Origin of the sequence: Solirubrobacter soli DSM 22325, from assembly GCF_000423665.1 — a bacterium.
Classification (GTDB): Bacteria; Actinomycetota; Thermoleophilia; order Solirubrobacterales; family Solirubrobacteraceae; genus Solirubrobacter; species Solirubrobacter soli.
The window spans coordinates 57,672-115,342 of the sequence record NZ_KE384074.1; the positions used below are offsets into that span (position 1 = coordinate 57,672).

The 57,671-nt window shown below is 71.2% G+C and carries 47 protein-coding genes (2 of these 47 cut by a window edge); 19 read left to right on the plus strand and 28 right to left on the minus strand.

The window, feature by feature from the left end; all coding sequences use genetic code 11:
* Together G569_RS0142870 and G569_RS0142875 are read left to right on the plus strand one after the other, a co-directional pair.
* Positions 1 to 479 carry the 3' end of an AfsR/SARP family transcriptional regulator gene (locus G569_RS0142870; protein ID WP_084286341.1) on the plus strand. The gene continues 2,272 nt to the left of window position 1, outside the view, so 479 of the gene's 2,751 nt are visible here — the last part of the coding sequence; its start codon lies beyond the left edge, outside the window; its stop codon occupies positions 477 to 479.
* Positions 480 to 558: 79 nt separating this feature from the next.
* Complete coding sequence (locus tag G569_RS0142875; RefSeq protein WP_037503390.1) at positions 559 to 2,226, plus strand: lactonase family protein; 1,668 nt, start codon at positions 559 to 561, stop codon at positions 2,224 to 2,226.
* Here the strand turns inward: G569_RS0142875 and G569_RS63565 are convergent.
* The 5 genes from G569_RS63565 to G569_RS0142905 form a co-directional block, all read right to left on the minus strand.
* Entirely contained in the window at positions 2,213 to 2,761 is a 549-nt protein-coding gene (locus tag G569_RS63565; RefSeq protein WP_028067971.1) for a plastocyanin/azurin family copper-binding protein, read from the minus strand. The two genes, G569_RS0142875 and G569_RS63565, sit on opposite strands and share 14 nt — an antisense overlap.
* A gap of 29 nt (positions 2,762 to 2,790) precedes the next feature.
* Positions 2,791 to 4,380, minus strand: a complete 1,590-nt coding sequence (locus G569_RS0142885; protein WP_028067972.1) for a DUF1501 domain-containing protein — start codon at positions 4,378 to 4,380, stop codon at positions 2,791 to 2,793.
* Between the two features lies 1 nt (position 4,381).
* Positions 4,382 to 6,763 (minus strand): DUF1800 domain-containing protein, encoded by a 2,382-nt coding sequence (locus G569_RS62125; RefSeq protein WP_084286344.1) that lies wholly within the window; start codon positions 6,761 to 6,763, stop codon positions 4,382 to 4,384.
* 70 nt (positions 6,764 to 6,833) lie between these two features.
* The gene (locus G569_RS0142900; RefSeq protein ID WP_037503395.1) at positions 6,834 to 8,372 is read right to left on the minus strand and encodes a DUF1501 domain-containing protein; all 1,539 of its coding nucleotides are present in this window, start codon (positions 8,370 to 8,372) and stop codon (positions 6,834 to 6,836) included.
* A gap of 2 nt (positions 8,373 to 8,374) precedes the next feature.
* Positions 8,375 to 10,216 (minus strand): DUF1800 domain-containing protein, encoded by a 1,842-nt coding sequence (locus G569_RS0142905; RefSeq protein ID WP_084286345.1) that lies wholly within the window; start codon positions 10,214 to 10,216, stop codon positions 8,375 to 8,377.
* 102 nt (positions 10,217 to 10,318) lie between these two features.
* Between G569_RS0142905 and G569_RS0142910 the strand changes: the two genes are divergently transcribed.
* Entirely contained in the window at positions 10,319 to 10,648 is a 330-nt protein-coding gene (locus G569_RS0142910) for a DUF5666 domain-containing protein (protein WP_157592706.1), read from the plus strand.
* A 90-nt stretch (positions 10,649 to 10,738) separates the two neighbouring features.
* Here the strand turns inward: G569_RS0142910 and G569_RS0142920 are convergent, their stop codons facing one another.
* The 4 genes from G569_RS0142920 to xylB form a co-directional block, all read right to left on the minus strand.
* Positions 10,739 to 11,962 (minus strand): ROK family transcriptional regulator, encoded by a 1,224-nt coding sequence (locus tag G569_RS0142920; RefSeq protein ID WP_028067977.1) that lies wholly within the window; start codon positions 11,960 to 11,962, stop codon positions 10,739 to 10,741.
* A 68-nt stretch (positions 11,963 to 12,030) separates the two neighbouring features.
* On the minus strand, positions 12,031 to 14,856 hold the full coding sequence (locus tag G569_RS0142925; protein ID WP_037503399.1) for a ThuA domain-containing protein: 2,826 nt from the start codon (positions 14,854 to 14,856) through the stop codon (positions 12,031 to 12,033).
* 84 nt (positions 14,857 to 14,940) lie between these two features.
* Positions 14,941 to 16,119: a xylose isomerase gene (gene xylA / locus G569_RS0142930; protein ID WP_053227842.1), complete on the minus strand. Its 1,179-nt coding sequence runs from the start codon at positions 16,117 to 16,119 to the stop codon at positions 14,941 to 14,943.
* Complete coding sequence (gene xylB, locus G569_RS0142935) at positions 16,116 to 17,531, minus strand: xylulokinase (RefSeq protein ID WP_211233253.1); 1,416 nt, start codon at positions 17,529 to 17,531, stop codon at positions 16,116 to 16,118. The genes xylA and xylB overlap by 4 nt, the downstream gene beginning before the upstream one ends.
* A 76-nt stretch (positions 17,532 to 17,607) precedes the next feature.
* Between xylB and G569_RS0142940 the strand changes: the two genes are divergently transcribed.
* The 11 genes from G569_RS0142940 (at position 17,608) to G569_RS0142990 (ending at position 27,121) form a co-directional block, all read left to right on the plus strand.
* Complete coding sequence (locus G569_RS0142940; RefSeq protein ID WP_028067981.1) at positions 17,608 to 19,032, plus strand: FAD-binding oxidoreductase; 1,425 nt, start codon at positions 17,608 to 17,610, stop codon at positions 19,030 to 19,032.
* Between the two features lie 20 nt (positions 19,033 to 19,052).
* The gene (locus tag G569_RS0142945; protein ID WP_028067982.1) at positions 19,053 to 19,961 is read left to right on the plus strand and encodes a sugar phosphate isomerase/epimerase family protein; all 909 of its coding nucleotides are present in this window, start codon (positions 19,053 to 19,055) and stop codon (positions 19,959 to 19,961) included.
* A 163-nt stretch (positions 19,962 to 20,124) separates the two neighbouring features.
* A complete protein-coding gene (locus tag G569_RS0142950) occupies positions 20,125 to 21,354 on the plus strand; it encodes a Tm-1-like ATP-binding domain-containing protein (RefSeq protein WP_028067983.1) in 1,230 nt (409 codons plus the stop codon).
* Positions 21,347 to 22,210 (plus strand): creatininase family protein, encoded by an 864-nt coding sequence (locus G569_RS0142955; protein ID WP_028067984.1) that lies wholly within the window; start codon positions 21,347 to 21,349, stop codon positions 22,208 to 22,210. The genes G569_RS0142950 and G569_RS0142955 overlap by 8 nt, the downstream gene beginning before the upstream one ends.
* 1 nt (position 22,211) lies before the next feature.
* Positions 22,212 to 23,006, plus strand: a complete 795-nt coding sequence (locus G569_RS0142960; RefSeq protein ID WP_037503405.1) for a DeoR/GlpR family DNA-binding transcription regulator — start codon at positions 22,212 to 22,214, stop codon at positions 23,004 to 23,006.
* Positions 23,007 to 23,019: 13 nt separating this feature from the next.
* Positions 23,020 to 24,021 carry a sugar phosphate isomerase/epimerase family protein gene (locus G569_RS0142965; RefSeq protein ID WP_028067986.1) on the plus strand — a complete coding sequence of 334 codons (1,002 nt, stop codon included), beginning with the start codon at positions 23,020 to 23,022 and terminating at the stop codon, positions 24,019 to 24,021.
* 27 nt (positions 24,022 to 24,048) lie between these two features.
* Complete coding sequence (locus tag G569_RS0142970) at positions 24,049 to 25,206, plus strand: Gfo/Idh/MocA family protein (protein WP_028067987.1); 1,158 nt, start codon at positions 24,049 to 24,051, stop codon at positions 25,204 to 25,206.
* 48 nt (positions 25,207 to 25,254) lie between these two features.
* Positions 25,255 to 25,572 (plus strand): luciferase domain-containing protein, encoded by a 318-nt coding sequence (locus G569_RS0142975; protein ID WP_037503408.1) that lies wholly within the window; start codon positions 25,255 to 25,257, stop codon positions 25,570 to 25,572.
* The gene (locus G569_RS0142980; protein WP_028067989.1) at positions 25,550 to 26,419 is read left to right on the plus strand and encodes a zinc-binding dehydrogenase; all 870 of its coding nucleotides are present in this window, start codon (positions 25,550 to 25,552) and stop codon (positions 26,417 to 26,419) included. The genes G569_RS0142975 and G569_RS0142980 overlap by 23 nt, the downstream gene beginning before the upstream one ends.
* 20 nt (positions 26,420 to 26,439) lie before the next feature.
* The gene (locus G569_RS0142985; protein ID WP_037503411.1) at positions 26,440 to 26,820 is read left to right on the plus strand and encodes a hypothetical protein; all 381 of its coding nucleotides are present in this window, start codon (positions 26,440 to 26,442) and stop codon (positions 26,818 to 26,820) included.
* Positions 26,821 to 26,902: 82 nt separating this feature from the next.
* Positions 26,903 to 27,121: a hypothetical protein gene (locus G569_RS0142990; protein ID WP_028067991.1), complete on the plus strand. Its 219-nt coding sequence runs from the start codon at positions 26,903 to 26,905 to the stop codon at positions 27,119 to 27,121.
* Here the strand turns inward: G569_RS0142990 and G569_RS60310 are convergent, their stop codons facing one another.
* The 17 genes from G569_RS60310 to G569_RS0143080 form a co-directional block, all read right to left on the minus strand.
* On the minus strand, positions 27,122 to 29,146 hold the full coding sequence (locus tag G569_RS60310) for a M1 family metallopeptidase (protein WP_053227843.1): 2,025 nt from the start codon (positions 29,144 to 29,146) through the stop codon (positions 27,122 to 27,124). It lies immediately after the preceding gene.
* Between the two features lie 25 nt (positions 29,147 to 29,171).
* Entirely contained in the window at positions 29,172 to 29,828 is a 657-nt protein-coding gene (locus tag G569_RS56505) for a glycoside hydrolase family protein (RefSeq protein WP_053227844.1), read from the minus strand.
* Between the two features lie 8 nt (positions 29,829 to 29,836).
* Entirely contained in the window at positions 29,837 to 31,948 is a 2,112-nt protein-coding gene (locus G569_RS66250; RefSeq protein WP_028067992.1) for a peptidoglycan recognition protein family protein, read from the minus strand.
* Entirely contained in the window at positions 31,941 to 32,741 is an 801-nt protein-coding gene (locus G569_RS56510) for a hypothetical protein (protein ID WP_053227845.1), read from the minus strand. The genes G569_RS66250 and G569_RS56510 overlap by 8 nt, the downstream gene beginning before the upstream one ends.
* Positions 32,731 to 33,003, minus strand: coding sequence for a hypothetical protein (locus G569_RS0143020; RefSeq protein WP_028067993.1), 273 nt, complete (start codon positions 33,001 to 33,003; stop codon positions 32,731 to 32,733). The genes G569_RS56510 and G569_RS0143020 overlap by 11 nt, the downstream gene beginning before the upstream one ends.
* Positions 33,000 to 33,158 (minus strand): hypothetical protein, encoded by a 159-nt coding sequence (locus G569_RS63570; protein ID WP_157592707.1) that lies wholly within the window; start codon positions 33,156 to 33,158, stop codon positions 33,000 to 33,002. The genes G569_RS0143020 and G569_RS63570 overlap by 4 nt, the downstream gene beginning before the upstream one ends.
* A 2-nt stretch (positions 33,159 to 33,160) precedes the next feature.
* Positions 33,161 to 35,116, minus strand: coding sequence for a hypothetical protein (locus G569_RS0143030; protein WP_028067994.1), 1,956 nt, complete (start codon positions 35,114 to 35,116; stop codon positions 33,161 to 33,163).
* A gap of 27 nt (positions 35,117 to 35,143) precedes the next feature.
* Positions 35,144 to 36,244, minus strand: coding sequence for a hypothetical protein (locus tag G569_RS56515; RefSeq protein ID WP_053227846.1), 1,101 nt, complete (start codon positions 36,242 to 36,244; stop codon positions 35,144 to 35,146).
* On the minus strand, positions 36,241 to 38,160 hold the full coding sequence (locus tag G569_RS0143040) for a hypothetical protein (RefSeq protein ID WP_028067995.1): 1,920 nt from the start codon (positions 38,158 to 38,160) through the stop codon (positions 36,241 to 36,243). Before G569_RS0143040 ends, G569_RS56515 begins: the two co-directional genes overlap by 4 nt.
* Positions 38,161 to 38,162: 2 nt before the next feature.
* Entirely contained in the window at positions 38,163 to 38,903 is a 741-nt protein-coding gene (locus G569_RS0143045) for a coiled-coil domain-containing protein (protein ID WP_028067996.1), read from the minus strand.
* Positions 38,900 to 40,222, minus strand: a complete 1,323-nt coding sequence (locus G569_RS56520) for a S8 family peptidase (RefSeq protein ID WP_053227847.1) — start codon at positions 40,220 to 40,222, stop codon at positions 38,900 to 38,902. Before G569_RS56520 ends, G569_RS0143045 begins: the two co-directional genes overlap by 4 nt.
* 3 nt (positions 40,223 to 40,225) lie before the next feature.
* Complete coding sequence (locus G569_RS0143055) at positions 40,226 to 41,110, minus strand: DUF4056 domain-containing protein (RefSeq protein WP_028067997.1); 885 nt, start codon at positions 41,108 to 41,110, stop codon at positions 40,226 to 40,228.
* A gap of 66 nt (positions 41,111 to 41,176) precedes the next feature.
* A complete protein-coding gene (locus G569_RS0143060) occupies positions 41,177 to 41,365 on the minus strand; it encodes a hypothetical protein (protein ID WP_028067998.1) in 189 nt (62 codons plus the stop codon).
* A 21-nt stretch (positions 41,366 to 41,386) separates the two neighbouring features.
* Positions 41,387 to 43,621 (minus strand): peroxidase family protein, encoded by a 2,235-nt coding sequence (locus G569_RS56525; protein WP_053227848.1) that lies wholly within the window; start codon positions 43,619 to 43,621, stop codon positions 41,387 to 41,389.
* A gap of 78 nt (positions 43,622 to 43,699) precedes the next feature.
* Positions 43,700 to 45,232, minus strand: coding sequence for a carboxyl transferase domain-containing protein (locus G569_RS0143070; protein WP_028067999.1), 1,533 nt, complete (start codon positions 45,230 to 45,232; stop codon positions 43,700 to 43,702).
* Positions 45,229 to 47,007 (minus strand): acetyl/propionyl/methylcrotonyl-CoA carboxylase subunit alpha, encoded by a 1,779-nt coding sequence (locus G569_RS0143075; RefSeq protein ID WP_028068000.1) that lies wholly within the window; start codon positions 47,005 to 47,007, stop codon positions 45,229 to 45,231. Before G569_RS0143075 ends, G569_RS0143070 begins: the two co-directional genes overlap by 4 nt.
* Positions 47,007 to 48,140 carry an acyl-CoA dehydrogenase family protein gene (locus G569_RS0143080; protein ID WP_028068001.1) on the minus strand — a complete coding sequence of 378 codons (1,134 nt, stop codon included), beginning with the start codon at positions 48,138 to 48,140 and terminating at the stop codon, positions 47,007 to 47,009. The genes G569_RS0143075 and G569_RS0143080 overlap by 1 nt, the downstream gene beginning before the upstream one ends.
* A gap of 30 nt (positions 48,141 to 48,170) precedes the next feature.
* On the opposite strand from G569_RS0143080, the gene G569_RS0143085 reads away from it, so the two are divergent.
* Together G569_RS0143085 and G569_RS56530 are read left to right on the plus strand one after the other, a co-directional pair.
* A complete protein-coding gene (locus tag G569_RS0143085; protein ID WP_028068002.1) occupies positions 48,171 to 48,749 on the plus strand; it encodes a TetR/AcrR family transcriptional regulator in 579 nt (192 codons plus the stop codon).
* Positions 48,746 to 49,243 carry a GNAT family N-acetyltransferase gene (locus G569_RS56530; protein ID WP_084286347.1) on the plus strand — a complete coding sequence of 166 codons (498 nt, stop codon included), beginning with the start codon at positions 48,746 to 48,748 and terminating at the stop codon, positions 49,241 to 49,243. The genes G569_RS0143085 and G569_RS56530 overlap by 4 nt, the downstream gene beginning before the upstream one ends.
* Here the strand turns inward: G569_RS56530 and G569_RS56535 are convergent.
* Positions 49,200 to 51,053, minus strand: coding sequence for a M14 family zinc carboxypeptidase (locus G569_RS56535; RefSeq protein WP_053227849.1), 1,854 nt, complete (start codon positions 51,051 to 51,053; stop codon positions 49,200 to 49,202). The genes G569_RS56530 and G569_RS56535 overlap by 44 nt on opposite strands.
* 135 nt (positions 51,054 to 51,188) lie before the next feature.
* Between G569_RS56535 and G569_RS56540 the strand changes: the two genes are divergently transcribed.
* Positions 51,189 to 53,981 carry an amidase gene (locus tag G569_RS56540; protein WP_084286348.1) on the plus strand — a complete coding sequence of 931 codons (2,793 nt, stop codon included), beginning with the start codon at positions 51,189 to 51,191 and terminating at the stop codon, positions 53,979 to 53,981.
* Between the two features lie 30 nt (positions 53,982 to 54,011).
* On the opposite strand, the gene G569_RS0143105 is transcribed toward G569_RS56540, so the two are convergent.
* Positions 54,012 to 54,707 (minus strand): response regulator transcription factor, encoded by a 696-nt coding sequence (locus G569_RS0143105; protein ID WP_028068003.1) that lies wholly within the window; start codon positions 54,705 to 54,707, stop codon positions 54,012 to 54,014.
* Between the two features lie 329 nt (positions 54,708 to 55,036).
* On the opposite strand from G569_RS0143105, the gene G569_RS56545 reads away from it, so the two are divergent.
* Positions 55,037 to 57,145 carry an MMPL family transporter gene (locus tag G569_RS56545; RefSeq protein ID WP_245602784.1) on the plus strand — a complete coding sequence of 703 codons (2,109 nt, stop codon included), beginning with the start codon at positions 55,037 to 55,039 and terminating at the stop codon, positions 57,143 to 57,145.
* 30 nt (positions 57,146 to 57,175) lie between these two features.
* Positions 57,176 to 57,671, plus strand: partial view of a pyridoxamine 5'-phosphate oxidase family protein gene (locus tag G569_RS0143115; RefSeq protein ID WP_037503632.1) — the 5' portion only. Its footprint extends 8 nt past the window's final position; only the first 496 of its 504 coding nucleotides appear in the window; it begins with the start codon at positions 57,176 to 57,178; its stop codon lies beyond the right edge, outside the window.

Here is a 57,671-nt window from a genome sequence, read left to right on the forward strand (position 1 = left end):
TCGCCCACGCCGAGGCCGGCCACCGCGACCGGGCGATCGAGCTGCTGACCGAGAGCGTCACCTACGCCCGCCGGGCGGGCGATCCCGGGCACGTCAGCTCGACCCTGCGCACCCAGGCGCGGATGCTGCTCGACGCCGACGAGCCCGGCCCGGCGCTTGAGATGCTGCACGAGGCGATGGAGCTCTCGCACCGCCTCAACGAGCGACCGGGCCTGACCGAGTCGCTCGAGACGCTGTCGGCGGTCGCCGCCCGCCAGGGCGACCCGCGGACCGCCGCGCTGCTGATCGGCGCGGCCGGCGCGCTGCGCACCGCCGCGGGCGGGATCCGCCAGCCGGACGAGGAGGGATGGGTCCAGCGGATCGTCGCCGACCTGCGCGAAGCGCTCGGCGACGAGGGCTTCGCGGAGGCCGAGGCCGAGGGCTCCGAGCTCGAGCTCGCCGACGCGGTGTCGCGCGCTCTGGCGCTGAGCGCGCGGTAAGTTTTCCCTAAAGCGAGAGCCGTTCTGGGACGCTCGCGGGATGGCATTGAAGCGACTCCCCCTCCTCCTTCTCGGAGGATTGATCCTCCTCCTCCCCAGCGTGGCCTCGGCCCAGAGCTTCGCCCCACTCGCCGGCAAGGCGGGCTGCGTGATCAGCCAGTTCTCCTACGACGAGGACGTCGCCGCGACCTGCACCAAGGTCGACGCGATGCACGACGTGATCGACCTCGCGGTCTCTCCGGACGACCGGCACGTGTACGCCGCGACGGACACGTCGATCGTCACGCTGGCGCGCGCGGCCGACACCGGCGGCCTCACCTACGTGGGCTGCGTGAGCGACGCCGGCGACGACGGGCGCAGCGGCACGGACGGCGCGTGCGCGGACGGCGACGCGCTGAACGGCGTGCGCGACGTCGCGGTCTCGCCGGACGGCAAGTTCGTCTACGCCGTCTCGCAGTACAGCAACGCGCTCGTGTGGCTCTCGCGCGACGCGGAGACCGGCGCGCTCAAGCCCGCCGGCTGCTTGAAGGCCGCTCCGCGCGGTGACCGCTGCGGCGGCGCGTTGAACCTGATGGTGCCGTCGGCGGTGGCCGTCAGCCCGGACGGCAAGAGCATCTACGTGGCTTCGGGCTTCGACTCCTCGATCGCGCTCTTCAAGCGCGACGCGGACACCGGCGCGCTGACCCCCGCCGGCTGCGTCAGCGACACCGGCTCCGACGGGCGCTGCACCAACGGCACGGCGCTGCGCTCGGTCGGCGCGATCGCGGTCTCCGGCGACGGAACCTCGGCGTTCGCGCTCTCGGGCGGCGTCGCGCTGTCCAGCTACTCGCGCAACGCCGAGACCGGCGAGCTGACCCCGAAGGCGTGCGCGATCGGCGATGCCCTCAGCGGCAGCTCCTGCTCGGTCGCTCCGCCGCTCGGGGGCGCGCGGGACATGCTCGTCGCGCCCAACGGGCAGCTGATCGTGGCCGACAACATGAACTCCGCCATCGCCGTGCTCAAGGGCGACGACCTCTCGCCGGTCGCGTGCTACGTGCACCAGGAACCCACCGCCGACGACAGCGAGTCCAGCGACGACGAGGACACCGGCGATGACGAGGACACCGGTGACGACGAGGACACGGGCGACGACGAGGACACCGGCGACGACGAAGAGGCGGACGAGCCGGAGCCGGCCAACCCGGCGGTCGCGAAGTGCTCGCCCACGAAGGCGCTCGAGAGCGTGAATTCGCTGGCGCTGTCGACCGACGGCAAGGCGCTGTTCGCCAGCGCCGGTTACGGCTACGTGACGGCGTTCTCGCGCAACCCCGACACGGGCGCGCTGACCGAGTTCGGCTGCCTGGAGTCCGACCCGTACTACAAGTCGTGCGCCGCGCATCCCTCCGAGTACGGCTCGGTGGCGACGACCTCGGACGGCCGCAACCTCTACGCGACGATCGACGAAGGCGTCGCCGTCCTCTCAGCGTCCGTGGCGGTGACCAACCGGACGGCCAAGCTGAGCAGCGCGGGGCGGATCGGCGTGCGTCTGGCGTGCCCGGCACAGCGGGCGCGGACCTGCCGCGGCACGGTCGGCGGTACCCGCTACCGCGTGGCCCGCGGTGCGGCGAGGACCGTGCAGGTGCGGGTGCCCAAGCGCGTGCGGACGATCGTGCGGCGGCACGGGCACGCGTCGATGCGCGTCAGCGCCGGCGACGCCGACCGCACGGTCCGCGCCACGAGCCGCACGCTGCGGGTCAGCGCACGGTGATGTCGGTGCGCATGCCCATCTCCTCGTGGCCCTGGAGCGAGCAGTAGAGCGTGTAGGTCCCGGGGGCGAGCGTCAGCTTGAGCGTGTCGGCGTCCCCGGGAGCCAGGTCCAGCCGCCCGTAGTCCTTGCTGCCCGCGCGGACGGAGAGGTTGTGGTCGTCCTCCCCCAGGTTGGCCGCGTTGAAGTCGATCGTCCCCGCGCGCAGCGTCCGGTAGGACGAGCGTACGACCCACTCGTCGAGGTCGACGCCGGTGCGTGACGGGTAGACCGGCGTCGCGGTCGGGGTCGGCGTGGGGGTCGGCGTCGTGCCCGGCGGCGGGGTCGGGGTCGGCGTCGCGTCAGGCCCCGTCGTCGGATTGTCGGGCGTGCGCGGCGCGCCCGGCGTGTTGGGCGCGGGCGTCGGCGTGGGCGTCGCCCGCGGCTTCGTCTTCGGCGTCTTCTTGACCTTGCAGTTCTTCTGCGCGGCGTGGACGGTCTTGGACGCCTTGCACTTCTGCGACACGGGCTTCGCCGGCGCGCCGCCGAGCGAAGCCAATGCGAGGAGAATCGCGAACCAACTCACAACTACTTGAAGAGCTTACGGCCCGTCAGCCCGTCTCCGCGATGCAGGTCGTCGACCGCGGGCGGGCCGAGCAGCGTCGCCGGGTCGTCGTCGCCCAGCCACTCCTCGACCACCGCCTTGAACACCGAGCGGAAGTCGGTGGGGACCTGCAGGTTGCCCTGGGCGGGGTTGTTCGCCGGGACGAGGTCCTGCGGGCGGCAGCCCGGCCAGTCGGCGGCGAACCCGCCGCGCACGCCCGTCCCCATCGCCAACATCAGCCCGCCCGCGCCGTGGTCGGTGCCGGCGTCGCCCGCACCCGCGCTCGAGTCGGGCGTCTCCTTGACGCGGCGGCCGAACTCCGAGAACACGAGCGTGGCGACCTTGCCGTCGATCCCGCGGGCGGTCAGGTCGGCCTGGAACGCGCCGAGCGCGCGTGAGAGCTCGGCCAGTTGCTTGTCCTGGGCGGTCAGCTGGTTGGTGTGGGTGTCGAAGCCGCCCCAGTGGATCGTGATGATCCGGGTGCCGAGGTTGGCCGCCAGCAGGTGCGCCGCCATCCGCAGGCGCGAGGAGAGCGTCCCCGTGTTCGGGTAGAGCGCGTTCGCCGGCACCGTGCCGGCCGCCTTGACGTCGTTGTAGGTCGAGTACGACAGGCCGTACGTGTCGTGCGAGCGCTTCAGGTACGCGTTGCCCCCGCCGACGGGTACGCCCGCGAGCGCGTTGATCGTCGCGTTGAGGTCGTTGGAACCGCCGCCGTAGTTGGACGAGCTCATCGTGAAGCCGGCCATCGGCAGCGACGGGATCGCGCACACGGGGTTGACCGCGGTGCGGATCGACTTCGAGAGCGCGCTGTCGATCGAGACCGCCTGGAGCGGGTTCGTCGCCGAGCCGTTGCGGTCGATCCAGCGGCCGAGCCAGCCCGTCTTGACGTTGATGTCGTTGGAGGCCGCGAACCAGATGTCGGAGTTGTCGAAGTGGCTGAGGCTGTACTTCTTGGCGTCGACCGCGGGCATCACCGCGAGGTTCGACCCCGGCCCGCCGGTGCCGTCGCCGTAGAGCGTGTCGAACCCGAAGTCGCCCGTCCCGGTGAAGCCGAAGCGCTTGGCCCAGTTGTCGCCGCCCCCCGCCTTGGAGACCGTGACGCCGCTGAACGCGAGCGCCGCTCCGCCCGGACCGTTGAGCGGGTGCGAGCCGATCCTCGCCGTCGGGTTGCCGTCGACGTCCTTGGGCGTCGCGCCTTGGGCGCGACCGATGAACGGCCGCGCGGTGGTGTAAGCCGCGTAGTCGGCGCTCCCGTTCGGGAGGATCACGTTCAGGCCGTCGTTGCCTCCGGCCAGGTACAGCAGGACCAGGCACTTGTCGGTGGCGTCGGTCTCGGCGGCCGCGGCGACCGACTCCCAGACCTCCTCGAAGCCGAGTTGCTTGGCGCCGTAGACCGCGGCCGCGCCCGCCGCGCCCCACTGCAGCAGCCGCCGGCGGGTCAGCTCGTACGGCGCCCGGCCCTTGAGGTCGCCCGAGAGGGCGGCGTGCGGGATGTCGAGGATCTGCGACGGCAGCTCGTCGCGGACGCGCGCAAGCTCGATCTCCTCGCACTCGATGCAGCGAATCTTGTCCACGTCACATCACCTGTCCGTCGGGCCCGCCCAGGATCAGGGCCTGGACCGTGTAGTAGCGCTGGCGCCGCAGCGTGGCGCTCGTCGTCGCGAGCGTCCCGGCGAAGCTGATGATCGCCGCCTTCGTCGCCGCCGAGACCCACGGCTTGTTGCAGTCCGTCCAGGCGCGGTCGTAGAGCGCTTCCTTGGTCTCCGTGGCGATGTCGACCGGATAGTTGACGGCCGCGGGTGGGACCGGAGTCTCGGTGTTGCGGTAGTAGTTGGAGAAGCGGAGGAACTGCGCCTTGACGACGAGGTCGAAGCGCCCCTGGACCGTGTTGGTGTTCAGCCAGGACATGCCGCCCTCCCAGCCCGCGACGTTGGGCGGCCGGTAGATCCGCTGCTGCATGTTGATCATCGCCGTCTGCATGTAGTTGTGCTTGAGCGGCGCGCCGAGCTGGCGGACGACGCCGACCAGTTGCACGATCGGCGGTTTGATCAGGTTGGGCTCGTCGATCGACTCGAAGATCAGCGGGTTGATCAGGATGCCGCGGATCACCGGCCGGAGCTGGTAGTTGGAGCTCTTGTAGGTGCTGACGAGGCTGTCGAGCGTCGCCTGCGGGATCGGGCTGGCGATGAACTCCGCCCACAGCTTGCGGATCAGGAACTGGGCGTGGTTGGCGTGCTGGAGCACGCGGTCGACCGCCTCGGCGATCCGCGCGGGCCCGAAGCCCGCCGCGTTGGCCTGGGTCTGCGTGTACGCCGGCACGGTGAAGCCGAGGAACGTCTTCGTCGTCAGCTCGTACCGGCTGGGCGAGAACGTGATCTTCCCGTAGTCCGGGCTCGTGCTGGTGCCGTTCAGCGACCAGCCGGTGAACGCCTTGGCCAGGCCGGCGACGTCGTCCTGCGAGTAGTTCGGCGTCCCGTCGGGGCCGTTCGGGCCGAGGCAGAAGAGCTCCATGAACTCGCGCGCATAGTTCTCGTTCGGCTTGCCGCGCACGTTCTGGTTCATGTTCAGGTACATGGACATCGCCGAGTCGGCGGTGGTCATCTCGTACGCGAGGTCTCTGAACGTGAGGCCCGGGGTGACGCCGAAGTCGGCGTAGCGGAGCAGCCGGTTGCGGTAGTTGATGACCCACGGGTAGTCGATGCCGTCGTCGCGGCTGATCGCCCAGTGGCGGTGCCAGAAGAAGGCGAGCCTGTCCGGCAGCGGGTTGATCGCCCGCTGCATCCGGTCGATCCAGTCGAGCTCGAGCTCGATGTCCGAGACCATCGGGTCGATCGGCAGACCGCCCGAGGTCAGCGGCTTGGGCTTTGTGTCGTCGAGCGCGCTCGGCGTGTCGAGGAACCAGTCGACGAGCTCCGCGTGCCGCTTGCCGCGCCACTGGTCGCGTTGCGCCTGGGACGGGCCGAAGCCGGCACGCCAGAAGAGCCGGTCGACCATCGCGTCGGTCAGCTGGTCCGGCGGCGGCGTGGGGGTCGGCGTCGCGGTCTGGGTGGGTGTCGCGGTCGCGGTCTGGGTGGGTGTGGCGGTCGCGGTCTGGGTGGGTGTGGCGGTCGCGGTCGCGGTGGGCGTCGCGGTCGCCGTCGCCGTCGCCGTCGCGGTCGCCGTCGCCGTGGCGGTGGCGGTGGCGGTGGCGGTCGCCGTGGCCGTCGCGGTCGGGGTCGCCGTGGCCGTCGCGGTCGCCGTCGGGGTCGCGGTCGCGGTGGGCGTCGCCGTGGCGGTCGCGGTCGCCGTCGGGGTCGCGGTCGCGGTGGGCGTCGCCGTCGCGGTCGCCGTCGGCGTCGCCGTGGCGGTGGGCGTGGCGGTGGGCGTGGCCGTCGCGGTGGCGGTCGGCGTCGCGGTCGCGGTGGGAGTCGGCGTCGCAGTCGCGGTCGGGGTGGCCGTGGGCGTCGCCGTCGGCGTCGGCGTGGGGTTCGGTGTCGGTGTCGCCGTCGGGTTGGGCGTCGCCGTCGGGGTCGGATCGGGCGTCGCCGTCGGGGTGGGCGTCGGCTCCGGCTCCGGGTCGGCCTTCGTCGACCCGAGCGGGGTCGGCGTGACCGTGGCGATCGGCGGCGAGGTGTTCGTGGTGGGCGTCGGCGCGGGCGGGCCGAGCACCTCCTTCTTGGGCACCTTGACCCGCACGCTGGACGACAGCGCGCCGCCGCGGTTGCGCTCGTCGAGCGCGCGGACGGTGTAGCGATATGTCGTTCCCGGCGTGACCTTGTTGTCGGTGAACGTGTTACGGGTGGTCCGGCCGAGGCTCTTGCCGTCGCGCAGGACCAGATAGTGCTTCGGCTTCGCGCCCTTGGGCGCGGCCCACTTCAGCGTTACGCCACCCCAGGCGACGTTGGTCGCCTTCAGCGACCTGGGCGCGGACAGCCGCTTGGCAGCGGCGACCCGCCCCTTCCCCGACCCACCCTCCATGAGAGGGCACTTTTTCAGCCTTTAGGCCCGGTTTACAACCCTTGAGCGAAAACGTTTGCCTGCAGCCGATTTACGAGTTCTTACCGAATAGTCCGATCTGTCCGTCTCCGCGGTGCAGCGGGTCCACGGGCGCCCCGTCGATCAGGCTCTCCGGGTCATCCCCGCCGAGCCAGTCGCGGAGCACGCTGAGGTAGACCGACCGGAAATCCGTCGGCACCTGGAGGTTGCCCTGATTGGGGTTGTTGGGCGGGCTCGGCGGCACCAGCTTGGACGGGATGCAGCCCGGCCAGTCGGCCGCGAAACCGCCCTTGACGCCGGTCCCCATCACGAGCATCAGCCCGCCGGCGCCGTGGTCCGTACCCGCGTCGGCGGCGGTCGCGCCCGGGGTCTCCATCACCCGCCGGCCGAACTCGGAGAACACGAGCGTGCATACGCGCTGGTCGATGCCGCGGCTCTTGAGGTCGCCCTGGAACGCGGCGAGCGCGATCGAGAGCTCCTTCAGCTGGCGGTCCTGGCTCGCGAGCTGGCCGGTGTGCGTGTCGAACCCGCCCCAGTGGATCGTCACGACCTGAGTACCGAGATTTCCGATCAGGTGCGCGGCGGTCTGCAGGCGCTTGGAGAGCGTGTTCGCGTTCGGGTAGCCGGCCGGGCGCAGGTCGGCCGCCCCGCCGGCCTGCTTGGCGGTCGCGTACGTGAGGTTGTACGCCGCCCGCGAGCGCGCGAGGTAGTCGTTGCCGGCCGCGGCGACGGTGAGCTTGCGGACCTCCTCGTTGTAGTCCGGCACCGCGCCGCCCGCCGTGACCGTCGTCGCCCCCATCGGCGGCAGGCTTCCGGTCGGCTTGAAGCCGTTCATCGGCAGCGAGTTGATCGCGCACACGGGCTTGGACACCGTGCGGATCGCCTTGGACAGGGCCGTGTCGATCGAGACCGCCTGCAGCGGGTTGTCGGGCGACCCGTTGCGGTCGATCCAGCGGCCCAGCCAGCCGGTCTTGTTGTTGAGGTCGGCGCTCGCCTCGAACCACAGGTCGCTGTTGTCGAAGTGGCTGAGTGAGTACTTCTTGGCGTCGACCGCCGGCAGCACGGCCAGGTCGGACCCGGGCCCGCCGGTCCCGGGGCCGTAGAGCGTGTCGAAGCCGATCGTCCCGCCGTTGTTGTCGGTGCCGGAGACGACCGAGTTGGCGAACGCGAGGGCGTTGCCCGGCCCCGGGAGCTGCATCGAGCCCACCCGGCCGCCGGCGTTCGCCCCCTGCACGCGCTTGATGTTGGCCCGCACGGACGCGTAGTAGTCGTAGTCCGCGCCGCCGCTCGGGAGCACGACGTTCAGCCCGTCGTTGCCGCCCGCGAGGTAGAGCATCACGACGGCTCGCTTGTCGGCCTCGGCCGCCTCGGCGACCGACTCCCAGACCTGCTCGAACCCGAGCGCCTTGGCGCCGTAGACCGACGCGAACCCGGCGACGCCCCACTGCATCAGCCGCCGCCGCGTGAGCCGGCCCGGCTCCGTGCCGGCCGGGAAGCCGTCGAGGGCCTGGTACGGGATCGGGAGCATCTGGCCCGGCCGCCGGTCGCGGACGCGGGCGAGCTCGATCTCCTCGCACTCGATGCAGCGCATGGTCACATCACCTGTCCGTCGGGTCCGCCGAGCATCAGCGCCTGCAGCGTGTAGATGCGCTGGCGCCGCTGGTTCTGCTGCGCCGCCGCCGTGCCGTTGGTGTTGGCCGCGTTGAGGGTGCGGGCGTAGGCCAGCAGGCTCTCGCGGGTGGCGTCGGAGAGCCAGGGGCGGCCGACGAGCCCGTACGCGCGCTCGAACGCCGCCTCCGCCGTCTCGCCCACGACGTCGGGCGGCACCGGGTTCGGTGCGCTGCCGCCGCCGGCGTAGTAGTTGGAGTACTTCAGATACTGCACGCGGGTGATCAGGTCCCACCGCCCCTGCACGGTGTTCGTGTTCAGCCACGACAGCCCGCCCTCCCAGCCGGCGACGTTCGGCGGCCGGTAGACGCGCTGCTGCATGTTGTTCATCGCGCCCTGGATCGAGGAGCCGCGCAGCGGCGCCCCGAACGAGCGCAGCACGCCGACCAGATAGACGATCGGCGGCTTGATCAGGTTCGGCTCACCCGGCGACTCGAAGATCAGCGGGTCCGTCAGGATCGCGCGGACCAGCGGCTTGAGCTTGTAGCCGCTGGAGCGGTAGGTCTCGATCAGCGCGTCCAAGGTCGCCTGCGGGACCGGGCTCGCGATGAACTCGCCCCAGAGCTTGCGGATCAGGAACTGCGCGTGGTTCGGGTGGGCGAGGACGGTGTCGCACGCGAGGTTGATCGCCTGCGGGCCCATCTCCGGCTTCGCGTCCGCGGCCTTGGCCAGCTTCGGCAGCGACGCGCCGAGGAACGCCTTCTCCGCGAGGTCGAAGCGGTCCTTGTTGAACGTGATCGTCCCGTAGGCGGGCTTGGTGTCGTTCGTCTCCAGCTGCCAGCCCGTGAACGCCTTGGCGAGCCCCGCGACGTCGTCCTGCGAGTAGTTCGGCGTCCCGTCGGGACCGGTCGGCCCGAGGCAGAACAGCTCCATGAACTCGCGCGCGTAGTTCTCGTTCGGCTTGCCGCGGACGTTCTGGTTCATGTTCAGATACAGCGACATCGCGGCGTCGCGCGTGGTCATGGCGTAGGCCAGCTGGCGGAACGTCGCGTCGGGGTGGCGCCCGAAGTCCGCGTGCTCGAGCAGCAGGTCGCGGTAGCGGACGACCCAGGGCAGCGGGATCGTGCCCTCCTCCCGGCTGATCGCCCAGTGGCGGTGCCAGAAGAACGCGAGCCGATCGGGCAGCGGGTTGATCGCGCGCTGCATCGCGTCGATCCACTCGAGCTCGACCTCGGTGTCGGAGGCGTTCGGATCGATCGGCTTCGGCGGCGTGTCCCCGGTCAGCGGCGGCGTCGCGGTCGGAGCGAGCTCCCGCGGCGTGTCCAGGAACCAGTCGACGAGCTCAGCCTGCGTGCGGCCCGCCCACGCCTCGCGCTGCGCGGGCGTGGCGCCGAAGCCCGCCCGCCAGAACAGTCGGTCGACCATCTCGGGGGTCAGCGGCGGCGGGGGCGCGGCCGGGACGGGCGCGGGCGCGACCGGCGCCAGCGGCGGCGCCGGGTTGGTCGTCGGCCCCGGTGGGAGCGCGACCAGCTTGGGCACCTTGACGCGCACGCTCGCCGACAACGCGCCGGCCCGCTTGCGCGAGTCCAGACCGCGCACCGTGTAGCGATACGTCTTGCCCGCCTTGACCTTGGCGTCCGTGAATGTCGTCCGCTTCGTCTTGCCGATCGCCTTGCCATCCCGCAACACGACGTACTGCTTCGGCTTCGCGCCCTTGGGCGCGGCCCACTTCAGCGTCACCCCGTTGGCGAGCACCTTCGTCGCCTTCAACGACCGCGGCGCGCGCAAGCGCTTCACCGCGGCCGCGTACACCCCAGTCCCGACCATGTCGGGCACTCTTTCACCCGCAACGACCGATCATCAACCCTTAATCGAAGCTTTGCCTTCGACTTGCCGGTCGTTTCCGGCGTCCGCGTCAATGTCGACGCCATGAAGAGACTGATCTGCGCCACCGCCATCGCCGTCGCCACGCTGACCGCCCCCGCCGTCGCCTCCGCGGCCCAGTTCGAGGGCACCGTCGTGTCCGTCAACCGCGATGCGCGCAGCTTCCGCCTGCACGACTCCGAGCGCGGCACGGTCACGATCCGGGTGACCCGCAACACGCGCTTCGAGCGTGTGACGTTCTCCTCGCTGCGCGCGGGGCTGAAGAAGATCGAGGCCACCGTCCGCCGCTCCAACGGGCGCTGGATCGCTAGCGCGGTCGAGCGCTCGGGTGGCGGCGGCCACCACGGTGGCGACGACCGCGGATCCGACGATTGACCGCAGCGCGCTCAGCACGGTCAACGTGACGTGCGAGCGCGCGCTCGCCGGCGTCAGCGCCGCGCTCGCGCACGCGGCCTTCAGACGCGGCTAGCTGACGAGCGTCGGGTCGGCGAGCACGTAGCGCAGCTGCGTCGCCGCGGCGCCGCGCATCGCCGCCTCCGCCCCCAGGCCGGAGGGGATGACCGGCGGCACCGCGCCGTTGCCGCCGAGCACGCGCGAGCTGAGCTCGGACGCGATCACCGGCGACAGCCACTCCGACATCGGGGCGAAGTACCCGCCGAGCACGATCGCCTGCGGGCTCAGGAGGTTGACCACGGTGCCGAGCGCGACGCCCAGCCAGCGGCCGCACTCCGCGAGCGCGCTCAACGCGGCCGGGTCGCCGTCCTCGGCGCGCCGGCGCAGCTCGGCGACGGGCTTGCCCGCGCCACGGGTGGTGACCATCTCGCCGCTGAGGCCCGCCGCCGCGAGCAGCGGCTCAAGGCCCGCCCGCGTCTCCAGGCACCCGCGCGAGCCGCAGGCGCACGGGAGCCCGTCGACCTCGACGGTCGTGTGCCCGAACTCGCCGCCGAACCCGCGATAGCCGCGGAAGAGCTCGCCGCCGAGGACGATGCCGCCGCCCACGCCGATCTCGCCTGACACGTACACGAAGTCGCTGTAGCCCGTCGCCGCGCCCTCCCACAGCTCCGCCAGCGCTGCCAGGTTGGCCTCGTTGTCGGCGCTGATCGGCAGCGCGGTGGCGTCGATGTGCTCGCGCAGCAGCTCGACCACGGGCACGTCGACCCAGTGCAGGTTCGGGGCGACGAGCAGCGCGCCCTTCTGGATGTCGACCAGCCCGGGCAGGGCGACGGTGGCGCCGATCGGCCGCAGACCCTGGGCCTGGACCTCGTTCAGCGCCCCCTGGGTGAGCGCGCCGAGGGCTTCGAAGACCTCGCCCACGCCGCGCCCGCGATTGTCGACGGCCTCCATTGCCTTGTAACGCGAGCCGCCCGCGAGGTCGGTCGCCTGAACGCCGAGGTAGTCGACGTTGACCTCCAGCCCGAGCGCGATCACGCCGTCGCGCGCGACGTCGACGACAAGGCCCGGCCGACCGGCCGTGCCGCGATGCTCGGCGCCACGCTCGACGAGGAGTCCGAAGTCCATCAATTCGGACACCAACGAGGACACCGTGCTCTTGTTCAGGCCGGTGTCCTGCGCGATGGTCGCGCGTGAGCGCGGGCCGCGTTCCACCACCTGCCGGAGCACGATGCTCAGGTTGTGGCGCCGGACGGCCCGCTGACTCGAGAGCTCGATTGCCGGCTTAGGGGTCCACATGAGTGGACTGAGCCTATCGACGCCGGCCGCCACGGCGCCCCCGGAGGGGCGCCGCGGCGTGGCCTGACTCACGGAGTCGTGGTGGACAGCGTGAACGTCAGCGTCTTGCTGTACGTACCGGTGCGCAGCGCCTCGTTGGCGCCGACGGCCTGCGAGAACGAGATCGCGACCGGGTCGTTGGCGACCGGGCCGGAGTACGTCAGCAGGTTCGTCGGAGCGCTCGAGCCGCCCACGTTCGCCAACGCGCCACCCGCGCCGAGCGGGCTCGTCGCGGCCGCCTGGAGCGCCGCCGCCAGGGAGAACGTGCCGTTGACCAGACGGCCCGTGGCGGTGTTGCTCGGGTCCGAGACGCTCAGCGTCGCGTCACCGGCGGACGAGATGACGGTGGCGGACGTGCTCGCCGTGTACGTCTTGCCGACGCCCGGGGTCAGGCCGCCGAACGAGGCCGGCGCCCCCAGCGTGAGCGACAGCGTCGCCGGCACGGTGCCGTTCGCGGAGCCAGGGGTGGAGACGGCGCCGAGCAGCACCAGCATCCAGTCCTTGAGCTCCTGGGCCTTGACCTGGACCTTCGCCCGCGACGCGGCGTCGCCGCTCGCGGGATCCTGCGCGATGGCGCGCAGCGCGTCGATGTCGCTCAGCGACGAGCTGTAGCCGCCCTGCGTGAGCGTCATGTACTTGGTGAACGCCGCGTCCACGGCGGCGGTGCCGGCCGTGACGGCGCCGGCGGTCAGGCCGCCGGAGGTGCCGAGCGAGGCCAGCAGGCGCTTGACCTCGATGTGCGTGACGCAGTTGGCCGGCTTCATCCCGGCCGCGGTGAGGATGCCCTGGTAGATGCTCTCGCGGAACCACGGGACGTTCCGGTAGAGCTCCCAGTTGTGGCCGAGGACCTGCGACCACTCACGGCCGCCGTCGAAGTTCGAGCACCAGACGATCGGGTGATCGCCGCCTTCGATGTTGCCCGAGTTCGTGCCGACGCCCATCGCGCCCACGTAGGTGGACTCGTTCAGGAGCTGCAGCGGGTGGATGTACCCGCGCGGCTTGCGGTCGAAGTGGTAGAGCTCGTCCGCGACCGGCACCTTCGTCGCAACGACCGCGGGGGACGTCGACGGATGCGACGGATCCTCGGTGACGACCTCGGCCCAGTAGCAGGAGCCGCAGTCGGTGCCGAACCCGTTCTGGTTGGCCGGGTGCGAGACGAACAGGCCGCCCAGCAGGTCCTGGTACCAGAGCGGACCGCCGGTCGGGAACTGCCACGTGTGCATCGAGTCGTTGGCGGCGTGCAACGCGACGTAGCCGCCGCCGTTGTTGATGTAGCCCTTGAACGCCGCGCGCTCGTCGACGACGGTGCCGTCCTTCATCGTGTAGGCGGCGTTGAAGGTGTTGTTGCCGACCGAGGAGTCGCCGATGATCACGGCGTACTTGGCCAGGTTGGCGGCGCTGGTGAACGGAGTGTCCGGCAGCGACTGGGTCGGCCAGGACGGGTCCCACAGGTCGACGTCGAAGCCCTTGGCCGCGCCGAGCTCCTGGAGCGTGACCTCGGCGTCCTCGATCGCCGGGTGGCGGAACGAGCCGTCGTTCTTGTTGGCGATCACGAGCACCTTGAACTTCGCGCCCGGGTTCGCGGTCGGCATCGCCGGCGTCAGGTACGGGTGGCGCGGCTGGCCGGGGTAGCGCTCGGTGGTGATGCCGAGGCCGTCGACCGTCGGGGCCGGAAGCCCGCGCTGCTGGCGGATGACGTCCTGCGCGTCGGTGACGAACAGGTTGCTGAGGCTGGTGGTGGTGACCGTCGAGCGGACCTGGGAGACGAAGGCCTCCAGGCCGGCGACGGCGCCGACGGCGTCATTCGCGTCGGCCTTGGCCTTGGCGGCCGCCAGCGTGGCCTTCAGCGCGGTGGCGTTGGCGGCACCGATCGCCGAGGAGTTGCGGGTGAGCAGCGCGTCGATGTCGGCGAAGGACGTCACGACGTTGAACGTGAAGGCGACCTTGTTGCCGTTGCCCGCGACATCGGTGAGGCCGAGCGTCCAGGTGTGCTTGCCGAGCGAGAGCTTGGACGGATCGAGCGGCAGCGGGTAGACCCACGTGCCGTCGAGCCACGTGTCGCGGACCGCGGGCGAGCCCGAGCCGCCGGTGTCGGTGCGGGTCGGCGTGATCGCCGCCGCGCCGTGCCCGATCTGGTTGTTCGCGCCCACGCCGCTCGGCCAGGCACCGGTCGGCGCCGTGCGATCGATGCGGACGTTGATCACGCGGTAGGGCGGGATCGCCTGGATCGCCGCGTTGGCAGCGTGCGCCTTCGTCAGCGGCGACGCGAGCGTCACGTTCGGGTTCGGCGAAGCCGGGTTGCCCGCGATGATCGTCGCGATCTTCACGGTCTCCTGGTTGTCGCCCGTGTCGATCACGAGCGTGTCACCGGCGGCACGGCCGTTGGTGCTCGACAGGCGGATCGAGGTCGCCCCGACGGCGGCGGCCTGGTTGAGCGTGGCCGTGGCCGCGACGCCGTTGGCGGCGTTGCCCGCGGCATCCAGCGCGCGGTAGCGGACCGTGGTGTTGCCCTCGGTGTTGAACGACGCAGTGCCGCTCACCGACTTCCCGGGCGTGATGGCGATGTCCGTCCACGTCGCGCCGTTGTCGGTGGAGTACTGCAGCTTGTCGACACCCACGTCATCGGTGGCCGTCAGGTTCAGGACCGTTGGCGCGGCCTGCGTGAACCAATCGCTGTTGCCGGTGGACGTGGACGGCGCCGCGGGCGGATTGCCGTTGCGCTGCGCCGCCGCCGTCGGTGTGAGCGTTCCGACGTTCAACACTGGCGCTGTGGTGTCCGTGCTCTGCGCGAACGCCGATGGAACGACAGCGAGCGCGGCTCCAACCGCGGCCGCCATCGCGAGCTTGCGATGCACCCTCTCTCCCCTCCTGGAAAAACTGACCCTCGAAATTCGACCGGCGCGCCAACTAAATACGGCGCGCCGGTCTCTGTCAAGCGTTTACCGCACGCCGAGGAGCACATCGACGAGAAGCTGGTCGAGCTTCTCGTTGAAATACCCCCGTTCGGCCAGGGCGTCGAGCTCCCAGGCCTCGTTCTTGAGCGCCTCGGCCTCGTCACCCTCGACGGACGCGAGCGCGAGCTCGGGTGTCGAGGCGGCCGCGAAGGCCTCCTGGACCTCGGGCAGCGAGTCGAAGTGGCGCGCCAGCTCGGCGAGCCGGCGGTAGGTCGACATGCAGCCGCGGGCGAAGTCCCAGACGCCGTCGGCGTTCTCGTTGCGGTACGAGTGCGCATCGAAGTGCAGCGGGCCGGCGTAGCCCGCGCGCTCGAGCAGCCGGACCAGGAGGAAGTTCTCCTTCAGGTCCTCGGCGCCGAAGCGGAAATCCTGGTCGTAGCGGCCGATCCGCTGCCCGTTGAGGTCGATGTGGAAGAGCTTCCCGGCCCACAGCGCCTGGCCGATCGCGTGGTGGAAGCTGAGCCCCGCCATCGTCTCGTGCGCGACCTCGGGGTTCACGCCGACCATCTCAGGACGGTCGAGCGTCTCGATGAAGTGCAGCGCGTGCCCGACCGTCGGCAGGAAGATGTCCCCGCGCGGCTCGTTGGGCTTGGGCTCCATCGCGAAGCGCAGGTCGTAGTCGTTGGCGACGACGTAGTCCGAGAGGACGTTGATCGCCTCGCGGTAGCGCTCGAGCGCGTCGCGCGGGTCCTTCGCGACACCCGCCTCGGTGCCCTCGCGGCCGCCCCAGAAGACGTAGACCTCGGCGCCCAGCTCGGCGGCGATGTCGATGAAGTTCATCGCCTTGCCGATCGCCGCGCGACGGACCTTCCTGTCATTGGACGTGAAGGCTCCGTCCTTAAATGCCGGGTGACCGAACAAATTCGTCGTCGCCATTCCCACACCCATGCCCGTGGACTCGAGTGCGGCCTTGAAACGGTCCACGATCTGACGACGTTCAGCCGCCGACACGCCCCACGGGATCAGGTCGTCGTCGTGCAGCGAGACGCCCCAGGCGCCGAGCTCCGCCAGCTTGTGCACGGAGTCGACCGGGTCGACCGGCTCGCGGGTGGGGCCGCCGAACGGGTCACGGCCAGGGTTCCCGACGGTCCACAGCCCGAAGGTAAATCGATGCGCTGGCCGGTCGTGCTCCACCGGGGCGGTCTGATCCAGCGTGGCCGTCATCGGGATGTCTCCTCTGTATTTGCCTGCAAAGCCGGGTAAAGCGCCCGGTAGCGCTCCCGCAACTCTCGGTACGGGTCGATCCATTCGGCGACGGGCTGCACCTCGGAATGGGTGCGCACGCACGCCGCGACGGCCTCGTGGACGTCGCTCCAGAGCCCGCCGGCCACGCCGCCGAGCAGCGCGGCGCCGTAGGCCGCGCCCTCCTCCACCGCGAGCCGCTCCAGCGGGATCTCGAGCACCGAGGCCACGATCTTCAGCCACAGCTCCGAACGCGCCCCGCCGCCGGACACGCGCCCGCGCTCGCCGCCGCCCACCAGGTCGAAGGAGTCGCGCAGCCCGCACGCGACGCCCTCCAGCACGGCACGCGTCAGCGCGCCGCGGTCGTGACGGATCTCCAACCCCGTGAACGCGCCGCGAGCGTCGGGGTCGGCGTGCGGCGTGCGCTCGCCCGTGAGGTAGGGCAGGAACGTCAGACCCTCCGTCCCCGGTCCCCACTTCTCGGCCTCGGCCGTCAGCTCGGGGTACGTCCCGCCGACGACGTTGCGCAGCCACGCCAGCGAGCCCGCCGCCGACAGCATCACGCCCATCTGGTGCCAGGCACCCGGGACGGCGTGACAGAACGCGTGGACACGCGCCTGCGGGTCGGCCCGGTACTCGGGTAGCGCCGCGAAGACGACGCCGGACGTGCCCATCGCCACTGACAGCGGCCCGGGGCGGTCGACGCCGACGCCCAACCCGCCCGCGGCCTGATCGCCCGCGCCCGCCGCGACCGCGACGCCGCCCGGCGTCCGCCCGGAGACGTCCGGCGACTCGAGCACGGTCGGCAGCCAGGCGGGATCGACCTCGAGGATGTCCAGCACCTCGTCGCTCCAGCGCCGCTGCGCGACGTCCAGCCACAACGTCCCGGACGCGTCGGCGACGTCGATCGCGTGCTCGCCCGTGAGCTTCAGGCGTACGTAGTCCTTGGGCAGCATCACGTGCGCGATCTGCCTGTAGGTCTCGGGCTCGTGCTTTTGCAGCCACAGCAGCTTCGGGGCGGTGAAGCCCGTCAGCGCGCGGTTGCCGGTCAGCTCGACCAGGCGGTCGAAGCCGACGCGCTCCTCGATCTCAGCGCACTCGGCACCCGTGCGCTGGTCGTTCCAGAGGATCGCGGGACGGATGGGCCGATCGCTCGAATCGAGCGTGACCAGGCCGTGCATCTGGCCTGAAAGGCCGATTCCGGCGACGCCGTCGGTGAGACCGTCAAGCGCCTTCTCAGTCGCTTCCCACCAATCGTCAGGATTCTGTTCCGACCAGCCCGGCTTAGGTGTCGAGAGCGGGTACGGCACTTCGCGGCGCTCGAGGACCTCGCCGTCTTCGGCCACTGCGATGACCTTCACCGCGGAGGTTCCGACGTCGATGCCAACGGCCACGCGTGACAAGTTTTGAAGAGTCTTCGTCATGCCCTTGACAGCAATTGAAGGGTAATGCAAGCTCCGTTGTCAATAGATGAAGTCTTCTGTTACGCAGCTGGTCGAGCTTGCGCCCGCGCTCGCCGCGGTCCTCGGTGCTGACTCGGTTCACACGAGTGATGCACAGCTTGACGCCTACACCGCCGACACGTATTGGCCGGCCATCTCGGCGCGGGCGAACGGCACCCCGCTGGGGCGCCCGGACGTGGTCGCGATCCCGCGTACGGAGGACGACGTCGCCGCGGCTCTCCGGGTCGCGGCCGCCTACAACGTGCCGGTCGTCGCCTGGGGCGGCGGGTCCGGCACCCAGGGCGGGTCCGTCCCGGTCCACGGCGGCCTGGTGATCGACCTGCGCGCGCTCGACCAGATCATCGAGATCGACGAGCGCTCGATGACGGTCACCGCGCAGGCGGGCGTGAACGGGCGCCGGCTCGAGCAGGAGCTCAACGCACGCGGTCTGATGCTCCCCCACTATCCGGCCTCGTCGGAGTGGGCGACCGTCGGCGGCTACGTCGCCGCGCGCGGCTCGGGGGTGCTCTCGACCCGGTACGGCAAGATCGAGGATCTCGTGCTCTCGCTGCGGGTCGCGCTGGCCGGCGGCGAGCTGATCGACACCGTCTCGGTCCCGCGCCACGCGGTCGGGCCTGAGCTCACGCAGCTGTTCGTCGGCAGCGAGGGGACGCTGGGGATCATCACGCGAGCGACCCTCGAGATCGTCCCGCTGCCGCCCGAGCGGCGCTTCCTGACGCTGCAGTTCCCGAATGTCGCAGCCGGCATCGAGGCCTTCCGGTCCGCTTTGGCCGCCGGCTACCGGCCGTCCGTCATCCGCATGTACGACGAGGAGGCGACGGCACGCACGTTCGCCCCCGTCGTCGGCGAAGACCTCGCCGGGGTCTGCGCCGTCGTGTGCTGCGAGGGCGAGGCGGCCGCGGTTTCCGTGGAGGGGTCCCGCACAGTCGAGCTCGCACGCGCGGTGGGCGCGCGCGAGCTCGACCCTGCGCTCGCGCAGCGCTGGTGGGACCGCCGCTACGAGTTCTACAAGCCGCCCCACCACCCGGAGCTGCCGTCGATCTGGGGCACGATCGACGTGGTCGCGACGTACACGAACATCATCGGCGTCCACGAGGCGCTCAAGACCGCCGTGCGCGACCGCTACGCCGACCGCGGGCTCCAGCTGCGGATGCACTTCTCGCACTGGTACCGCTGGGGCACGATGATCTACGCGCGGTTCCTGATCCCGGACGGCGGCGACGACGCGCTGACGTTGCACGATCAGATCTGGGAGGACGGCATCACCTCCGTCCTGGCCGCGGGCGGCGTGATGAACGATCACCACGGCGTCGGCCTCAAGCTCGCTCCCTACATGGCCGCCCAACACGGCCCTGCGCTGGATGTCCTGAGACGCGTCAAGACGGCGCTCGATCCGACCGGCATCATGAACCCAGGCAAGCTGGGTCTCTGATGGAGGAGAGAGCGATGGCGATCAAGGTGTCCATGCACAACTGGATGCGGCCTGAGCCGCTCGAGCACACGATCAAGCGGCTCGCGCGGCTCGGCTACGACGGGATCGAGATCTCGGGCGAGCCGCAGGCGTACGACGTCGCCGAGGTCCGCGGCATGCTCGATGCCAACGGGCTCGACTGCTGGGGCGCGGTGACGCTGATGACCGCGGGCCGCGACCTGCTCGACCAGGACCCATACGTACGCATGGGCTCGGTCGAGTACGTGAAGGACTGCCTGAGCTTCGTCGCCGAGCTCGGCGGCAAGATCGTCACCGTGGTCCCGTCGACGGTCGGCAAGACCGTCCCGATGGCCTCGCCCGCCGAGGAATGGACCTGGGCCGTGGAGTCGCTCAAGCGCTGCCAGGAGCACGCCGAGTCCGTCGGCGTGCGGATCGCGCTCGAGCCGCTCAACCGCTTCGAGACCTACTTCCTGAACCGCTGCGAGCAGGCCGTCGCGCTGGCCGACGCCGTCGGCGGCGACATCGGGATCGCGCTCGACGCGTTCCATATGAACATCGAGGAGTCCGACCTGCTGGGCGCGATCCGCGCCGCGGGCGACCGCCTCGCCGACTTCCACGTCGCCGACAACAACCGCATGCCGCCGGGCTACGGCGCGCTCGACTGGGACGCGATCGTCCGCGAGCTGGTCGGGATCGGCTACGACGGTCACATGACGGTCGAGTTCGTCGCCTCCGTCGACCGCAGCATCATCTCCGAGCGCACCGAGATCGGCGACGCGTCCGAGGCCGGTGGCGGCGTCGCGATGGAGAAGTTCCTGCGCGATCACTCGACCGGCGCCGTGCCGGAGTCCTACTACGACCGCTACGCAGAGGACTCCGTGGCGCGCCTGCGCGCGGCGTTCGCGGCCAACGCGGCGCCGGCGGTCTGATGACCGGCTACGAAGCTACGGCGGATCGTCCGGCGGAGGCAACGGTCGTCGCTGCCCGCGGCGGTCGCCGCTGGCGTACTGGTGGTCCGGGGGCGGCGGCCGCCGCCCGGCAGCGGCGGGCGGGGCACGGCGGAATCCGTCGTAGCGCCGGAGGCGGTCATTGATGCCGAAGGTCGCGCTCATCGGCACGCTCGACACCAAGGGTGACGAGATCGCATACGTGCGCGACCGGCTGGCGGCGCTCGGGGTGGGCGCCGTCGTCATCGACTCCGGCATCCTCGGCGAGGGCACGATCACCGCCGACATCAGCCGCCGCGCGGTCGCGCGCGCGGGCGGCCACGACCTCGACGACGTGCGGGCCGCGGGCTCGCGCGGGGCCGCGGTCGCGCTCATGCGCGAGGGCGTGCGCGAGGTCGTCGTCCGCGAGTTCGCCGCAGGGCGCGTCCACGGGGTGCTGTGCCTCGGCGGGGCCGAGGGCGGCCTGCTCGGCGCGCCGGCGATGCAGGCGCTGCCGGTCGGGGTGCCGAAGCTGCTGGTCTCCCCCGTCGCGTCCGGCCGCCGCCGGTTCGGCGACTTCGTGGGCGAGAGCGACGTCTGCGTGATGCACTCGGTGGTCGACATCCTCGGCCTGAACGGGATCTCGCGACCGATCTTCGACAACGCCGCAGCAGCGATGGCCGGCATGGTCAAGGACGCCGGGTCCGCGCTCGGCACGCTCGGCGAGCACTGCGTGGGGATCACGATGCTCGGCCAGACCACGCCCGGCGTCATGCGCCTGCGCGAGCGGCTGATCGAGGCGGGGCACGAGCCGGTCGTCTTCCACGCCAACGGCGTCGGCGGACCCGCGATGGAGCACCTCTGCGAGGAGGGCGCGATCCAAGGCGTCGTCGACTACACGCTCTCCGAGCTCGCCAACTCGCTGCTGAACGGCATCCACTCGACCGGCCCGGACCGGCTGCGCGTCGCCGGCCGCCTCGGTCTCCCGCAGGTGGTCGTCCCCGGCTGCGTGGACTTCTTCAACCAGGGGCCGCGCGACACCGTCCCCGAGCGCTACCGCGACCGCAAGAGCTACTTCCACAACCCGGTGGCGACGCTCGTGCGGCTCACGCGCGACGAGGAGGCCGAGCTCGGCGCGCTCGTCGCCGAGCGGCTGAACGAGTCGACCGGGCCGGTCCGCGTGGTCGCGCCCACGCGCGGGTTCTCACTGGCCGACGCGGAAGGCGGGGACCTGTGGGACCCCGTCGCCGACGGCGCCTTCCTGGACGCGCTGGCCGGCGGCCTGCGCCCGGGCATCCCGTTCGAAGCCCTCGACGCCCACGTCGACGACGACGCGTTCGCCGACGTCGTCGCGGAGCGTTACCTGTCCCTCGTCTCGGAGACCGCCGATGTCTGACGGCCGCCCCTTCTCGAACTGCATCCTCGACCTCGCGCCGCCGGACATCGCGTGGTTCCAGGAGCGCTCCGACATCATCCTCGTCCCGATCGGCTCCTGCGAGCAGCACGGCGCGCACCTCCCGATCGGCACCGACACGATCACCGCCCTCGAGGTCTCGCGGCGCGCCGCGGCGAAGGCGGACGTGCCGTACACGGCGCCCTTCTGGGCCGGCTACTCGCCGCAGCACATGCGCGAGACCGAATCGTCGGTGGGGACGATCACGCTTCGCGCGGAGACGCTGAACGCGGTGCTCTACGACATCCTGCGGTCACTGATCCACCACGGGTGGAACAAGCTGATCCTGGTCAACGGCCACGGCTCCAACGTCAAGGTGCTCGACCCGCTGCTGCGGCGGATCAAGTACGAGACCGGCGCGCTGGTCGCGCTCTACAAGCCGTACGCCGAGCGCTACATCGGGATCCTCGAGGGCCTGCTCGAGAACCCGCCGGAGGAGACGCCCGGCTGGCACGCCTCAGAGCTCGAGACGTCGCAGGTGATGGCCCACGACGCCCGCATGGTCCACATGGACCGCGCGGCCGACGACCGCGCCCAGGCCCCGTCGTGGCTGCCGAAGTCCTTCCTGAAGTCCGACGGCGCGCCCGACGTGCAGTTCGAGGGCTACCAGTACTTCAGCTTCCCGATGGACCACGGCGAGTTCTCGCGCACGGGCGTGATCGGCAACCCGATGACGGCCACGCCGGCGAAGGGCGAGGAGGCGCTGGAGCGCTTCTCCAACCACCTGGCGCGCGCGATCGACGAGTTCCGTGGGCTGGACGTCGAGGTAAAGAAGCGAGCGTTTGAGGACCGCGTGTGAAATGAGTTCCGTGCCCCCGGCGATGCGCCGGCAGCAGATCCTGGAGCGCATCCAGCGCGAAGGCGGCGTCTCGGTCGCCGACCTCGCGCGTGAGATGACGGTCTCATCGATCACGGTCCACCGCGATCTCGAGCAGCTGTCCAAGGACGGGCTGGTCGAGCGCGTCCACGGCGGCGCGCGCTCGATGCCGGCCGCGGGGCCGCCGAACGCGATCCCGCCGACCGGCTGGGAGCAGCGTGCCGCGGTCGCTCGCGGAGCGAAGGCCACGATCGCCGCGCACGCCGCGCGCGAGGTCCGCTCCGGCTCGACGATCTTCCTCGACTCGTCCTCGTCCTGCCTGGCGCTGGCGCGACAGCTCGTCTCCGAGCCCGCGACGGACCTGACGCTGGTCACCAACTCGCCCGCGATCGCCTACGAGCTGGTCGACGAGCGGATCCTGGTGATCGTCACGCCGGGCGAGCTGGACCAGCACATGCGGCTGCTGGCCGGGCGCTGGACGACCGACTTCCTCGCCGGGCTCAACTTCGAGCTGGCGTTCTGCTCTTCAGCCGGGATCACGCTGGATGCCGGTCTGACGACCTCGCGCCGCGCGCTGGCCGACGTGATCAACGTCGCCAGCGCCAACGCGGCGCGCACGATCGGGCTGATCGACTCGAACAAGTTCGGGCGGGCCTCGCTGCTGTCGATCGCCCGGGCGGAGGAGCTCGACGCGATCGTCACCGACGACGGTCTCGACGAGCAGACGGCGCAGGAATACCGGGCGGCCGGCGTGCAGCTCGAGATCGTCAAAACCTAGGAGGAGGAAAGGGATGGCACGACCCGTCACGTTGTTCACCGGCCAATGGGCCGACCTTCCGCTCGAGCAGTTGGCCGCCAAGGTCGGCGAGTGGGAGTACGACGGCCTGGAGCTCGCCTGCTGGGGCGACCACTTCGACGTCGCGGAGGCGCTGTCGGACCCGTCGTACGTCACTGGGCGCCGGGAGATCCTCGAGCGCAACGGGCTCAATTGCTGGGCGATCGGCAACCACCTCGTGGGTCAGGCGGTGTGCGATCCGATCGATTCGCGTCATGCAGGCGTGCTGCCGCCGGAGGTGTGGGGCGACGGAGAGCCCGAGGGCGTGCGCCGGCGCGCGGCGGAACGGATGAAGGACACGGCGCGCGCGGCCGCCCAGCTCGGCGTCGAGGTCGTGACCGGCTTCAGCGGCTCCGCCGTGTGGCACATGCTCTATTCGTTCCCGCCGAACGACTTCGCCGAGGTCGAGCGCGGCTATGAGGACTTCGCCGAGCGCTGGTCGCCGATCATCGACGTCTTCGACGCCGAGGGCGTGCGCTTCGCGCTCGAGGTCCATCCAACCGAGATCGCCTACGACTTCGTCACGACGCGCAAGACGCTCGCGGCGATCGACCACCGCGAGGGCTTCGGGATCAACTTCGACCCGTCGCACTTCGAGCACCAGTTCCTGGACTCCGCGGCGTTCGTCACCGAGTTCGCCGACCGGATCTACCACGTGCACATCAAGGACTCGATCCGGCGGCTGGACGGCCGCTCGTCGATCCTCGGCGGGCACCTGAACTTCGGCGAGGCGGGCCGCGGCTGGGACTTCGTCTCCCCCGGCCACGGCGACGTGGACTTCGAGGCGCTGCTGCGGGCCTTGAACCGGATCGGCTACCAGGGACCGCTGTCGGTCGAATGGGAGGACTCAGGGATGGACAGGGATTGGGGCGCGCCTGACGCGCTCGCGTTCGTGCGCGCGTCGGACTTCGCTCCGTCGACGTTGGCCTTCGACGCCGCATTCGCTCGGGAGGGCTAGTTCGTGAGCAAGGTCGGTTTCGTCACGATGGGCCAGTCCGAGGGCGGGGACGACATCCCCACCATCGGGGTCGGCATGCTCGGGTACGGGTTCATGGGCAAGGCCCACTCGAACGCGTACAAGACGCTCGCCTACATGACCTGGCCTCCGCCGCTGATGCCGGAGTTGGTCTCGATCGCCGGACGCAACGAGGAGGCCGTGGCGGGCGCGGCCCGCCGCTACGGCTTCTCCGATCACGTGACCGACTGGAAGAAGATCATCAGCGATCCGCGGATCGGCGTCTTCGACAACTCAGGTCCGAACAACTTCCACGCCGAGCCGACGATCGCCGCCGCCGAGGCGGGCAAGCACGTCATCTGCGAGAAGCCCCTCGGGCGCACGGCGGATGAGGCGTACGAGACGTTCAAGCGCGTGCAGGCGACCGGCGTGAAGGCGATGTGCGCCTTCAACTACCGCTTCGTCCCGGCAGTGCGACTGGCGCGCGAGATCATCGCGTCCGGCGACCTCGGCGAGATCTTCCACTTCCGCGGGCGCTACCTGCAGGAGTGGATCATCGACGCCGATTTCCCGATGGTCTGGCGCCTGGACAAGAACGTCGCCGGCTCGGGCGCGCTCGGCGACCTGGGCGCGCACGTGATCGACCTCGCGCGCTACCTCGTGGGTGAGATCGACGCGGTCTCGGCGCAGACGCGCACGTTCGTCAAGGAGCGCGAAGGCGAGGCGGTGACCGTCGACGACGCGGTCGAGTCGATCGTCGACTTCTCCAACGGCGCGGTCGGGACCATCGAGGCCACGCGGTTCGCCTCCGGTCGCAAGAACGCGCTGCAGTTCGAGATCAACGGGTCCAAGGGCTCGCTCTCGTTCGACATCGAGCGGCTCAACGAGCTGCAGGTCCACTACACGAACACCACGCCCGGCCAGCTCTCCCAGGGCTTCCGGACCGTGCTCGTCTCCGAGGCCGACCACCCGTTCTGGCAGTGGTGGTGGCCGCAGGGTCACATGATCGGCTGGGAGCACACCTTCGTCCACGAGATCCACCACTTCCTCTCGGCGATCCGCGAGGACACCGACATCGCTCCCCACGGGGCGACGTTCGAGGACGGGTACCGCGCGGCCGAGATCTGCGACGCGATGCTGCGTTCCGCCGATACCGGCTGCCGCGAGACCGTCGCCTACCGGTCCTAGGACCAATTGCCAATGGGAATGGTCCGCGTTTGCGCGGACCATTCCTGTATGACAGCCGACGAGATCATCACCCTCGAGGTGGCCTCCTGGCCCGGCGTGACCGCCGGGGCGGGCAGCCGCGGCGAGTTCTCCTTCAAGGTCGGCCGGCGGGAGATCGGGCACCTCCACGGCGCGCGGGTCGCCCACTTCGGCTTTCCGAAGGCGGTCTGGCAGGAGCTCTATGACGCCGGCCGGATCGACTACCACCCCGTCTTTCCGGACAAGAAGGGCTGGGGAGCGCGGCAGATCGCCACGACCGACGACGTCGAGGACGTGATCGCGATGCTGCGGCTCAACTATGACCGTGCGCGCGATCTGGTTGCGTGAGTTCGGGCCGCCCTCGGCGCTGACGCCGGGGGAGGCGCCCGAACCGGTCGGCGAGGCCGTGATCGAGGTGCGGTTCTCGAACATCACGTTCGTCGAGACGCAGATGCGGGCGGGGCGCGGCCCGTTCCCCGTCCAGTTGCCGATGATCCCCGGCAACGGGGTCGGCGGCGTGGTGGGCGCTCGGCGGGTGATCGCGTCGCTGGGCGGGTCCGGCGGGTACGCCGAGCGGGTGGCGGTGCCGGCGGCGGCGCTGATCGAGGTGCCGGAGGCGATGGCCTTGGACGACGCGGTCGCGCTGCTGGCCGACGGGCGGACGGCGACGATGCTGGCCGACGCGGCGGCGGTGGGCGCGGGCGAGCGCGTGCTGGTCCTGGCCGCGGCGGGCGGCGTCGGCACGCTCTTGACGCAGCTGGCACTGCGGGCGGGCGCGTCGGTCGTGGGGGCGGTCGGCGCGCCCGCCAAGCGGACGGTGGTGGAGGCGCTGGGCGGGTCGGGGGTGCTGTACGACGAGGTGGCAGGCCCGTTCGACGTGGTCTTCGACGGCGTCGGCGGGGAGGTCGCGCGGGCGGCATTCGCGTGCCTGGCGCGCGGCGGACGGATGCTCTCCTACGGCCTGGCGAGCGGCTCGTGGGCGAAGATCGCGCCCGAGGAGGCGGCCGCGCGCGGCGTCACGCTCGTCTCCCCCGACCGCGACCCGGCCAAGCTGCGCGGCTACACGGAACGGGCGCTCGCGAGCGGGCTGCGCCCGTTGATCGGGCAGCGCTTTCCCCTGGAAAACGCCGCAGACGCGCACGCGGCGATCGAAGCGCGCACGACAACAGGAAAGACACTTCTCGAGGTGCGCTGATTCGTACGCTCGCCCGCACGATGCCCGTGCCACACCTTCCCACCGCGCTGTACCGGATGCAGATCGCGCTCGCCGACGTGCCGTCCGGCCCTGCCCGCTCCGACCTCGAGCACGCGGTCGCGATCGCGACGTTCGACGCCGACGGAGCGGGTGACGGCGGCCCGTTGCACGACGCGCACTTCGGGCAGGTCCCGCAGGTCCCCGTGGGACCGATGTTCCCGGGCCTGCCCGCCGGTCCGCTGACCGAGGCGATGGACGAGCTGCAGCGAGCGCTGATCTGGGAGGCCGACAACGCCGAGTTCCTGGACGCGAACCTCAACAGCTCGGTCTATCTGCGCGCCGCGGGACATCTCGACCGCGCGGCCGCGACGCTCGCATTGAGCGTCGACGCGCCAGCTTGAGCGGACAAGCGGCCAACCTGCGCCGCCTGGAGGGGGTCACACCTCGCGTCCCCCTCCCCACCGCTCTCGAAGGAGCTCCCCGATGTTCAAGCGCATCGCCCTCGCCGCCGTCACGGCCGGCATCCTCGTCCTGCCCGCCGCCGCCGCGCACGCCGCGCCGCTGCCGCCCATCGCCCCGCTGAAGCCGATCCAGGTCAAGTGGATCTACGGCCCGAGCGGTTCCGACGGCACCGCCGAGGCCGCGGGCTACGAGACCACCAGCTGGGACGACCTCACCTACCCGGGGTCGCGCCTTCCCTGACTAGACGGACGGCTTCTTCTTCGTATAGAGCCACGCGTCGAAGAAGCCGTCCAGCTGCTTGCCGGAGACCCGCTCGGCCAGCGCGATGAAGCGCTTGGTCGTCACCGTGCCGCCCGCGTTGTCGCGCACCCACTGCTTGAGCAGCCTGAAGAAGGCGTCGTCGCCGATCCGGACCCGCAGGGCGTGCAGGGTCATCGCCCCTCGCTGGTAGACCGGCGGGTCGAACAGGTGCGCGCGGCCGGGGTCGCCGATCTTCAGCGACCAGAACCCGCTCCCGGGCGTGTATGTCCGCAGCTTCTCGTCGAATTCGGCCTGCGCCGTCCGACGCCCTTGCTGCTCGGCCCAGAGCCATTCGGCGTAGGTCGCGAAGCCTTCGTTGAGCCAGATGTCGCGCCAGTTGTGCACCGAGAGGCTGTCGCCCGCCCACTGGTGCGCGAGCTCGTGGACGATCACCGTGTCGGCCTCGGGGTCGGCGCGGTCCTCGAAGAACACGCGCGAGTAGATCGGGCGGGTCTGGTTCTCGAGCGCGAACGAGATCAGCCGGTCGTCGATGATCGAGCCGGCCGCGGAGAACGGGTACGGGCCGAAGATGCCGGCGAGGAAGTCGATGATCTGCGGCTCCTTGGCCACCGCCGCCTCGGCGACGTCGCCGGCGGTGCGCGGGCCCTGGTCCTGCGTGGCGGACGTCCAGTCGGCGGTGTTCGGCTTGCTGCCCGGCGGGGCACCGGCGACGGTCCAGCCGTCCATCGTGTCGCCGTCGTCCTCGAAGGACGTCGATCCGCCCGCGCCGGTGACGACGACGTCGTCGACCGCGACCCCGCCCAGCTGGAACGCCTCGTCGGTCAAGTAGCTGAGCGATATCTCGATCGTGCGGCCGGCGTAGCGGGAAAGGTCGACCGTCCATTCCTCGTCGGTCCCGGTCGGGAACGTCGCCGCGCGCCAGATGCCGGTGGTGCCGCGCGGTGTGCACTCGCGGCCGCCCGCGGCCAGATAGTGGGCGAGGAACGGGTTCGCCTTCAGCGCCGCGGCGCAGTCGAACGGCGTCGCCGCGGAGGTGTTGCCCCCCGCGTCGCGCAGCGTCGTCCAGTCGTCCGCGCCCGCGGTGTGGGCCTCCACGAAGAAGAAGTCGCCGCCGGGCTGGGTGTCGCGGCGGACGTGGAAGGAGAGCTTCGCGCCGCCCGCCGGGACCGCGATCGTGTGCATCAGCCGCTGGTAGCCGGGCTGCGAGATGCCGGTGACCGCGTAGCGCGCGCCGGTCCGCGGCTTCGGGTGCTCGAGCAGGTCCGGGTCGATCGCGTCGACGTACGGGATGCCGTCGACGGTCCGCGTGGAGATCTCGAACTGCCCGATCGTGGCCGTCGACAGATACGCGGCCATCGGCTCCTTCGCCTCCCAGCGCCAGATGGACTTCGTGCCCTTGGTCTCGCTGCCGACGAGGATGCCGTTGGCGATCGCCTCCACCCCGCGCGGGACGCTGATCCGGAACGAGTAGCTCGCCTTGTCGCGCGGGTGCTCGTTCACCGGATACCAGGTCGAGGCGCCGTGCGGCTCCCCCGCGACGAGCGCGCCGTCGTCGGTCGGCATCCAGCCGTCCGCGCCGCCCAACGCGCCCTCGCTGACGGGCTTCGGGTATCCCTCGTAGCGGACCACGGTCACGAACGTGCGCCCGCGGCGCAGCGCGGAACGTGGCGTGATCGCCAGCTCGCCGCGTCGGTGGTGGTACTTGGCGGGCCGCCCGCCGACGCTCACCGAGCGCACGGTCAGTGACTGGAGGTCGAGGTTGAAGCGCGACAGGTCCTGCGTGGCCTTGGCCGTGATCCGCGCCACGCCCTTCAGGTACTTCGTCTTCGGCGTGTAATCGATGAACAGGCCGTAGTGGGCGACGTCGTAGCCGCCGTTGCCATCCTTGGGGAAGTACGGATCGCCGATCCCGGCCGCGCCGGGGCGCGGCGCGGCGGAGGCGGCGGCGGGCAGGAGCAGGGTGACGGCGATCGCCACCGTCCACGATCGGAGCAGGTGCTTCACGCCGCGGACGGTAGACGACGGCGTCTCAAGCCGAGGTGAGCAGCTTCGCGATCTCGCTGTTGCGATCGTCCGAGATCCCGTTGCGCCTGCTCTCGGCGGCCGCGCCCTTGAAGTCCTTCTTCTTGATCAGGCCGACGAACGTGGGGAACTTCGTCATCAAGCCGTGCAGCCCGAGGTTGAAGGCCATGTCGATCAGCGCGCCCTGGACGTTCTCCGGATAGCTCGCGTAGTCCGGGAACTTCGATTGCAGGCCGGTGACGACGTTGGTCAGGTCGTCGGTGAGCAGCGCGTCGATCGTGGCGGCCGTCACGTGCAGCGTCGTCGAGGCCTTGTAGACGCTGGCCACCTTGCCGGCCTCCTTGGCCTTGATCGCCGCGAACTCGTCCGCGATCTCCTGCTGGCTCGCGGCGGCCGAGTCCGCGTTGCGCACGAACGCGATCTTCTGCGCCGCCGCCGCGTCGGGCAGCATCCGGCCGACGCCGACCGTGACCTTGCCGACGGTGTCCAGGTACATGTGCGTGATCGCGCCCTCGAAGCGCTTCGTGCGCTCCAGCGTTCCCGCCGGGAGCGTCACGCTGCGGGCGTAGGACATGCGGGTGAACGGGCGGTTCATCAGCGCGGTGGCCTTCAGCCCGCGCTTGCCCTCAAGCGCCTTCTCGAGTTCCAGCAGACGGTTGGCCATCTCACTCCTCACGCGACGTCGGTGATGTCGAGCAACTGCAGGGATGCGCCGGACTTCGCGTCGTGGTGCGTCTGGCGCCGGTGGCCGCCCGGGTCCTCGGCGATCTGCTTGGCCATCGCGTACGCGGCGTCCGCCGCCATCGCCTTGTGCAGGCGCAGGTAGCAGTAGAGCGTCTCGAAGGCGCCATCCTCGTGGTCGCGCAGCGCCGAGTGCGACGCGATCCAGGGGTCGCCGGCGACGTTGTCGAAGTACAGGTGCCCGCCGGTGCTCATCACGAAGAACGTGCGGTCCTTGAACTCGGCCGCGGCCTTCGCCGGGTCCGGGTGCGGGATCACCTGCAGCCAGTTGTCCGCGATGCCGAGCTCGCTCCGCAAGCCGGAGACGGTCTGGGCGAGGGCCTCCAACTGCACGAGGGGCGGAACGACGTAGTGGCTGCCGAGCTTGCCGCCCCATGCGACGGGGATCCGCTCACCGGGGCTCGCCTCGCCCGCGTTCGGCTGGTTGTCCGTGTCGAACACGAGGTTGACGACCTCGATGCCGACGCTGTGCTCCGAGAAGCTGCGGATGTGGTGGAGCATGTCGACGGCGTCGTTGTGCTGCACGAGCGTGCCGTCGCGATCGAGATGGAACTGCACGCCGAGCGCAGGGTCGCGCACGCCCTGCCAGGTCGGCGAGACCGTCTCGTGGATCACGATCTGCCGCACCTCGGACTTCGCCCGCGTGCGCTGCTGGGGCTTGCCGACGAACTGGCTGACGCCGGCCGCGGACCAGTTCTTCAGCGTCACGCCACCCGGCGCGGGCCGCTCCACGCCGTCGATCACGAGCGTCTCCGCGGCCGCGGGCGTGAAGCTGCGCCAGGTCGGCGCCGACATCGCCTGCACCTGCGGCATCAGCGCGAAGTCCTCCACGACGTCCAGGTTCGCGAGCGCGGGCGGGGCGGGAGCCGGTTGCGGGACCGGCGCCGGGCGCACGGCGCGGTCCATCGCCCGCTCGATCGCGTCGAACGCCGCCTGGACCGGCACCTCGCCGAGGTCGAAGGTCCGCGGCGGCGCGAGCGCGTCGCCGATCTGGTCGAAGACGCCGTAGCGGCTCGCCTCGACGGGCGCCGCCGCGGGGTCCGGGGCCGGCGCGGGCGGCTCGGCCGAGGCCTGGGGGCTCACGGGGTTCATCAGCGCCTGCAGGCGGCGAGCGAACGCATCGTCGTCCTCGTCGAGCGCGTCGAGCTGCGAGAACGTCGCCTCCTCCGCGGGCGGCGCGAACGGCGATGGGACGCCCGGCGGCATCGGGGGCGCGGGGACGCCCGGAGGAAGCGGCGGAACCCCGGGCAGCTGGCCCGCCCCGGGCAGCCCGGGCGGGACGGGCACGCCCGGTGGGAACATCCCGTTCTGGCCGCCGGGAAACCCGGGCGGGGTCGGGACGCCTGGCGGAAGCGGGATGCCGGGCGGGGTCGGCAAGCCCGGCGGGAAGAAGTTCGTGGCGGCGGCGAGCTCGGTCGGGTGGGCCGCGGTCGCGCCCTGCGCGGGCGCCGTGTGGCCGGCCGGCGAGGTCGCGAGGTGCGGCGCGAGGCCGTCGGCGGGCGCGGTGCCGGACACGCCGGCGCCGGCCGGCGCGAAGATGCCGGCGGGCGCGAAGATGCCGTCGGGCGCGGCGGCGCCGGCCACCGGCGCGAAGCCAGGCGCGGCGGCGCCGGCTACGGGCGCCGTGCCGGACACGGCGGACCCGGCCACCGGCGCGAAGCCAGGCGCGGCGGCGCCGGCCACCGGCGCGAAGCCAGGCGCGGCGGCGCCGGCCACGGGCGCCGTGCCGGACACGGCGGACCCGGCCACCGGCGCGACGCCGGGCGCCGCCGCGCCCGCCGCCGGCGCGGTCAGCGGCGCCGGGGCGCCATGGTGGGGCGGGCACTGGTAGTCGTGCCGCAGGTCGATCGGGCGGCCGTCGTCGAACGCGCGCACGGCCGGGGCGACCGAGGTCGCCATGCTCGCCGGCGTGCTCTCGGCGGGCGGCACGCGGTCGGCGGTGCCGATCCACTCCTCCCCCGGTCGCAGGCAGGGTGGCGCCGCCGCTTCGGTGCCGCGGCGCAGGCGGTTCTCCAGATCCAGGTAGCGGCTGCGCTCACGCATCGAGTCCCTCCGCTTCGTAGTGGTCGGCGCTTCCGAGGCGGAGGCGCATCGTGATCTCGGCGTCGCGGTCGAGCGCCACGGTCAAGGACTGGTCGTGGAGCTCCGGACCGACGTCGTGCGGAACCGCGACGTAGAGGCGGACGCCATCCGCCGAGGCGCGGACGGGCACGGCGCGCCCGGCGAGCGTCGCGCGCGGGAACTGCGCGGAGACCTCGGCGACGGGCGCGAGGTTGGAGCCCGAGACCTCGAGCACGCTCAGACCGGGCGTCCCGGCGGGCTCGAGGCTGAGGCCGTCCACGCGCGGCGCGCCCGGGCCGGTGCGCCGGGCGCGGCGCAGGACGTCCGCGAGCTTGCCGTAGTCCACCTTCTTGCCCGTCAGGCGCTCGACGTCGAGCTTGCTCTCCCCGACGGTCCGGACGAGGTCGTTCCCCGAGCGAATGCCGAGCTTCTCGAGCTCGCGCCGCTCCTCGTGCGGGATCGCCATCTCCTCGAGCCCCACGTCGTCGTGCTCGACGGGGCGCCGGGCGATCTCCCGGATCTGCGTGTCGCGGATCGAGCCGAGCTGCACCTTGACGGTGGAGGCCCCGGCCTCGTCGGGCTTGGCCGTGACGAACTTCACGACCTCCCCGTCGTAGACCGGGAAGACCTGCAGCGAGAGCTCGAGGTCCTGCACCGTGTAGGTCATCCGGACGTTGTCCTTCTTCACCGACAGCGCGTCCACGGCGCGGTCGAGATCGAGGATCACCGAGTCCAGGAACGTCTCCAGCACCCAGGGCTTGTTCTCATCGGCCATGGTCGGGGGCGTCCTCGAGCTCGATCCGCAAGGTCAGCCGGTGGAACACCGGCAGGAAAGTGGTCGCGACGCGCTGGGTCGGCGGCGACGCCATCAGGCGAGGGAACCCGGTCTCGTCGTGCTCGACGGCGAGCTCCACCGGCAGGTCCAGCCGCAGCGCGCGGACGTACATCTGCCCGTCGAGCTCCGGGTCCTCGACGCGCGCGGCCTCGCAGAGCTCCGCGACGAGAGCCCCGAGCGGCTGCTTGAGCGAGTCGGTCATCGCGCCCGCTCCGGCTGCGGCTCGTCGACGTGTTCGAGGTCGACCGGATACAGCGGGACGCGCTCGGAGAACTCGACGCGCATGCCGTTGAGCAGCACCGGCGCCTCCGAGGCGGCGAGCGAGAGTCCGGCGGGGAATTGGCTCTGGCGGGTCATCGCTAGGTCTCCGTGGTCACGCCGACGAACGTGACTGCCGCCGGCACCGGGAACACGACGGTCCGGTCGCTCGCGCGCGTGACGCGACCGGCGGCGTCGACGTCCTCGCAGTGCTTGAGCGTCACGGAGGCGAGCTTGAGCTCGGGGTACACCCACAGCGCGACGCTCGAGCCGACACGGCCGCCGAACCGCGCCTCGTAGCGCCCCGCGCTGTCGAAGCGCTTCACGAACGCGGGGTTGCGGAGCGCGTCGAGCTCGGGGTCCCCCAGCGCGACGAGGCCGTTGCCGAGCCGCGACAGCAGGACGTTGAGCCCGCGCAGGCTGAGACGCATCGAGGACTCGAGCCGCCCGCTCTGCGTGTGCAGCTCCTTCGGATCGTCCTGGATGCGGGTCACGCCGCGAGCGGCCTCGTCGGCCGTGGGGTCGAGCGCGTAGTAGTACTTGCACTCGTACTGGTAGCGGAACGTCTCGTCGCTCAGCGTGCCCTGCCACACCTTGTGCCAGTACTCGCGGTGGGCGTCGACGTCGTTGAGCGCGAAGGTGCGCCCCTCATCCGTCCCCGTGACGCCGTCGAACGCGTACTCGCCCACCGGCGTGAACGGCAGCATCGCGTTCAGGCCGAGCGTCCGGCCGGAGCCGGTGTCGAAGAGCAGGTAGACGCACAGCACGTGCTCCTCCCCGGGTGTCAACGTCGCCAGCTCGGCCGCGGTGAGCACCACGGGGACGGTCAGCGGCCCCGATGCGGCGACCGAGTCGAGCGTGCGCTGCTCGTCGATCAGCACGTCGGCGCTGGTCGCCCGTTTGACCTGCCAGCGCAGCCGCGGCCGCGGGATCGCCCGCGGGGTCTGGACGACGAGCCCGAAGCTGCAGGCGCGGTCGTTGCGGTACAGCCGCCGCGGCCGGCCGCCCAGCGCCAACCCGGCCTGCAGCGTGTCGGCGTCGAACGCCAGCGCGGCGCCGGGCGCGGGCTTGAATGCCGGCATGACCGCGCTGAGCGAGTGGACGGACTCCTGCGTCGCCAGCAACGCCAGCAGCTGGTAGATCTGCGAGGTGTCCGAGGACGGAAGGATCCGCTCCAGGTGCTGGCGGACAGCCTCGTTGGCGGCATTGGCCTGGCCCGTCGGCGTGATCTGACCGATCGCCTTCAGCGTGTCGGGATTCAGCGCCTTCTCGACGAGCGGGATCAGCGCCGGGAGCGCGGCGATCAGGGCGGGCGCGATGGCCGCCTGGGCGTACTGTCCGTCCCCGCCCCACGAGAGCGACTTCGAAGCGGCCGCGGGCGGCGTCTTGTTGAACACGCCGATCAGCTGCTCGACCGTGCTGATCAGCTTCTGGAGCGACGCCGCGTCCACCCCACCGCCGGCCGGCGGGGCTGCACCGCCGGGCGGTGCCGTCGCGCCGGGCGCCGCCGGTGCGCCACCGCCGCCGGTGACGGCGCCCAGCAGGTTGCCGACCATCGGCGCGAGCTGGCCGATGATCGGCAGCGCGTTCTTGAGCATCGGGAGGATCGACTCCCAGAACATCGGCTCGGAGAAGTGCCGCTCTTCGAGCGCGAAGGACGCGACGGGCGGTCGCGGAACGGTCAGGGTCGCAGTCATCGCGGGGACTCCCTCGTGACGCCGGGGTCGCACGCCGGCCGCGGAGCCGGCGTGGACCAGTGCGGAGACCGCGGGGCCGACATCCGGCGCCGCGCGGTAGCTGATGAGCTGGATGTAGGCGTTGTCGCGGTCGAAGCGGTCGGACGGCACGTCGAGCGTGGTCCGGCCGAGCCGCTCGGGCGCGAGCGGACCGGTGAGCGGCGCGACGTAGGACGGGTCCGCCAGCAGCTCGAAACCGTCTTCGTCGACCAGCTCGCCCGGCCCGATGCGGTAGCTGAAGTAGCGGCTGGAGCCGATGTCGGCACGGAAGCGCACGACGCCGGGCCGCGACTCCGCGCGCTGGAGGAATGCGAGTGCCACGGCTGGCCGCCCATCGCCTCTACCGCATCAGGCGCGGGCGCCGTTGGGCGCGCCGATCGCGGGCTGGGCGGGCGGGGCACCGGGCGCCAGGGCGCCGGCCGCGGGCGGCGCCGCGATCTGCTTGTACATCTCGGCGAACTGGTCCATCTTGAAGAAGTCCGACTCGATCTCCAGTGACACCGAACCGGTGATCTTGGCGGTCAGGTCCGTGCTCGTCTTGCCCGACGCCGAGGACACCGAGATCTGCGTGTTGCGCCCGGTCGAGGAGTGCCCGCCCCCGAAGGAGAACGGGCCCAGGTTCACGCCGCCGCCGAGGTTGCCGCCGCTCGTGTTGACCTTCTCGCTCTGGTTGGCCGCCTGCCGCGCCGAGCTCTCCTTGGCCTTGATGTCGAACACGCAGGCGGCTTCGATCTTGCCCTTGCGGATGATCATCCGCGTGACGCCCATCAGCAGGACCTCGCGCAGCAGCGCGCGGCTCTCCTGGGCCATCGCCACCTTGGTGTCGAGGATCTTCGCCCGGATCGCGTTGTTGGAGAGGTCGACCGCGTTGCCCTGGCGGTCGAGCAGGGTCGGCGTCTGGTTCTGCTTGGGCGGCGCGCCGTCCTCGTCCTCGTCGGCGAGCGGGGGCGGCAGCGCGATCTGAAAGCTGTCGGGCTCGTCCTCGGCCAGCTTCGCGTAGGCGTCGAAGTCGTTGACCTCGTTGACGAACTTGGACAGCGACCCGGTCGCGGCCTTGAGCAGCCGGATGAAGTCGTCCGTCTGCGCGTGCTGAACCTCGAGGTTGCCCTGGAAGACCGCGTGGGTGAGGTCGCGGACGAAGCCCGGGAAGTCGATCGAGTCGATGAACTCGCCCGCGAGCTTGCCCGCCTGCTCGATCCGCCGGTTCTCGAAGTTGGCCGGGTCGGTCGCGTCCTTCGGGTTGTACGCCGTCTGGTGCGCCAGCGGCGCACCGTTCGGCGCGGCCCGGCGCTCGAGCCGCTGGTAGTTGGCCTCGTACACGTCGCGGTACAGCGACTGCTGCTCCGCGTACGGCATCGACAGGAACGCCGCGCTCTCGCCCAGCACCGATCGGGTCTGGCGGCGCGCGCGCTCCTTGAGGTCGGCCTGGATCGTCGCCGGCAGGGTCATCGATCCCACTCGTCGATCGCGCCGGCCGGGACCTTGCCGTTGACGCCGGAGTCCGGGGCGTCGTCGTCGCGGTGACGCCGGCGTCGGCGGCGCCAGCGGTCACGGTCGTGGTCGGAGGGCTGCCACGCGGTGTCGTCGACCGCGGCGCGGGCGATGATCGTCTGCTGGGCCGCGTCGAGGAAGTCCTGGAACGGCTCCTCGCGCAGGTTCCCGCGGGTGAAGCCCCCGATGAAGTTGAAGACGTCGTTGCCGCGCTCGGCGAGCTCGACGAGGTCCTCGACCGGGAGGCTGGCGTCCAGGAACGTCATCCCCATGTTCTTGATCGCCGAGGTCACCGACTGCTCGGTGCCGCCGTAACGGGAGACGATCGGCTCGCTCGTGATCAGCTCCTGGCACTCGTTGAGGTAGCTGATCAGCTCCTCGATCTTCAGGAACGCGGAGCCCGTGACGAACTGGCTGAGGTTGTGCTGGACCGAGGTGAGTGCGGACACGACGCCGGCGCGCGAGATCTGCCGCGGGTCGTTGAACGCGCGGTCCTGGAGGTCGACGAGCCGCGTGACCTCGTACATCAGGCGGTCGAAGTGCTCGCCGAAGCGCTCGTTGACGAGCGCGCCGGACAGCATCTCGGCCTCGCCGTAGTTGAACAGCCGGCGGTAGAGCATCCCGCGCTCGGAGTCGTCGGGACGGTCGTTGCGCAGATGCTCGATGCGGTTAAGCAGCGAGGCGACGTCGCCCTCGGACACGTCGAGCCCACCGCGGTGCCATTCGAGGCTGAGCGCGTCGGCGATGTCGAACATGCGCATGAGCTCGCCCTCGACGAAGATCGTGAACAGCGCGCCGGCGGCGTAGATCGCCTTCGGCCGCACGACCGTCGTCTTGTCGAGCTGGCTGATCCGGCGGATGGTGAAGTCCGACTGGACGCCCTTGCGGCGTCCGCTGCGGGCGATGTCGATCGGGTCGTCGCTGTCGGCCCGCTGGCGGCGCGCGGCGTCGTAGGCGAGCGCGAAGTACTCGTCGAACTCGCCGGCGACGACGCGCTCGTACGTCATCGAGAGCTCGAGCTCGACCAGGTAGTCGATCATCCCCTGGCGGATCCGCTCGTCGGCGGCCTCGGGCTTGATCTCGTTCTTGGCGAGATAGACGTCGACCAACCGCGGGACGCTGCCCTGGCGGCGGCGGACGTCGACCAGCGCGAGCACCGCCGCGGTCAGCTTGCCGATCCGCAGGTCGATGCCGCGGGTGAGTGCCAGGCGCGCGAGGTCGTCCCGCTCGGCTGGCTCGAGCACGATCAGCTGTGCGGCGAGGACCGCGTCGATCGCGCGGCGCAGGAACTTCAGGAGCGCCTCGTCGTCGAGGTGCGTGAGGATCCAGTCGACGATGCCGGCGTCGTCGGACTTCTCCACCTGGCCTTCGTCGAGCGCCTGCAGGAAGAGCCACTCGTAGATCGCGGGCTGGGCGAGCGCGAGCCGGCGCGCGTCCTCGAGGTCGAGCGAGTCCAGCCGGCCCGTCACCTTCTCGACGGTCCCGGTGATCCCACGCTTCGACAGGCGGATGCCTGGATACGCGGCGAGCTTCGCGTCGAACTCGATCCGCGTCTCCTTGACCGCGTTGAGCGCGATCGGGTCCATGCCGCTGGGCGCGCGGATCTGCAACAGCGGCGTGAGCGCGCCGTCCGCCGCCGCCTCGACGCCCTCCTGCACGACCGCGGCCGAGACGCCCGCGGCCGCCGCCAGCGTCTGCACCTCGGGCGCGGTCAGCGTCGGCGGGATCTCCTTGCGTTCGAGCAGATCGAGCAGGACCGGCCGCTGCTCGGCCGCCGGAAGCCCGCCGATGAAATTCAGCAGCACCGGCTTGCGCTGGGCGAGATCCAGATGGCGGATCGCCCGCGCGTCGATGATGAGGTCGTTCAGGGCCATCGTCAGCTCCCTACGGCGCCCGCGCCCGCGCGCCGTTCGAGGTACAGGGCGAGTTCTTGCGGGTTGAGCTCGGCGACGAGCTTGATCCGGAACGCCGGGTCGGTTTGGTCGAGGACGGCCTGGACCTTGTCCTCGAGCGCTTCCTCGGTCTCGAGGTCGTCGACATGCTGCTCGCTGGCGGCGAGCTCCTGCTGGAGCGCCACGATCGCGCTCGCCTTCGCGGCGTTCTGCTCGGTCAGCGTCGCGATCTCGGCGGCCTTGGCCGCGTTCTGCTGTGTGAGCGCCGCGATCTCGATCGCCTGGGCGCCGATCGTCTGGTTCGCGTCTTCGAGCGCGGCGGACTTGGCGGCCAGTGCCGCCTCGGCCGCGTTCAGCGCGGCGGTCTTGGCGGCCAGTGCCGCCTCGGCCGCGTCGAGCGCGGCGGACTTGGCGGCGAGTGCGGTCTCCGCCGCATCCAGCGCCGCGGTCTTCTCGGCGAGCTGGGCCTCGGCCGCGGCGAGCGCCGCCGTCGCGTCGGCGAGCTGTGCCTCGAGCTCGGCGATCTGCCGGTTGGCCGCCGCCAGCGCTTGCGCCTGCTCGTCGATCGTGCACTTCTGCACGGCGTTGATCTTCTTGAGGTCCGCGAGCTGCTTCTTCAGCCGCCGGATCTCCGCCTTCAGGCGTTCGACCGTGCCCCCGTGCTCGTTGCCCCCGGAGGTGTCCAACGTCCGATCCGCGTCGTTCGCGGAGGCTGGACTGCTCATGCGGTTGTCCTTTCGGGTGTGAGGTCGGTCTGGGCGGACATCAGGTCCAGAAGCCGCAGGGCGTCGGCGACGTTCACGCGCCCGTGGCCGCCGCGCACGGTGCGGAAGGCGGCGTCCGTGCGATCGGCGGTGGCGACCAACAGGCGCCGGAGGTCGCCCACGCCGAGACGCCGGCGACCGTGCTCGAGCGCGGCGGACTGCAGAAGAGCGGCGGCGCCGGTCACGAACGGCGCGGCCTGCGAGGTCCCGCTCGCGAACGCGTAGCCGGCGTCCGGGAAGCTGCTGTAGATGTCCGTTCCGGGCGCGGTCAGCAGCACCTGCGGGCCGTACGTCGAGAACGCCGCGACCGCGTCCTGGGGATCGGACGCGCCGACGGCGATCACGCCCGGGAGCGAGCCGGGGTAGTACAGCTTCTCGTGGCCGTCGTTGCCCGCCGCGGCGACCATCACGACGCCGCGGCGCAGGCCGTACTCGACGACCTCCGCGTGGGGCAGCCCGCTGCCGGTGCGCGGCAGGCCGAAGCTCATGTTGATGACGTGGGCGCCCTGGTCGATCGCCCACTTGAGCCCGGTGTTGATGTTGTCCACCAGGCCCGCGCCGACGGGCCGTCCGCCTTGGCGCATCGCCCCGAGCACCCGCACGGGGAGGAGGCGGCACCCGGGTGCGACGCCCGTCGGCATCCGCTCGCCCGCTCCGGCGATGATCCCGGAGACGTGGGTGCCGTGGCCGACGGGGTCCTCGGGGTCCGTGTCGGCGTCGAGGAAGTCCCCGAGGAAGGTTCCCGCGCCGTCGAGGATGTCGACGAAGTCGTGGCCGGGCACGACCGCCTTCGCGAGCTCGGGGTGGCGCACGTCGACGCCCGTGTCCAGCACGGCGACCGTGATCTCGGGCCGCCCCGTTCCCCAGCGGTGCGCGTCCGGGAGGCCGATGGCCTCGCGCGACCAGCTGTCGGTGCGGACGCTCTGGGCCGCGGCCGGGGCGAGGTCGGTCACGCCCACGCGACCCGCCCGCGCGTACTCGACCTCGGGCACCAGCGAGATGTCCTCCACGAGCCCGGCCGGGATCGCGCTCTGCTCGCGCAGGATCAGCCGGTAGATCCGGTCGAGCTTGGCGGTGAGCTCGTCACTGGTCCAGCGTTCGCCCGCCGGCGCGTACTCGCGCGTGACCCACACCGGGACGCCGTGCCGGCGCAGGACCGCGTCGATCGCCGGGGTCAGAGACGCCTGAGCGCCGCCCTTGTCGGCGATGCTCTCCTGCCACGAGGCGACGTCCGGCGCCTGGGCTCCGTCGCGCAGCCGGATGATGACGTGCGGCTTCACCGCTCAGGGCCGGTCCTTGCCGGGGTTGGCGGCGACCCACGCGCTGCGGAGCGCGTTCGTCGTCGCCTGCATCGTGGCCAGGGTCACGCCGGCGGTCCCGTTGACGGGCGAGCGCATCGTGAAGGTGAATGCCGAGAACTGGGGCGCGAACACCAACGGCGAGAGCCACGGCAGGCTCACGAAGGCGTCGTACGGCATGCCCGCCGGCCATCCGAAGCCGTCGAAGTTGCGACGGAGCAGCTTGAGCCCCGTGATGCCGCCCGAGTACCAGTCGTTCTCGATCTTGGCCAGCACGGCCTTGGTCTCGGCGAGCGAACGTCCGCCGAGCTCTGTGGTGAGCATGCTGCCGATCTCGGCGTCGAGCGCGGCGTCGAGCGGCCCACCCGCCAGCAGCGCGCGCTTGCCGGCCTCGATCCCGCAGATGTTGGACACGATGTCCTCGGGCGAGAACGCCGAGTAGTCGGGCCACGTGGCCAGCTCGTGCGCCCAGGACTCGACGTAGGTGATGGCCGCGGCCAGTGCGAGCCGCGCGGCGCGATCCGCCGGCGGGGTCGTGATCGTCGCGCGGCCCTCGTAGAGCTCGAGCGTGCTCGCTCCCGACGCGAGCTCGCGGTCGATGTAGACGACCATGTCGGCCGTGTCGCGCAGGTGCCCGAGGTCGATCAGGCCGGACGTCGACGTGTAGACGAAGCCGTTGACCCCGGACGCGCCGTAGTGATGTCCCGCGAGTTTGGCCGGATCGACTGCTCCCGCCAGGCCCGGGATGTGCCATTGGCCGAGCGCGCAGCACGGTCGTCGCCCCGGGAGGGGAGCCGACGTCGCGACCGCGATCGCCGGGAAGTGCGCGCGATGGACCTTACGGTCCAGTTCCAGATAGCGATTGCCCACTGGTTGAGTGAGCGATCGCGCGACGCGGGAAATACATCAATTTCTCACGCCGGCCCCAGCCGGGGTTCAGGCCACGTCGTACCCGGCCAGGTCGAGGCAGACCACGCAGAACGGCCACGGCGGGTTCCACGGCCAGCCGGTGACGTCCTTGCCGCAGAGGGCGGTGTCGGGGTCGTCCTCCGGGACGATGTGGCAGATCTTCTCGCCGTCGTGGGTCGGGCCGTAGACCTTCTCTTTTTGCGGAGCGGTCGCCATGGGCACAGGTTGTAGCTCACTTCACGGCGTGGTTGTGGACAAGGTGAAGAGGACTGTCTTGGAATAGGCGCCGGTCCGGAGCGCCTCGGTGGCGCCGATGTGCTGCGTGAACGACATCGTCACGGCGTCGTTGGACGTCGGGGCGGTCCAGGCTGCGCGCGAGAAGCCCACGACGAGCGGTGAAACCAGTGCGGCGGACCCGTTGGTGAGGTGGCCGGGATCGCCGGCGCCGAGGGTGGCGTCGCCGGCGGTCGAGGTGACCGTGGCCGTGGTGGTCGCGACGTAGTCGCGTGCCACGCCGGGGGTGAACGGGCCGAACGTCGCCGGCGCGCCCAGCGCGAGCGACAGCACGGGCGGGACGCTCGCCGAGGCGGTGCCGCCCTGCTCGAGGTGCACAGGGGCGTCCGCGAGCTTGAAGACGTCGGCGCGGGTCGCGATCCCGGTGTTGTCGGCGATGATCTGGCCGAGCGTCCGGTGGGCCGTGACGCCGTACTCGCGCTCGATCGCGGCGAGCTCGGGGTCGGCGAGGTAGAAGAAGCGGTCACCGTCGCGGAGCGCCTCGAACTGGCGCTTCCAGATCGCCAGCTGCAGCTCACCGAACTCGGCGTGAGGCAGGTGGCGCTCGGAGAGCATGCCGGTGAACGCGTCGACTTGGTCCACGGACCCGAAGATCGCCTTCAATCGCGCGGCGAGCGTGGTGCGGCGGGTGCCCGAGACCGCGTTCGCCTCGTCACCGAGCGGGAGCGGGTCGCCGTGGATGTCGCGCAGCTCGGTGAACTCCAGCGAGGCCGGATCGTCGATCCCGAGGCCTTGCGGGAACGCGTCCGTCGCCTCGCCGGTGATCGCGGTGAACGAGGCCTTCGGGGCGAGACCGTAGGCGCGGCGCAGGTCGTCGTAGCGCGGGATGCCGTGGTCGCGACCGCGCTCGACGTCGATCGCGCCGAGGTCGACGACGCCGTTGAAGCAGTCCGGCAACGGCGGCCCGTCGAGGCAGGCGCCGGGCGAGAACGGGACCTGGAAGAGCACGCTGCGCAGCTGGTTGTCGATCATCTCGTCGTTGCGGTACTCGGACTCGTTGCCGGCGGCGGCGAGCACGGGGCCGATGCCGACGCGCGCGAGCAGGTCCGGGTTGGCGAACGTCAGGTTCAGCGGGATGGCGAGCTCGACGCCGTCCTCGTCCTGCTCGACCTCGACGCCCTCGTCCTCGAAGGCGTCGAGCTCGTCCGCGCTGTACGTCCCGGCGGGGACGGACGGCTCGATCTCGCCGTGGACCATGCTGTGGGCGCGGTAGCCGGTCGTCGCGAACTCGTTGGTCAGCGTGGCGTCGACGGTCGGGTCGTAGCCGCGGTACGGGGCGAGCTTGACGCCGAGCGCCGGGAGGAACTCCTCGTAGGTGATGACCTGCTGCTCGGCGCCGACGACCCGGCGCGCGATGTCGAACTTGCGCTGCTCCGACAGGGACGCGGGGAGCGCGTCGACGATCCGGTTGTGCTCGCGCGCGAACAGCGTGTGGGTGGCGGCGAGCGCCATGTTCTCGTTGGCGCGCACGTCGCCGGCGACCATCGCCTTGGCGGGCGTGCCCGCGAGCCGTCCCTGGAGCGCCATCGTGGGTGCGGCGGCGGTGTCGCCGCGGCTCGAGCGGCGCGGGAGGAGGCCGCCGGGATCGAGCAGGAGGTGCGCGCCGTTGTCCCGGAGATCCCCGTTGACCGGACCCTCGCGCAACCACTCCAGCCGCTCCGGCGTTCCGCCGTAGACCGTCCAGCCGTCGATATAGCTCGAGACCGTGTTGACCTGCTCGCGCGGGACGCCCGTCGTCCCGGTCGCGGGCGCGGCCGGCGTGCGGGTGAAGTCGATCGCGCCGAAGTCGTTGCGGAACGTCTCGAGCGGATCGTGCGCGTCGAAGGCGATCGGCGCCGCCTCTCCCCCGGTCTCCTCGCGCAGGCCGAAGGTGTGGTCCATGAACTGGCCCCAGACGAAGCCCCACTGGGTCACGCCGTTCTCGGAGAACAGGTTCTGGTGCGTGTCGTTGAAGACGCGGTTGCTGAGGGCGCGCGACGGCGGGCCCGCGAGCGGCTTCGCGATCCCATCGGCGTAGACCGCGGGCGTGACCCGCGCGTACGGGCGCCCGACCTGTCCCCAGGACGGGTGCGCGAGGTTGTTCGAGCTGCCGTCGAGCGATCGCTCCTCGGCACGACTTGGACCAGCGGACAGCACCAGCACGGCGGCCGCAGCCGCCCCGACCACAGCCGCGCGCATGGCGCAACCCCTCTCCTCAGACCGGAACCGGACCCCCGGTCGCGATTCTTACAGAAATGTGAAGGGCTTTTGGAGGGTCTACATGCGAAAGATTCCGTAAGAAACGTCGTCGAGGGGCGCGCCGGCGCAGGCGCTCAGGGCGAGGCCGAGGACGTCGCGGGTGTCGCGCGGGTCGATCACGCCGTCGTCCCAGAGGCGGGCGGTGGCGTAGTACGGGTGGCCCTGGCGCTCGTACTGGTCGCGCAGCGACGCTCCGACCTCGGGCTGGCCGACCGTCTCCATCACGGTCGCCGCCTGGACGCCACCCATGACGGAGATGCGGGCGTTCGGCCACATGAACAGGAAGCGCGGCGAGTACGCGCGGCCGCACATGCCGTAGTTGCCGGCGCCGAACGAGCCGCCGACGATCACGGTCAGCTTCGGCACGCGGGCGCAGGCGACCGCGGTGACCAGCTTCGCGCCGTGCTTGGCGATGCCGCCCGCCTCGTACTCGCGCCCGACCATGAACCCGCTGATGTTCTGCAGGAAGACGAGCGGGATCTTCCGCCGGTCGCAGAGCTCGATGAAGTGCGCGCCCTTGAGCGCCGACTCGCTGAAGAGGATGCCGTTGTTGGCCAGGATTCCCACCGGGTGGCCGTGCAGGCGGGCGAAGCCGCAGACGAGCGTCGTGCCGTAGAGCGCCTTGAACTCGTGGAAGTGCGAGCCGTCGACGAGCCGCTCGATCAGCGCGTGCGGGTCGTAGGGCTTGCGCACGTCGGCGGGGACGACGCCGAAGATCGAGTCCGGGTCGTGCACGGGCGGCTCGACCGCGGTGCGCTCCCAAGCCCGCGGGTCCTTCGGGAGCGTGGCGACGATGTTGCGGACGATCTCGAGCGCGTGCTCGTCGTCGTCGGCGAGGTGGTCGGTGACGCCGGAGGTGCGCGAGTGCAGGTCGCCGCCGCCGAGGTCCTCCGCTGAGACCTCCTCGCCGGTCGCGGCCTTCACCAGCGGCGGGCCGCCGAGGAAGATCGTGCCCTGCTCGCGGACGATCACGCACTCGTCGCTCATCGCGGGCACGTAGGCACCTCCGGCCGTGCACGAGCCCATCACGGACGCGATCTGCGGGATGCCCCGCTGCGACATCGTCGCCTGGTTGAAGAAGATCCGGCCGAAGTGCTCGCGGTCGGGGAAGACCTCGTCCTGCAGCGGCAGGAACGCGCCGCCGGAGTCGACGAGATAGATGCACGGCAGGCGGTTCTGGAGCGCCACCTCCTGCGCGCGCAGGTGCTTCTTGACCGTCATCGGGTAGTAGGTCCCGCCCTTGACGGTCGCGTCGTTGGCGACGATCACGCACTCGCGGCCGCTCACCCGCCCGACGCCGGTGATCATGCCCGCGCCCGGCGCGTCGCCGTCATACATGCCGTGCGCGGCCAGCGGCGAGAGCTCGAGGAACGGCGCGCCCTTGTCGAGCAGCCGGTCGACCCGCTCGCGCGGGAGCAGCTTGCCGCGCGACGTGTGCCGCGCACGGGCCTTCTCCCCGCCGCCCAGGCGGACCTGCTCGAGCTGCGCGTTGAGGTCGGCGACGAGCGCCTCGTGGTCGGCGGTGTTCGCCCTGAACTCATCCGTCGTCATGCGACCCTCGCAACCGTCTCGTCGCGCGCGACCTTGTCCCCGACGGCCACGGTGAGCTCGGTCACCGTGCCGTCGACGGGCGCGGCCAGCGCCAGCTCCATCTTCATCGACTCCAGCACCACCACGGTCTGCCCGGCCTCGACCTCGTCGCCGACCTTCACGGGCACCAGCAACACGCTCCCGGGCATCGGCGCCCGCAGCTCCCCATCCCCATGCGCGTGATGCGCCTCCTCGACCGTCGCCTCGGTCACGTGCCAAGCCCAGCCCTGATAACCCACCCACCCACCCACGAACCTAAAGGGGCCTGACCCCTTTATGTTCGTGAGCGCCAGGTCCATCGGTTCGCCGCCGTCAACCGAGAGCTTCCAGAACGACGGGGCGCGGAGGCCGCCGAGGCGCCAGCCGTCGCGGCGGGCGAACGGGTCGTCGCTCTCGGGGGTGCCGAGGGCGTGGGACGCGTAGGCGCGGGCGACCTGCTCGTCGGTGAGCGGCGGGGTGACCGGGTCCATGCGGCCGATCAGGCCCGTGTCCATCTCGCCCGCGCGGACGTCGTCGCGGCCGATCAGCGTGCGCAGGAAGCCGACGTTGGTCGTGAGGCCGAGGATCGCGGTGTCGGCCAGCGCGCGATCGAGGCGCGCGAGCGCGGTGGCGCGGTCCGGGCCGTGGGCGATGACCTTGGCGATCATCGAGTCGTAGTCGGTGCCGACGACGCTGCCGGTCTCGACCGCCGCGTCCACCCGGACATCGCGGGGGTAGGAAGCCAGCAGCACCGGGCCGGCGGAGGGGAAGAACTGCGCGTCCTCGGCGTTGATGCGGGCCTCGATCGCGTGGCCGCGCAGGGCGACGTCGGCAGCGAGCGGCTCACCCGCGGCGACCCGCAGCTGCAGCTCGACGAGGTCGAGACCGGTGACCAGCTCGGTGACCGGGTGCTCGACCTGCAGCCGCGCGTTCATCTCCAGGAAGAAGTGGACCGACGGGTCGTCGGCGTCGGCGATGAACTCCACCGTGCCCGCCCCGTGGTAGCCGGCGGCCGAAGCCAGCGCGACCGCCTCCTCCCCCAGCCGGGCCCGCAGCTCATCCGACACGACCGGCGACGGCGACTCCTCGAGCACCTTCTGGTGGCGACGCTGCAGCGAGCACTCGCGCTCGCCCAGCGACAGCACCGTGCCGTGGGTGTCGCCGATCACCTGCACCTCGATGTGCCGCGCGCGCGGCAGGAAGCGCTCGATGAACACGCGGTCGTCGCCGAACCCGGCGGCGGCCTCACGCTGGGCGGCCGCGATCGCCTCGTCCAGGCCCGCGGGCGAGTCGACGACCCGCATCCCGCGCCCGCCGCCGCCCGCCGCGGCCTTGACCAGCAGCGGGTACGCGTCGGAGACCCGCGCCTCCTCGACGCTCAACGACTCGACGACCGGCACACCCGCCGCAGCGGCGGCGGCCTTGGCGCGCACCTTGTCGCCCATCAGCTCGATCGCCTCCGGCGGCGGCCCTACGAAGACGATCCCCGCGTCGGCGCACGCGGCCGCGAACGCCGCGTTCTCGCTCAGGAAGCCGTAGCCCGGGTGCAGCGCGTCGCAGCCGCGCGCGGCCTCGACGACCTCCTCGATCGAGAGGTAGGAGCCGATGCGGATGGCCTCGTCGGCCTCGCGCACGTGCGGCGCGCCCGCGTCCGCGTCGGTGTAGACCGCGACCGAGCGGATGCCGAGCGAATGCAGCGTCCGGATGACGCGCCGCGCGATCTCGCCGCGGTTGGCGACGAGGACGGACGAGAACATCAGGCGCCGAGCGCCCGCGCGATGACCATCTGCTGCACCTCGTCGGTGCCCTCGCCGATGGTGAGGATCTTCGCGTCCCGGTACATGCGGCAGACCGGGTACTCCTCGATGTAGCCATAGCCGCCGTGGATCTGGACGGCCTCCTCGGCGCAGCGCACCGCGAGGCGGCCGGTCTTGAGCTTGGCCTGGGCGGCGGTCAGCGAGAAGTTGCGGCCCTGGTCCTTCAGGAACGCGGCGCGATACACCAGCAGGCGGGCGGCCTCGATCTCGGTCGCCATGTCGGCGAGCTTGCCCTGGATCGCCTGGTACTTGGAGATCGGCTTGCCGAACGCGCGCCGCTCCTTCGCGTATGCCAGCGCCTGATCCAAGGCGCCCTGGGCCAGGCCGACGCCCATCGCCGCGACGCCGATGCGCCCGATGTCGAGCACCTGCAGGAACTGCTTGAAGCCGCCGCCGCGCGGACCGAGCAGGTTCTCCTCGGGCACGATGCAGTCCTCGAAGGTCAGCGGCCGCGTGTCGGACGCGTTCCAGCCCATCTTGCGGTAGGGCTCGCCCTGCGAGTAGCCCGGCGTGCCGTTCGGGACGATCAGGTTGGAGATCTCGTCGTCACCGGTGCGGGCCGTGATGCAGACGAGGCCGGAGATGTCCGTGCCGGCGTTGGTGATGAACTGCTTGGCGCCGTTGATCGTCCACTCGCCGTCCTCGAGGCGAGCCCGCGTCCGGACGTTGCCCGCGTCCGAGCCCGCCTCGGGCTCGGTCAGGCCGAAGGCGCCGAGGATCTCGCCCGACGTGAGCTTCGGCATCCATTCCTGCTTCTGCTCCTCCGAGCCGAACAGGTAGATCGGCTGCGTGCCGAGCGACGTGTGCGCGCACAGCGTGATCGCGACGCTCGAATCGACGCGCGTGAGCTCCTCGACCGCGAGCGCGTAGGCGAGCGAGTCGCCGCCGCCTCCGCCGTACTCCTCCGGGAACGGAATCCCCATCAGCCCGAGCTCTCCGAGCTGCTTGACGATCGCGTACGGGAACGACTTGGTCCGGTCGAGCTCCTCCGCAACCGGAGCGACCTCCTGCTCGGCGAAGTCGCGCACCGTGCGCCGGATCAGCTCGTGGTCGTCGGGGAGATCGAAGTTCATGCGGTAATTTATACCGAACGCCCGTTACAAATGTCACAGCCGCCTACATCCCCCGCGCTCCGCGAGCGCTATGACCGCCGCCAGCAGGACGTGATCGCCACGGCCGCGGCGCTGTTCGCGCGCCGCGGCTTCCAGGCGACGACCATGGACGAGCTCTCCGACGCCACCGGGTTGCGCAGCGGCGGCCTCTACCACTACATCGGCTCCAAGCAGAACCTGCTGCTGCTGATCTTCGAGCAGCTGATGGACCCGTTGCTCGAGCGCGCCGCGGAGATCGAGGCGTCCGGCGGCGACCCCGAGACGCAGCTGCGCGAGCTCGTCCGCGCCTGGCTCGCCCACATCGAGACGCGCCTCGACCACATGGCGGTGTTCGCGCAGGAGCGCCACGCGATCGAGCACGGGCCGGAGTGGGAGCAGGTGCGCGCGAGCCGCGACGCGTTCGAGGCGATCCTCGCCCGCCGGCTCGCCGCGGTCGGCCTCACCGACCGGCTCGCGCTGTTCGCCCTGCTCGGGATGGTCAACCACACCGCCACCTGGCTGAAGCCCGGGGGACGCCTGACCTCCACGCAGATCGCCGACGGCTACTGCAACATGCTGCTCGCACGGTGATCCGCTCGGCCACGCCAGACGACGAAAGCGCCCTGCGCCGACTGGACCTGGAGACCTGGTCCTCGGTCTCCAGCCCGGCGCCGCCGCCTCCCCCGGACCGCCCGTTCGACATCGACGGCGTGCTCGTCGCCGAGCTCGCGGACGGGATCGCGGGCTACGTGAAGCTCGGGCCGGTCCTGCCGATCCCCGCGAGCGCCCACGTGCTCGAGATCAAAGGACTCAGCGTCTCCCCCGCGCACCGCCGTCGCGGGGTGGCGAGAGCGTTGCTGCACGCCGCGCTCGCGCAGGCGCGCGTGGCGGGCGCCTGCCGCGTGACGCTGCGGGTGCTCGCCCACAACCAGGCCGCCCGCGACCTCTATACCGCCTGCGGCTTCGAGATCGAGGGCGTCCTGCGCGGGTTCTTCAGGCTCGACGGCCGCTACGTCGACGACGTGTTGATGGCGCTGCCGCTCAGCACGGATCGACCCGCACGGTCCCGCCGCGCGCGACCGTGACGGGCGTCGTCGCGGCGCCGCACGACAGCGTGTACGCCTCGCTGCCGCCGGCCTTCTCGACGATCGGGCGCGTCGATGGGTTGACGTGCCAGCGGAACGTGCCCGACGGGCCGACCACCAGCGTGGTCTCGAGGTGGTCGTCGACCGTGGTCGACGGGTCGAACGCCGCCGTCTTGAAGTCCTTCGTCAGCGTCAGGGTCGTGCCGGCGGGCGCGGAGCCCTCGATGATCGAGTGGCGCGCCTCGTCGATGGTCGACTCGGCGGCCAGGTAGTACGCCTCGCGGTTGCCCTTGCCGCCGACGTGCCGCGCCTGCGCGCTCGTGCCGTCCCACTCGGCGGCCATCGTCGCGTAGCGCGGGTGGAAGGACGGCGCGTCGCAGTCGCCGGTCTCGTAGTTGGGCGCGCCGCAGTAGAGCTCGAACGTGAACCCGTAGCCGCCGGTGGCGTTGTAGCTCCAGTCCTCGGTGGTGCCGGTGGTGTCGTAGAGCTCGTAGCCCTTCTGGCTGAAGTAGCCGTTCTGGGCGGCCATCGCGTCGCCGAGCGCCTTGTAGCCGCGTCCCTCATCGACCGGGTCGCCGACCGCCGCCAGGCCGGGCGCGCGCAGCACCAGCCCCGCGGTGGTGTGGTTGGTGATCAGCGTCGTCACCTGGTTGTGCGAGACCAGCCACTGGATGTTGCGCGACTCGGGCTCGGAGAACGGTGCCGGCCCGCGGTAGGTCTGGGTCAGCGGGTTCGTGTCGGACCCTGGCCCGCCCCAGAACTGGGCGTAGTTGCGGTTGACGTCGACGCCGTTCTCGGCGAGCCCGATCGAGAGCGGGCAGAAGGCGGTGGTCGTCGACCCGACACGGCAGTTCTTGCGCCGGTACTCGCCGGGCGAGGTGGCGATGTAGACCTCGTCGGGGAGTGTCTCGTCGCGGCCGTCGTCGCCCAGCGCGGCTGAACGCGAGCCGTTGAAGCCGTCGGGGTTGACGATCGGGACGACGAGGTTGCGGCTGTGACGGACGATGTTCGTGGCGCGCTCCTCGCCCGCCTTGTACCCGTCGATCAGCTCGTACGCCCACTCCATCGTCAGCTCGCCCGCCGGCCACTCGCGGGCGTGGTGCACGCCCATGTTCAGGAACGCGGGCCGGCCGTCCTGGGCGGCGACGTCCTCGGCGATCTCGATCCCGAGCACCTCGCGGCCCTCGAACGTGCGGTTCGGAAGGACGAACAGGCGCACGAGCGACGGGTTCTCCGCGGCCAGCGCCTTCAGCTCGCGCTCGTAGTCGGCGAGCGTGCGGTAGCTCGTCCGGCCGCTGGGCAGGTTCGCGACGGCGGCGGTCCGCGGCGCGGCGGTGACCGCGTGGTACGTGAACCCGCGCAGCGCGGCCTGGTCAGCGGCGTCGTGCAGCACCACGCCGACCGACCTCGGCCCGCCGTGCTCGCTCAGATCGAGCCCGAGTGCGAGCAGCCGCGCCTTGTCGGCGCGGGTGGGCGTGTCGACCGTCACCAACCGCGGCGCCTCGGTCGTCAGCGCGACCGGCTCGCGGGCGACGACGAGCGTCGCGGTCCCAGGTCCGCACCCGGTCGCCGTCACGCGCCCGTTCTTCACGTAGCCGGACGCCACCTCGTGTGCGTCCGGCGACGCGCCGCCCGCGATCTCGCGTCCGCCCGCGTGCACGGTCAGGTCCCAGTCGCCGCGGGTCCCGTCCAACCGCGCCTCGATCCGGCTCGGGCCGCCGACGTCCACCTCTTTGCTCACGCACGCGGCCGCGGCGGCGTCGGGGACGGCGAGGACGAGCACCAGCGGGAGGAGGGCAACGAGGCGCATGAAGCTCCGAACGACGCGCCGCGCGAAAACTTTCGACATCGCGGCGCCCCGCTTCCGACCGGCGGGCCACACGCTCGGGCGCCGGGCGTTGGCAGGATCGCGCGCGGTCAATTACGTAGGGAGGGAACCCGCTCCATGAGACGCTCAATGGCGGCGCTGCTCGCCGGCACCGCCGTGCTCGCCGCCGCCGTGCCGGCCCGTGCCGTCACCACGGTCACGTCGGCCAATGGCCTGAACTGGCAGATCCACGACATCGCGCCGCCCAAGCTCGACACGGGCTCGATCCGCGCGATCACCGACAACGCCTTCTACGGCTTCGGCGGCATCCGGGTCCGGGTGTCCGGCATCCCGGCCACCGACACCACCGCGCGGTTCAACGGTGAGCTGATGCGCGGCTTCAACCTCACCTACGACGGTGACGAGTCGTTTGCCACGACGCAGCCCGTCGTGCTCGGCGGGGTCGCGCTCAGCCGCGCGGTGAAGGTGAGCAAGGCCGGCAACTACACCCGCTGGCTGGACACATTCGCCAACACCACGCAGCGGACGATCACCGTCGACATCGCCTTCGGCGGCACCGCGGGCCAGAACTCCGGCACCAACCAGAGCAAGGTCGTGGACTCCTCGAGCGGCGACACGCTGATCGGCGCCGACGACAAGTGGGTCGAGGTCGCCAACCCGAGCGCCGCGGGCGTCAGCTCCCGCGGCCCGTCAGCCGTCGTCAACGGCACCCAGGACGGGACCGGCAACTTCCAGCGTGACCCGTTCGGCAACGCGCTCCCGGTCACCGGCCTGGAGGCGAACTTCTACGGCTACAAGAACACGCTCACGCTCGCCCCGGGCCAGACGAAGTCGCTCCTGCGCTACGTCGTCGCCGGCCGCGCGGAGACGACCGCGACCGCCGGCCAGCAGACCGCCGCGGTCAAGACCGGCGCCACGACCCTCGCCGCCACGCCCGACATCGCCGGCATCCCCGCCGGCCTCGGCTGCACGATCGCCAACTGGGCGAGCCTCTTCACCAACTGCGCCGCCACCCCCGCGCCGCCCGTCACGCCCGAGCAGCCGACCAAGCTGGCCGTCACCACGTCGGGCTATGACGTCTTCGACAAGTCGGTCACGCAGCTTGCCGCCGACATGAAGTCCGGCCTGACGACCTCGCAGGCGATCACGCGCGCGTATCTGGACCGGATCGAGGCCTACGACAAGGGCCCGTTCGGCTTCCACGCGTTCATCACGGTCGCCGACGACGCGATGGCGCAGGCCAAGGCGGCCGACGACGCGCGCAAGGCCGGGAACACGAGCGAGCTGCTCGGCATCCCGGTCGCGATCAAGGACCTCTACGACACCAAGGACATGCCGACGACCGACGGCTCACTGGCCTTCGAGGGCTGGCGCCCGAAGCGCGACGCCTTCCAGGTCAAGAAGCTGCGCGAGGCCGGCGCGGTGATCCTCGGCAAGGCCAACCTGTCCGAGTTCGCCAACTCCGGCTCCTACAGCGACTCCGGGTACGGCATGGTCTGGAACGCCTTCAAGCCCTCCAAGACCTCGCTCGGATCGTCCGGCGGCTCCGCGGTCGCGACCGCCCTGAGCCTCGCGGCGTTCGGCATGGGCACGCAGACCGGCGTGTCGCTCTACGCGCCCTCGACCGGCGCCTCGCTGGTCTCGCTGCGCGGCACCGACGGCATCTCCTCCGGCGCGGGCGTGATGCCGCTGACCTGGCTGCAGGACTTCGAGGGCCCGATCGCCCGCACCACGTCGGACATCGCGCGCATCCTCAATGTCACCACGGGCACCGACCCGGACGACATCGCCACCGTCCACGCCGACGCCGACCACAAGCGCCCGGCCGACTGGAAGGTCGCGCTCGATCCCAAGGCGCTGCAGGGCAAGAAGATCGGCTACGTGCCGTCCGCGTTCGAGGGCTCGCTCAGCTACGGGCAGGACGACGGGACCGTCGCGGCGCTTCAGGCCCGCTTCGCCGACATCGTCGCCGCCGGCGCCACCATGGTGCCGATCACCGCCGCGGCGCCGTCCGCGCCGGCCACGGGCACGCTGACGGGGAGCCGCACGGAGGAGGGCTGGCAGCGCTACTTCGACCTGCACGACAACCCGCCGTACCACACGGCCTCGGAGATCCTGTCCTCGCCGAAGGTGCTCCCGTACAACCGCGGGACCCAGAACCCGGCCGCCCGCCTGACGAGCGCGGACATCGACAAGATCTTCGCCCAGCGCGACGAGTACAAGGCCCGCTGGAAGACCTACATGGACACGGCGGGCGTCGACGCGATCGTCTACCCGGGCTTCCGCAGCGACGTCTACGACAACGACGGCGCCCAGACGATCTCCAGCGACCGCAACAGCGGCGTCCCGACGTCCAACGTCGGTCTGCCGACGCTGATCCTGCCGGTCGGCGCGAACCCGCACGGCGATCCGATGTCGCTGCAGTTCGTCGGCCGCGCCTGGGACGACGAGAAAGTGCTCGGCTTCGGCTACGCGCTCGAGCAGCAGCTCGGCGGGAAGGGGCACCTCGCCCCCGCCACCGCGCCGCGGCTGGAGTACGTGACGACGGCGACCGCGCCCGTCGGCGGCCAGGTCCCGGCGACGCTCGCGCTGACGCTCGGAGCGAACGCCTCCTTCGGGGCCTTCACGCCCGGCGTGGCGAAGGACTACACGGCGTCGAGCACCGCCAACGTGATCAGCACCGCCGGTGACGCCGCGCTCAGCGTGTCCGATCCTGGACACCTGACCAACGGCACGTTCGCGTTGCCGTCCCCCCTGGAGGTCGCCTTCAGCAAGGCGAGCTGGACCGCGCCGGTCTCCAATGACGTGGTCACGATCGCCTTCAAGCAGCACGTCGGCGCCACCGACGCGCTCCGCACCGGCACCTATTCGAAGACGCTGACCTTCACGCTCAGCACGACGACCCCGTAGACGCGCGTTGGACCGCCGGTGCCCGCGGATCTACGCGGCGCCGGCGGTCGCGCGCGCGTCCTTGAGGTAGGCCAGGACGGCGAGCACCCGCCGATGCGCCTCCGGCTCGGCGGGGAGGCTGAGCTTGGACAGGATCGACGTCACGTGCTTCTCGACCGCGCGCTCAGAGACGACGATCCTGCGGGCGACGCCCTGGTTGGAATAGCCCTCGGCGAGCAGGCCCAGCACCTCGCGCTCACGGGCGGTCAGCTCGGCCAGCGGCGAGGCGTCGCGCGAACGGCCGAGCATCCAGCGCACCACCTCCGGGTCCAGCGCGGATCCGCCGGCGGCCACGCGCCGGAGCGCATTGGCGAACTCGTCGAAGTCGGTGATCCGGTCCTTGAGCATGTAGCCCACGCCGCGCGCGTCGTCGCCGATCAGCTCGAGCGCGTAGGTCGCCTCGACGTACTGGCTGACTACCAGCACCCCCACCTCGGGGTGCGTCCGCCGGATCGTGACCGCCGCGCGGAGGCCGTCGTCGGTGTTGGTGGGCGGCATTCGGATATCGATGACCGCGGCGTCGGGCCGATGGCCGCCGACCTTGCGGACCAGATCCTCGGCGTCCCCGGCCTGCGCGACGACGTCGAACCCCTGCGCCTCGAGCATGGTCGCCAGACCTTGGCGTAGCAGCGCATGATCGTCCGCGATGACCACGCGGAGCCTGCGGTCGCGCTCCTCGGACTGCATTGGCCGGGCCTTCCTTCCCCCTCTGGGGCAGACGCACGAAGCAAGAAGGGAACCGAGAGACCTCGAGCGGTACTGCCCTGAAGGCTACTCCCCGGGGCCAGCACCCGGGGCGTGAGGGGCCACCTCTCGTCCTTCCGGCGCCAGTGTCCCTCCGAGACGCCTGCCTGCCCCCAACGCCGCCGGCCCGCGCGCTGGGAGGCTGCAGGCAGTCCCCTCCGCCCTTGAAGGAGCACAAGCCTTTGCCTCAGTCCCGCAATCTCGCCGCGCGAGCCGGTCAATGGAGCGCGCAGCATCGCAAGACGGCCATCCTCGGTTGGATCCTGTTCGTCGTGCTCGCCACCGTCGTCGGCGGGCGCGTCGGGTTGAACGAGATCGACGAGTCGGCGTCCGGCAGCGGCGAGTCCAAGCGCGGCGACCTGCTGATCGCGGCGGCCGGCTTCCCCGACCAGGCCGGCGAGCAGGTGCTCATCCAGGGCAAAGGTGCCGCAGACCCGCAGGTCACCGCGGCGGTCAAGGACGTCGTGAGCCGCCTGGACGCGATCCCGGGGATCACCGACATCGAGAGCCCGCTCAACGCGTCCGACCGTGCCAACACCGTCTCGGAGGACGGTCGCTCGGTCGCGGTCAACTTCACGCTGCGCGGCACCGACGACCAGGTCGAGCAGCTCGTCGACGCGCCGCTCGCGGCCGTTGCCGCCGTGCAGAAGGCCCACGCCGGCGTCCGCGTCGAGCAGTTCGGCGAGGCCTCGGCCACCAAGGAGATCGCCGCCCAGGACGCCAAGGACGGCCAGAAGGCGCACTTCATCTCCTATGGCCTGATGCTGATCATCCTGCTCGTCGCCTTCGGAGCGTTCGTCGCCGCCGGCGTCCCGCTCGTGCTCGGCGCCACCGCCGTCGCGGGCACCGTCGGGCTGCTCGGCCCGCTCAGCCAGATCCAGGCCCTCGCGCCCGACGTCTCCGAGCTCGTCGTGATCATCGGCCTCGCCGTCGGGGTCGACTACGCGATGTTCTATTCGCGCCGCATGATGGAAGAGCGCGACAAGGGCCATTCGTCCGAGGCCGCAATCGAGATCGCGGCCGCCACGTCCGGGCGTGCGGTGCTCATCTCGGGTCTGACGGTGATGACCGCGATGGCCGGGCTGCTGTTCGCCGGCAACCCGATCTTCTCCGCCTTCGGCATCGGCACGATGCTCGTCGTCGCCGTCACCGTGATCGGCTCGCTCACCTTCCTGCCCGCGATCCTGTCGTTCCTCGGTGAGAAGAACTGGCTCGAGAAGGGCCGCGTGCCCTACGTGACCAAGCGCCGGCACCAGACCAAGGGCGAATCGCGCGTCTGGGGTGCCGTGCTGACCCGCGTGCTGAAGCGCCCGCTGGTGTCGGCGCTGATCGCCGGCGGCGTGCTCGTCGCCCTGTGCGTCCCGGCTCTCGGCCTGCAGTTCAAGGAACCGGGCTTCGACGGCTACTCGCGCAGCCAGCCGGTGATCCAGACCTACGACCGCGTCCAGGACGCCTTCCCCGGCGGCGCGGTCCCCGCCATGACCGTGATCAAGGCCGCCGACGTCACCGCGGCGCCCGTCCAGGCCGCGATCCGTCAGCTCCACGATCAGGCGCTGGCCACCGGCCGGCTCTCCGAGCCGTCCGGCGTCGAGATCAGCCCCGACCGGACCGTCGCCGTGGTGGCGCTCTCCGTCAAGGGCAGCGGAACCGACGCCGCGTCCGATCGCTCGCTGGCGGTGCTGCGCACAGAGGTCGTCCCCGCGACCGTCGGCAAGCTGGCCGGCGCCGAGGTCGCCGTGACCGGCCTGACCGCGGGCTCGAAGGACTTCATCGACGTCACGACGTCGCGGCTGCCGATCGTGTTCGGCTTCGTGCTCAGCCTCGCCTTCATCCTGCTGCTGGTCACGTTCCGCTCGATCGTGGTGCCGCTGAAGGCGATCGTCCTCAACCTGCTCTCGGTCGGAGCGGCCTACGGCGTGCTCGTGCTGATCTTCCAGGACGGACACGGTGAGCGGCTCCTGCACTTCGAGTCGGTCGGCGGCATCGCGCCGTGGATCCCCCTGTTCCTGTTCGTGATCCTCTTCGGCCTCTCGATGGACTACCACGTGTTCATCCTCAGCCGCATCCGCGAAGCGGTCGATCGCGGCATGACCACCGACGACGCGGTCGCCCACGGGATCAAGAGCACAGCCGGCGTCGTGACCAGCGCGGCCCTCGTGATGGTCGCGGTGTTCGGCTCCTTCGCGCTCGGCTCGGACCAGGTGGTCAAGCAGATCGGCATCGGTCTCGCCGCCGCGATCCTGATCGACGCGACGATCATCCGCGCCGTCCTGCTGCCGGCGACCATGAAGCTCCTCGGGGCGCGCAACTGGTATCTGCCCAAGGGACTGGGCTGGCTGCCGAGGTTCGAGCACGAGCCGCAGGTCGCCCCCGCCCGATGAGTTCCGAGGTTGGGTGTGGTCTTCATGGGCATGCCGAACCGCGAACCCATCGACATCACGAACCGCTCCGACTTCGCGCCGCTTCCCTGGAGCCGCGCGCGCGACGTCCTGGCCGCCGGCAGCTTCGCGCCGTGCTTCCTCGGCACGGTGCGGCCCGACGGCCGGCCGCACGCTGCGTCCGTCGGCGCCGCCTTCCACGACGGCGACCTCTACTTCCAGACCGGGCTGAACACCCAGAAGGCGCGCAACGTCGCCGTCAACCCGGCGTGCACGATGTCCGCGAGCTTGGACGGGATCGACCTGGTCTTCGAGGGCGAGGCCGAGCGCGTCACCGACCCACAGACGGTCGAGGCCGTGGCCGCGGTGTACCGCGAGGGCGGCTGGCCCGTGGAGGCGGACGGCGCCGGGTTCACCGCGCCCTACAACGCGCCTGGCACCGGCCCGGCGCCGTGGACCGTGTTCCGGGTCAGGTTCCACACCGTCTTCGGCGTCGCGACCGCGGAGCCGCACGGCGCAACACGCTGGC

Excerpts from the sequence above, each read along its gene's own strand:
- G569_RS0142910 (WP_157592706.1), top strand. The coding sequence starts at position 10,319 with ATGAAGAGACTGATCTGCGCCACCGCCATCGCCGTCGCCACGCTGACC.
- G569_RS56540 (WP_084286348.1), top strand. The coding sequence starts at position 51,189 with ATGAGACGCTCAATGGCGGCGCTGCTCGCCGGCACCGCCGTGCTCGCC.
- G569_RS0143060 (WP_028067998.1), bottom strand. The coding sequence starts at position 41,365 with ATGGCGACCGCTCCGCAAAAAGAGAAGGTCTACGGCCCGACCCACGAC.
- G569_RS0142920 (WP_028067977.1), bottom strand. The coding sequence starts at position 11,962 with ATGTGGACCCCTAAGCCGGCAATCGAGCTCTCGAGTCAGCGGGCCGTC.
- G569_RS66250 (WP_028067992.1), bottom strand. The coding sequence starts at position 31,948 with ATGCGTGAGCGCAGCCGCTACCTGGATCTGGAGAACCGCCTGCGCCGC.
- G569_RS0143045 (WP_028067996.1), bottom strand. The coding sequence starts at position 38,903 with ATGAGCAGTCCAGCCTCCGCGAACGACGCGGATCGGACGTTGGACACC.
- G569_RS0142950 (WP_028067983.1), top strand. The coding sequence starts at position 20,125 with ATGCCGAAGGTCGCGCTCATCGGCACGCTCGACACCAAGGGTGACGAG.
- G569_RS0142900 (WP_037503395.1), bottom strand. The coding sequence starts at position 8,372 with ATGCGCTGCATCGAGTGCGAGGAGATCGAGCTCGCCCGCGTCCGCGAC.
- G569_RS0143105 (WP_028068003.1), bottom strand. The coding sequence starts at position 54,707 with ATGCAGTCCGAGGAGCGCGACCGCAGGCTCCGCGTGGTCATCGCGGAC.
- G569_RS0142990 (WP_028067991.1), top strand. The coding sequence starts at position 26,903 with ATGTTCAAGCGCATCGCCCTCGCCGCCGTCACGGCCGGCATCCTCGTC.
- G569_RS56510 (WP_053227845.1), bottom strand. The coding sequence starts at position 32,741 with ATGGCCGATGAGAACAAGCCCTGGGTGCTGGAGACGTTCCTGGACTCG.
- G569_RS0142965 (WP_028067986.1), top strand. The coding sequence starts at position 23,020 with ATGGCACGACCCGTCACGTTGTTCACCGGCCAATGGGCCGACCTTCCG.
- G569_RS0142940 (WP_028067981.1), top strand. The coding sequence starts at position 17,608 with ATGAAGTCTTCTGTTACGCAGCTGGTCGAGCTTGCGCCCGCGCTCGCC.
- G569_RS0142970 (WP_028067987.1), top strand. The coding sequence starts at position 24,049 with ATGGGCCAGTCCGAGGGCGGGGACGACATCCCCACCATCGGGGTCGGC.
- G569_RS0143040 (WP_028067995.1), bottom strand. The coding sequence starts at position 38,160 with ATGGCCCTGAACGACCTCATCATCGACGCGCGGGCGATCCGCCATCTG.
- G569_RS0143080 (WP_028068001.1), bottom strand. The coding sequence starts at position 48,140 with ATGAACTTCGATCTCCCCGACGACCACGAGCTGATCCGGCGCACGGTG.
- G569_RS56525 (WP_053227848.1), bottom strand. The coding sequence starts at position 43,621 with ATGCGCGCGGCTGTGGTCGGGGCGGCTGCGGCCGCCGTGCTGGTGCTG.
- G569_RS0142905 (WP_084286345.1), bottom strand. The coding sequence starts at position 10,216 with ATGGTCGGGACTGGGGTGTACGCGGCCGCGGTGAAGCGCTTGCGCGCG.
- G569_RS0143085 (WP_028068002.1), top strand. The coding sequence starts at position 48,171 with ATGTCACAGCCGCCTACATCCCCCGCGCTCCGCGAGCGCTATGACCGC.
- G569_RS63570 (WP_157592707.1), bottom strand. The coding sequence starts at position 33,158 with ATGACCCGCCAGAGCCAATTCCCCGCCGGACTCTCGCTCGCCGCCTCG.
- G569_RS62125 (WP_084286344.1), bottom strand. The coding sequence starts at position 6,763 with ATGGAGGGTGGGTCGGGGAAGGGGCGGGTCGCCGCTGCCAAGCGGCTG.
- G569_RS56535 (WP_053227849.1), bottom strand. The coding sequence starts at position 51,053 with ATGCGCCTCGTTGCCCTCCTCCCGCTGGTGCTCGTCCTCGCCGTCCCC.
- xylA (WP_053227842.1), bottom strand. The coding sequence starts at position 16,119 with ATGACGGCCACGCTGGATCAGACCGCCCCGGTGGAGCACGACCGGCCA.
- G569_RS0143020 (WP_028067993.1), bottom strand. The coding sequence starts at position 33,003 with ATGACCGACTCGCTCAAGCAGCCGCTCGGGGCTCTCGTCGCGGAGCTC.
- G569_RS0142960 (WP_037503405.1), top strand. The coding sequence starts at position 22,212 with ATGAGTTCCGTGCCCCCGGCGATGCGCCGGCAGCAGATCCTGGAGCGC.
- G569_RS56505 (WP_053227844.1), bottom strand. The coding sequence starts at position 29,828 with ATGGCCAACCGTCTGCTGGAACTCGAGAAGGCGCTTGAGGGCAAGCGC.
- G569_RS0143070 (WP_028067999.1), bottom strand. The coding sequence starts at position 45,232 with ATGACGACGGATGAGTTCAGGGCGAACACCGCCGACCACGAGGCGCTC.
- G569_RS0142985 (WP_037503411.1), top strand. The coding sequence starts at position 26,440 with ATGCCCGTGCCACACCTTCCCACCGCGCTGTACCGGATGCAGATCGCG.
- G569_RS0142955 (WP_028067984.1), top strand. The coding sequence starts at position 21,347 with ATGTCTGACGGCCGCCCCTTCTCGAACTGCATCCTCGACCTCGCGCCG.
- G569_RS0142975 (WP_037503408.1), top strand. The coding sequence starts at position 25,255 with ATGACAGCCGACGAGATCATCACCCTCGAGGTGGCCTCCTGGCCCGGC.
- G569_RS0143075 (WP_028068000.1), bottom strand. The coding sequence starts at position 47,007 with ATGTTCTCGTCCGTCCTCGTCGCCAACCGCGGCGAGATCGCGCGGCGC.
- G569_RS56515 (WP_053227846.1), bottom strand. The coding sequence starts at position 36,244 with ATGACCCTGCCGGCGACGATCCAGGCCGACCTCAAGGAGCGCGCGCGC.